We start from the raw sequence: 57047 nt of genomic DNA, 5'->3' as shown, positions 1-57047 counted from the left end.
GGCCGTCCCGGCATAGGCACCGCGATTCCCCGCAGGCAGCTTGGCCCCATCGGTTCGGCATTCAACAACACCGCCCTGCCCATCGATCAATTTCTTTAGCGCGAACGCGGCCTCGACCGGAGCGAGATCACCAACGATACCCGCCGGCTTTTCGGCCTCTTTCAGTGCCTCTGCCGCTTTGGTCAATGCCTCAGGCCACGAGGCCGGGCGTAGCTTGCCATTTTCACGCACGTACGGCTTATCCAAACGCTGGCGACGCAGGCCATCCCAGACAAACCTGGTCTTGTCGCTGATCCATTCCTCGTTCACACCGTCATGGTTGCGCGGAAGAAAGCGCATGACTTCGCGCCCTTTGGTATCGACACGAACGTTCGAGCCCAGGGCATCCATGACGTCGATGCTCTCAGTCTTGGTCAACTCCCAAGGGCGCGCAGTGAAGGCGTAGGGCTTCGAAGTCAGCGCCCCAACCGGGCACAGGTCAATGATATTGCCCTGCAGGTTCGAATTTAACGTCTGGTTCAGATAAGAAGTGATCTCGGCATCTTCGCCGCGACCGGTCTGACCCATCTGTGTGATCCCGGCGACCTCGGTCGTAAAGCGCACGCAACGGGTGCAGCTGATGCAGCGGGTCATCGCTGTTCCGACCAGCGGCCCCAGATCCAGATCGTCCACGGCGCGCTTGGCTTCCTTGAAGCGCGAGCCCGACACACCATACGCCATCGCCTGATCCTGCAGGTCACACTCCCCACCCTGATCACAGATCGGGCAGTCCAGCGGGTGGTTGATAAGCAGGAACTCCATCACCCCTTCGCGCGCTTTCTTGACCATGGGCGAGTTCGTCTTGACCTCTGGCGGCTGACCTTCCGGTCCCGGGCGCAGATCGCGCACCTGCATTGCACACGACGCCGCAGGTTTGGGCGGGCCGCCGACAACTTCGACCAGACACATCCGGCAATTCCCGGCAATCGACAGACGCTCGTGATAGCAAAAGCGCGGCACCTCGACCCCGGCCTGTTCACAGGCCTGGATCAGCGTCATCGCACCATCGACTTCGATTTCCTGCCCGTCGATATTCACTTTGCGGAGGTCAGACATGGTCTAGTTCGCCCTCAAATACACGCCAATGGCGCTGTTTCTTTCAATCTCTGACTGCCCCAGCGTGCAGAAAGATTTGGGATTGTCATAAGACACACCGTTCGCGGCCAGATACGTCTCGCCTATGGCACGCATCCGGTCCTTTTCGGCATCCGATTCCACGTAAGCGCGGATTTCGCCGTCCGAATACCCCAAACTGTTCGCTTTGGACTTGAGCCCCCACATCACGCCAATCGCCTTCAACCTGCGCCCGCTGATCGACGGGCAGTAATCCGAAATCTCGTTTGCGATAGCGATGTAATAGAGTTCGTCGTCAATCTCTTTGACTTCGCGCAAGGGCGGTTTGGCTTCGGCCGTGGCCGGGATAGCCAGAACAGACAACACAATAAGCAGTTTCACACCAGACATGACAAATCCTTTCGTCTTGGACAGGCCAAAACGATCCAGAACTGGCGCGCTATTCAATAACACGCCCTGCGTCACCCTCTGATATGCGAAAAACCGGTTCATGGTCGCTGGCAGGTTCCTGTAAAGGTCAATTTATTGTCGGTAATGCGCAAATTCTGCGGTTCGGTGTCGGGTCCGACTTTCCAGTTGATTTTAGAAGTCCCAAAGGCGTCGATACAGAATTTGGTTCCTTCGTGCCGCCCCGCTTCGCGCGCGCCATCCAAAGACGCGGACACGCCGTTCACCACAACCGTAAAATCCGTCGGAGCGTTCCTTTTGTCGACGGCCTTCGCTTTGGCCCGGAAGGCCTTGCCATCAAAGAGGATTCGGTCACTGGACGACGTGCCGCAGGCCGAGACAAAAACTGCGGCACCCAAAGCGGCGGTCAGTACCACACGTCCCATCCTGAATTTTGATCCAGTCAACGGATAAGTACCTTTCTTTTCCATTAGAACGCCGCCACCAATGCCATGAAGCCCATCACAACCATGCAGGCCCATCCGACAACGTAGGATACCGATCGAACGCCGCTGTGCGGTTGTCCAATACCACGCATGTGAATAACCAACATGACGATGCGCGCAATCAGAGCGACCGATGCCAAAAGGTTCACCCAGAACGGGCTAACCCCAAGCAACATGGCCGCGACCGTGACAGAGATATAGGCCGGCAACGTCTCGGTCCCGTTCAGATAAGCCCGGTTCAGGCGATACGCCTTGTCGGAATAGTCCTGTTCCGGCCTTGCCCCGGGGGCCAAGCCCTTGCCCTGTTTGGCCAGCGCGGAAAACGGCGCAAGCGCCAGAATGATCAACGTAAAGACCACGAGGGATGCGATTGCATGTGAATACTCAGCAAAAGATTCCATTAGTTCAACTCCCTGATCTCAACTTGGTTTGGGTTTGATCCGTTATCCCGCAACTTGATCACTCCGCCGCCATCGCGCCCATACGGCCCGATTTCTGGGCCTTGATACGGTCTTCAATCTCTTCGCGGAAGTTGCGGATCAGGCCCTGGATCGGCCAGGCGGCAGCATCGCCCAAAGCACAGATCGTGTGGCCTTCGACCTGCTTGGTCACGTCAAACAACATGTCGATCTCTTCCAGTTCGGCCTCACCCCGCACCAGGCGGTCCATCACGCGCATCATCCAGCCGGTGCCTTCGCGGCAAGGAGTACACTGACCACAGCTTTCATGTTTGTAGAACTTCGACAAACGCCAGATCGCTTTGATGATGTCCGTAGACTTGTCCATCACGATTACAGCCGCTGTCCCCAGGCCGGACCCCAGATCATTGCGCAAATGGTCGAAATCCATGATGGCGTCGCGCATGTCTTCACCGCGCACACAAGGCACCGAAGAACCACCGGGGATCACCGCCAGCAGGTTGTCCCAACCGCCACGAATGCCGCCGCAATGGGTTTCGATCAGTTGCTCAAACGGGATCGACATCGCCTCTTCGACAACACAGGGGTTGTTTACATGGCCCGAGATCGCAAACAGTTTGGTGCCCGCATTGTTCTGGCGGCCAAAGCCCGCGAACCAATCCGCACCACGGCGCAAGATTGTTGGCACAACGGCGATAGATTCCACGTTATTCACCGTGGTCGGGCAGCCATAGAGGCCCGCCCCCGCCGGGAACGGTGGTTTCATGCGCGGCATGCCCTTCTTGCCCTCAAGGCTTTCGATCAGGGCTGTTTCCTCACCGCAGATATACGCCCCGGCCCCGTGATGCAGAAACAGGTCGAAATCCCAACCCGAACCGGCGGCGTTTTTGCCCAGCAATCCGGCATCATAGGCCTCATCAATCGCGGCCTGCAGTGCCTCACGCTCGCGAATGTACTCACCACGCAGGTAGATATAACAGGTATGCGCATTCATCGCGAAAGACGCGATCAGGCAGCCTTCGATCAGCGTATGCGGATCGTGGCGCATAATCTCACGGTCTTTGCAGGTGCCGGGCTCGGATTCGTCCGCGTTCACCACCAGATATGCGGGGCGACCGTCACTTTCCTTGGGCATGAACGACCATTTCAGACCTGTTGGGAAACCCGCGCCGCCGCGACCGCGAAGCCCTGAGTCCTTCATCGTCTGGATGATCCAGTCACGCCCGTTTCCGATCAGGCCAGCTGTGCCGTCCCAATGCCCGCGGGCCTGCGCGCCCTTCAAAGTGCGCTCGTGCATCCCGTAGATATTGGTAAAGATCCTGTCCTGATCCTTCAGCATCGTGTCTTACCTTCAGCTGTCCTGACGCATGCGCCAGAGTTGAAAAATGTTCACGCCCGCATAGATGAACCCCGCCAGAGCGGCGAAATCAAACAGCAGCGCATAGCGCCCAGGCAATCCCAGTGCCGGGCCGATGAACAACGAAATGGCAAGCCACAACAGCATGGTCACCGCGATGACCACCCCGATATGTCGGCCCTTGCGGGCCATGGCCTGTTCTTTTTCTTTGTCCATCTCACCTTGATACCCCGAACGGGCACCATCCCATTCAGTCTTCGTAGGTGCCGTCTTCCTTGGCACGTTTTGCAAATTCGGTTTCTTTGCCTGTCGCCAGTTGGGCTGCTTGTTCGATCCAACCGTCCCGCTCGATCCGGCCCTTGAACCTCAGCCGCGCATCTACCCAGGCCACCTGTTCCTGCGTCCATGCAGCGATCTGGTCGAAGTGGAAAAAGCCAAGTTCGTTCAGCGTCTGTTCAAGCTTGGGCCCGACCCCTTTTAGCATCTTGAGGTCATCCGCGTTGTCATCCCGCGCGGCAGTCAGAGTTTCGGGCTGATCCTCTTTGATCTGGGCCTTCTTTGCCTCTTCCGCCTGCTTCACGGCGGATTTAGCGGGTGCCGGCGCCTTTGGTGGCTTTGGCGCGGCCTTGGTCGCCGCAGCCTTGCCGTCTTTGCCCAGCCATGGCGTCAGGATCGGAACCTCGGTCCCGTTGATGCGTTTGACCGTATCCCCAAGATCTTCGGCGAGTTCAACACTGGCATTGTACTGCGGTTTTCCGGCATCGTAGTCCGTGAGGCTGGTCAGACCGCTCAGCGGTTCTGCTGCGTATCTGCCATTCTGCGGACCCGGCGTTGGCACCTTGCCGGTGGCCAGATCGTCAATAATCTTGCTAAAACTGTCAGCAGTCAGATCTTCGTAATAGTCCTTGCCGATCTGAGCCATCGGTGCATTGGTGCAGGACCCGAGGCATTCCACCTCTTCCCAACTCAATTTGCCATCAACTGAAAGCTCATGCGGTTTGGCAGCGATCTTCTCCTTGCAAACCGCGATCAGGTCTTCGGCCCCACAGATCATGCAGGAGGTCGTTCCGCAGACCTGAATATGCGCGACAGTTCCTACCGGTTGCAGTTGGAACATGAAGTAGAACGACGCAACCTCGAGCACGCGGATATAGGCCATGCCCAACATGTCGGCGACGGATTCAATCGCGGGCCGGCTCAGCCAGCCTTCTTGTTCCTGCGCGCGCCAAAGCAGCGGGATAACCGCGCTGGCCTGACGGCCGTCAGGGTATTTGGTGATCTGTGCTGTGGCCCACTGCTGGTTGGCAGCAGTGAAGGCAAAGCTTTCAGGTTGTTCGGGGTGCAGACGGCGCAGCATTAGCAGGCATCTCCGATCGCGATAACATAGGGGTCTTCCTGATGCGCACAACCTTGATCGACAAGGCGGGCAATCAGATCGGGCGTTTCAGCCTGTGTAAAACCGGCGGGGCGCAATTTGATCTGAGCTTCTTCTTCGACCACGCGACACCCGTTCAGACGCACATAATCATAAAGCGCATCGGCACGGCCCGCCGTATCCTCTGGCGCAAGCCCATGCGCACCGCAGATCGCCGGAGCAATTTCGAATGTCGGGCCATCCAGCCCAGCCACCCCCTGTTCAGCCCAGGAATTTGTCACAGCGCTGACATCTTCGGGTCGCAAATCATGGGCAGATAAGGCTTCTTCGGCGCGCGATACATCCAGCCGGCAGCCGTTTTCGCGCATCACCTCAAGCACTTTTGCCGTCGGATGGGTCGAGGCGGCCTGCAACGGTGTGGCGGCTGCAAGCGCCAGGATCAAAGCAAGGGGTCTCACCGGTCAATCTCTCCGAACACGACGTCCATCGTCCCGATGATCGCGGCGACGTCGGCCAGTTGGTGACCCCCGGCGATATGGTCCATGGCTTGCAGATGCAGGAAACCCGGCGCGCGCAGCTTGGCGCGGTAGGGTTTGTTAGTGCCGTCGGCGACCAGATAGACGCCGAACTCACCCTTTGGGGCTTCGACGGCGGCATAAACCTCACCTGCGGGAACATGGAAACCTTCGGTGTAAAGCTTGAAGTGATGAATCAGGCTTTCCATTGAGGTTTTCATGTCCGAGCGTTTCGGCGGGGTGATCTTGCCGCGTGCCAGAACGTCACCGGGGCAGTCACGGATTTTGACAATGGCCTGCTGGATGATCGACAGCGATTGACGCATCTCTTCCATACGCACCAGATAGCGGTCATAGCAGTCGCCGTTTTTGCCGACGGGGATCTGGAATTCGAACTCGTCATAGCACTCATAGGGCTGCGCACGTCGCAGGTCCCATGCCAGCCCCGATCCGCGCACCATCACGCCCGAGAAACCATATTTCTGAATATCTTCCTCGGTCACGACACCGATATCGGCGTTGCGCTGCTTGAAGATGCGGTTTTCAGTCAACAGGCCGTCGATATCGTTCAGAACAGAGGGGAACTCATGGCTCCACGTCTCGATATCGTCCAGCAATTCTGGCGGCAAGTCCTGATGGACACCGCCGGGGCGAAAATAGGCCGCGTGCAGGCGGGCACCGCAGGCACGTTCGTAGAAAACCATCAGCTTTTCGCGCTCTTCAAAACCCCACAACGGCGGGGTCAGCGCGCCGACGTCCATCGCTTGCGTGGTCACGTTCAGCAGGTGGTTCAGGATGCGCCCGATCTCGGAATATAGAACCCGGATCAGCGAACCCCGGCGCGGCACTTCGACACCGGTCAGCTTTTCGATGGCCAGACACCAAGCATGTTCCTGGTTCATCGGCGCCACATAGTCCAGACGGTCGAAATACGGCAGGTTTTGCAGATACGTCCGGCTTTCCATCAGTTTTTCGGTGCCACGGTGCAGCAGGCCGATATGCGGGTCACAACGCTCGACAATCTCGCCGTCCAGCTCAAGCACTAGACGCAGAACTCCATGCGCCGCAGGGTGTTGCGGGCCGAAGTTGATGTTGAAATTGCGGATCTTCTGTTCACCGCTCAGCGCGTCCGTGCTGCCATCATCGTATCTTGAGCCGTCCATCAACGCCCCCGTTTCTTTTTAGCATCAGCCCGAACCCGGACCTTTTCCGCCTCGGCAGCCTTGGCCGCAGCCCCTGCCAGCAGGACCCCCAGCGCACCCAAAGCGATCAGTTCCCCCAGCAGCATCAGCATCTTATCGGCGCTCCAACTCTTGTAGTTTAAGCCCGACCCACCACAGCAACGCGATCGTGCCGAATGGAACCAGACAAAGAAGGCACCAGAATTTATTGATCCCGAAAAACGGCAATATCTTCACCATCGGGATGATGGTCAGCGCAGACAGGATCAGCCACCAAATGCCACCCATTATTCGGCCTCCTGCTTTTCATCACCCGGCAGTATGTAATTCGCGCCCTCCCACGGGGACATGAAATCGAACTGACGGTATTCCTGGACTAGCGACACCGGCTCATACACAACGCGCTTTTGGGCCTCGTCATATCGGACTTCGGTGTATCCTGTGGTTGGGAAATCCTTGCGCAGCGGATAGCCACGGAATCCATAGTCGGTCAGGATGCGCCGCAGATCCGGGTGGCCTGAGAACAAGATGCCGAACATGTCGAACACTTCGCGCTCAAACCAATTGGCCGAGGGATGCACATCCACGATCGAAGGCACCATGTCCTCTTCGCGGATCGAGACCCGCAGGCGGATACGCTGGTTCTGATACATCGACAGGAAGTGATAAACCACGTCAAAACGCTTGGCCCGTTCCGGGTAGTCGACGCCGGTGATATCGACGAGCGTGGAGAACTGGCAGCCGCGGTCGGACTTCAGGAATTCAATGAATTCCACAACGTTCGACAGCGCCACATCTACGTTCAACTCACCATGGGTCACGTCCCAGGACAGAACACAATCAGTTCGCTTCAACTCCAGCTGGGTGCCGAGTTCTTTGAGTGCTTCGCTCATCAACTCTCTCCTCAGCGCACGATGGTGCCGGTACGGCGGATTTTGCGTTGCAACTGCATCAGACCGTACAGCAGCGCCTCAGCGGTCGGGGGGCAGCCGGGGACGTAGATGTCCACTGGAACAATACGGTCGCAGCCACGCACAACTGAATATGAGTAGTGGTAGTAGCCGCCACCATTGGCGCAGGAGCCCATTGAGATTACATAGCGCGGCTCGGGCATCTGGTCATAAACTTTGCGCAGAGCGGGGGCCATCTTGTTGGTCAGGGTGCCAGCCACGATCATCACGTCCGACTGACGGGGGGAAGCACGGGGTGCGATGCCAAACCGTTCCGCATCGTAACGCGGCATCGAGGTGTGCATCATCTCAACCGCGCAGCAGGCCAGACCGAAAGTCATCCAGTGCAGCGAGCCGGTGCGAGCCCAGTTGATGATGTCCTCGGTCGAGGTCAGCAGAAACCCTTTGTCCTGCAGCTCGGCATTTAGGGCCTGGGTGGCGACTTTTTTGTCGACGCCGGCGGTGTTTGCACCCGTCATCACTCCCATTCCAGGGCCCCCTTCTTCCATTCATAGGCAAAGCCGATGGTCAGAACGCCCAGGAACACGATCATGGACCAGAAGCCAACATCGCTGATGTCCTTGAAGCCGACAGCCCAGGGGAACAGAAACGCGATTTCCAAGTCGAATATGATGAAGAGAATCGCGACCAGATAGAACCGGACATCAAACTTCATCCGCGCATCATCGAACGCGTTGAAACCACATTCATATGCGCTGACTTTCTCGGGGTCGGGATTGCGGACCGCCAGAACGACTGCCGCCAGAATCAAAACGATTCCAAGGCCCACAGCTACGGCCAGAAACACCAGAATCGGGAGATAATCCCGCAATAGGTCTTCCACGTACAGCTCCTTTCCTGCGCATACCCTGAAAGGGAGCGCCGTCAATTGGCGTGTTGACTGGACATTCTCTATCCCTGCGGGGTCAGAGGGTCAACCGAACACAAACGCACAGGGGGTTAATATTCGACTTATCGAAGCTCTGTCCCAGAAGGTCACCCACACAATCGCGGCCACATCACAAGTGGCGCCTAAACCTTACTAATCCATGCAGGTTTTCTTTTTTCAAAGAATGCGCCGATTCCCTCCTTGGCCTCTTCGGTTTCCCACCTGTCAACCAGCTCGCGGATCGTGTGGTCGATCACGGCATCGTCAATGCGCGGCCCCAGCTGGCGAACCAATTGCTTGGCCGATGCCACCGCGCCGGGTGCACAGGTAAGATAGGGCAGGACTTCGGACTCAACCGCATCATTCAGGTCGGCAGCGGGCACAATTCTGGCCAGCAGGCCCAGCTTTACAGCTTCTGCGGCTTCGAAGACCCGGGCCGACATGAACACGCGCCGCGCGCGGGCTTCGCCCATGCGGGCGATGACATAGGGGCCAATCGTGGCCGGGATCAGCCCCAGCTTGGTCTCTGTCAGCCCCATTTTGACCGTTTCCACTCCGATCGTTACGTCACAAACCGACGCCAATCCCACACCGCCGCCAAAGGCATTGCCGTGGATCGCGCCGATTAGCGGTTTGGGCAACGTGTTCAGCGCCTGCAACATTTCGGCCAGCTTACGCGCCTCGACAAACCGGGTCTCGGATTCTGCCGCCATCTGAGATTGCATCCACCCAAGATCACCGCCAGCACAAAAGCTTTTGCCCGCACCGGTCAGTACAACAACACGCACGGCGTCGTCGGTTCCAAGCTGGTGCGCGGCTTGCGTAAGATCGGTGATCATCTGGGCCGACATGGCGTTGTGCTTGTCGGCACGGTTCAGGGTCAGAGTGGCCACACCGCGCGCGTCCGTGGTCACCGCAATCGTTTCAAACATGTCCGCTCCTTACTGGGATCGCATGGCGCGCGCCATCTGCGCGGCCTCTTCAATGACCGCAAGGTCGAGGCCGGTCTGATATCCAAGCCGCTCCAAATGAGCCACAACAGCTTCGGTGGCGACGTTTCCGGCGGCGCCCGGCGCGTAAGGACACCCGCCCAAACCGCCAACGGCGCTGTCGAAAACCCGAACGCCCAGCGCCAGCGCAGCGTCGATATTGTCGATGGCCCGCTCGTTGGTGTCGTGGAAATGCCCCGCCAGCCGCGTCATCGGAACGCGTTCGCGCACGGCCAGCAACATATGGGCGATAGTGTCGGGCGTGCCCTGCCCGATCGTATCCCCCAGCGATACTTCGTAACATCCCAACGAGAACAGCCGGTCCGCAACTTCAGCCACTTTCTCGGGCGGTGTTGGTCCGTCATAGGGGCAATCAGTCACGCAGGACACATACCCACGTACTGGCAGGTCGATGTGGCGCGCAGCTTCAAGAATCGGGGCAAAGCGGTCGATGGATTCTTCAATAGTCGCGTTGATATTGGCTTTTGAAAACCCTTCCGAAGCCGAAGCGAATACCGCGATCTCATCCGCCTTTGCGGCCAAAGCGTCTTCGTATCCCTGCATGTTCGGTGTCAGCGCTCCATACCGGACGCCGTCGGCCCGTTTGATCCCGGCCAACACGTCCGCGCTGCCCGCCATTTGCGGCACCCATTTGGGCGAGACAAAACTGGCCACTTCGATGCGGTTAAAACCGGCCTTGCTCAGGCAATCGACCAGCGCCACTTTTTCCGCCACGGCAATTTCGCGCTTTTCGTTTTGCAGACCGTCGCGCGGACCTACTTCGAAGATTTCGACCCGTTCACCCATTGCTGTGTCCTTCTCTGATTGCCGCATTCGATCCGACTGTGCCACGTTGTTCGAGAAGGGGACAGTTCATTCCTCCTCCAGCCGGACCAACGCGGCCCCAGCCTCGACCTGCGCCCCGGCATCAGCCAGCACTTCGGCAACGATGCCGTCACGGGCAGCCTGCAGGGAATGTTCCATTTTCATGGCTTCAAGGATTGCCAGCCGGTCGCCTTCTTGCACGGCTTGACCCACCTGCGCAAAGACAGCTTTGACCAGACCCGGCATCGGGGCCTCAATCACATTGGTGTCGCCAGCGGCACCGGCGTCGCGGTCCAATGGATCAACAATTTTCAGGACTTGACCATAGTTTTCAAAGACTGTGATCTGCGAACCCGAGACAGACACGCGCGGCATAGGGGCTCCGTCGATCATCCAACCGCCCGGACCGCGCTGGGCAAGGATCGTTTGCTCTCGGACCTGCCAGACCTGACGGTTCTGACCTTCTACCTGAACGTCCAGATCAATACCATCACCTGCCCGCAACTGGACCGCGCGATGCAGTGGGGCCCACAGCGAAAACCCTGTTTCCTCATCTGTATCCACCAGATCCAAAGCCGTCATCGCGGCCGCGACGATCGAAGACGCCGGGATCGGCTCTGCACGGGCCAGCGCGTCCAGATCGCGACCAATCAGGCCAGTATCAACATCACCGACGGCAAAGCCCGGATGCCGCGTCAGTGCGCCCAGAAAGCAAAGGTTCGTGACTGTCCCCGCAACCTCAGTGCCTTTTAGGGCGCGGTGCAACTGTTCCAATGCGACAGCGCGTGTGGGGCCGTGCACGATCACCTTCGCGATCATCGGATCATACCAGGGGCTGATCGTATCACCCGCACGCACGCCGCTATCTGCGCGGCATGCCGCCGGGAAGCGCAGATGGGTCAGTGTACCGGTCGCCGGCAGAAAGCCCTTTGGCACGTCCTCGGCATAAAGCCGCGCTTCGAAGGAATGGCCTGAGATCGACAGGTCACTCTGCTGCTTCGGCAGGCTCTCGCCCGCCGCAACACGCAACTGCCATTCGACAAGGTCGACGCCGGTGATCGCCTCGGTCACCGGATGCTCCACCTGCAGGCGGGTGTTCATCTCCATGAACCAGAAACGGTCCGGACGCAGCCCGCCCGAGGCATCCACGATGAATTCAACCGTCCCCGCGCCTTTGTAACCGATGGCCTCGGCGGCACGTACGCCCGCCTGCCCCATCGCCTCGCGCATCTCAACAGTCATGCCGGGGGCCGGCGCTTCTTCAATCACTTTCTGGTGCCGCCGTTGCAGCGAGCAGTCGCGTTCAAACAGATGCACCGCATGGGTGCCGTCGCCAAACACCTGAACCTCGATATGGCGGGGCTTGGAGACGAATTTCTCGACCAGAACAGCATCATTGCCAAATGCGGTGCGGGCCTCACCCCGGGCGCTGTCCAATGCCTCGGTAAAATCTGCGGGCCGCTCGACCAGCCGCATGCCTTTGCCACCGCCACCCGCGACGGCCTTGATCAGGACCGGATAGCCAATCGTGTCGGCCGCACCCGCCAGATGCTCGGGGTCCTGATTGTCGCCGTGATACCCCGGAACAACCGGCACGCCCGCCTGCTCCATCAATACCTTGGCCGCGTCTTTGAGACCCATCTTGCGGATCGCATTCGCCGAAGGGCCAATGAAGGTCAGGCCAGCCGCCTCGACCGCATCCACGAAATCGGGGTTTTCCGAGAGAAATCCATAACCCGGATGGATCGCCTGCGCCCCGGTATCGAGCGCGGCTTGAATGATCACGTCGCCCTTGAGATAGCTCTCGGCCGGCGCCGCACCACCAATATGAACAGCTTCGTCCGCCATCTGCACATGCCTGGCCGACGCATCAGCATCAGAAAACACAGCCACGCAAGTTACACCCATTTTCTGAGCGGTTTCCATCACCCGACAAGCAATCTCGCCCCGGTTGGCAATCAGGATTTTTTTGAACATAGTTTAGCCCTTATCCACCAGGTCTTCGATCAGGCGGAACCGTTCGCAAAGCAATTCCATCTCCGGATCAAACCCGCCGTTACGCTCAAAGTAACGCCGGTGATCCTCGCGCCACCCGTCTAACGTTTCGTTTTCACATTCGGCCAAGGCGAAGTCTTCGGTCATGTCACAATAGCGGCAGATCGAAACCTCGACCGTCTCAATCACCAATGCGGGACGATCATCCCATTCAAGGGCAATATCGCGCCGCCCAACAACCGGGGTATCAAGGCTACCTTCGGGATAATCGCGCAGAGCGCCGCAGGTTGCCGTTTTTTGCCCTGCCCGAACCAGCGCTAAAAGCTCGGCACTCATGATTGCACTGTCGCCGAATTTGAACGTCTGTGCATCGGGGTAACGCGCTTTTATTTTTTCCAGGTCGGTGCTCATCTTACATCCTGAACACGCCAAAGCGTGTCTCCTCAATCGGCGCATTCAGTGCCGCGTTCAACGACAAGGACAGCACGTCCCGGCTTTTGCGCGGGTCGATAATTCCGTCGTCCCACAGCCGCGCTGAGGCATAGAGCGGATGGGATTGTTCTTCGAACATCTCCAGCGTGGGGCGCTTGAAGCCGGCCTCTTCTTCCGCCGACCAAGTTCCGCCTTGGCGTTCAATCCCGTCCCGCTTGACGGTAGCCAGAACACCCGCCGCCTGCTCTCCACCCATCACGGAAATGCGCGAGTTCGGCCATGTCCATAGGAACCTCGGTTGGTAAGCCCGGCCCGACATGCCGTAGTTCCCCGCTCCGAACGAGCCACCCACCAGCATGGTGATTTTCGGCACATTGGTTGTGGCCACCGCTGTCACCATCTTGGCCCCATGCCGCGCGATGCCTTCGTTTTCGTATTTGCGGCCAACCATGAAGCCGGTGATGTTCTGCAGGAACACCAATGGAATTTTGCGCTGCGAACACAGCTCGACAAAATGCGCGCCCTTCTGTGCAGCCTCGGAAAACAGCACGCCGTTATTGGCGATGATCCCGACCGGGCAGCCTTTGACATGAGCGAACCCGGTCACCAGCGTTTCACCAAAGCGCGGCTTGAATTCGTCAAAGCGCGAGCCATCGACCAATCGCGCGATCACCTCTCGGATGTCATAAGGTGTGCGCAGTTCGGTAGGGACGACGCCCAGAATTTCTTCGGGGTCATAGGCCGGATCCTCGGGGTTGGCCCAATCCACCGTCTGTGGCTTGCGCCGGTTCAGCGATCCGACAGCCCGCCGCGCCAAAGCCAGTGCGTGGGCGTCATCCTCGGCCAGATAATCAGCCACCCCGGACAGGCGCGTATGGACATCTCCGCCCCCCAGATCTTCGGCGCTGACCACCTCACCGGTCGCGGCCTTGACCAAAGGTGGTCCGGCGAGAAAGATGGTGCCCTGTTCCCTGACGATGATCGTTACATCCGACATCGCGGGCACGTAGGCCCCGCCAGCCGTACACGACCCCATCACTACAGCGATTTGCGGGATGCCCTTCGCGCTCATCCGCGCTTGGTTATAGAAGATGCGGCCAAAGTGATCCCGATCGGGAAACACCTCATCCTGATTGGGCAGGTTCGCGCCGCCACTGTCGACCAGATAAATACACGGCAGTTGGTTTTCTTCGGCTATCTCCTGCGCGCGTAAGTGCTTCTTGACTGACATCGGATAATAGGTGCCGCCCTTCACGGTGGCATCGTTGCACACCACCATGACCTCTTGTCCCTGCACCCGGCCGATACCCGCAATCACACCGGCGCTGGGGGCCGCGTTATTATACATGTCATGCGCTGCGGTCGCGCCGATTTCCAAAAACGGAGAGCCCGGATCGAGCAAGTTCGCCACCCTACGACGCGGCAGCATCTTGCCCCGCGATTCATGTCGCGCGCGGGATTTCTCGCCTCCGCCCATGCGTGCGACGTCGGCGGCGTCGGCGATTTGCGCCAACGCGTCGAGATGAGCCGCGCGGTTTTGTTGAAAACCTTGAGACGAAGGCAGAGCAGCAGATTGCAGCTTCATTCAGAATACTCTCTTATCAAGTCGCGAAATGGATTCTCACCCGAGTAAAGCTCTTGCAGCAGCGCCCCATAGCCTCGGGAGACGTTTTGAGGGCAGACAGCGTTCAGCTTTTCGATCTCCGGATCTTCGGCAATCACATCAGCGCCCATCAGCGGGTAAACCAGAAAATAGTCGAATGGCATCATCTCGGCAGCGCGTTCAATCGAAGCCTGCGCACTTTCCTGATCGCCGCGACACAAATAGGCAAGCGCAAGGGTATCAAACGCACTTTCAAGCCCCTCAAAGTCGCTCTCGACTTCGTATTGATGTACCGCAAGGTTAAGCCGCCCGATCACCTGCGCGTCAAAAAATGCATCGTCTGCGCGTGCCTCTGGCAGGAACATCGAGACATATGCCAGATTTTCGTCATGCCACCCGTCTGTCTGCATCACGGTGCTGAACACATCTTTGAGCAACCGGATTTCCGGTTCGTATTTCAACGTATTTTCTGAAAGCGCGACCGCGTCCAAATACCTGTCGTAGAATGCAATTTTGCGTTTATTATCACTTTCAAGGACGGTAATTCGGTCGCTGATCAGCTTAAGTTCTTCGATGGCCTCGTCGGGATAGCCGTAGTAGGCTAGAAGGTCCGCCAGTTGCAGCTGTTCGAGTATGATAACCTTATCCTCGACCGCCTTTTCGATCGTATCCTGCATCCAGTTTTCGAAATATGACTTACCGGCCCAAGCAGCGCCAATGACGGCAATTGCCGTCGCGCTGAATTCAATTCCCGTTCTGATACTGGACTTATCCGCCATGATTCCCCTCCTCAGACGCGCGACGCTTCAACTCCTTACGAATTACTTTTCCGGTCACGGTCAAAGGCAACTCTTGCACAAAAGCCACTTCACGAGGGTAAGAATAATGCGCCAGGCGGTCCTTGACCCACTCCTGCAACTCTCGTTCCTCAGCCTCAGCATTCGGTTTCAACACCACATATGCCTTGACGATCTCGGTCCGCAGCTTGTCAGGTTTGCCTACCACACCGACCGTCGCTACCGCCGGGTGGGTCAGCAGGCAATCCTCGATCTCTGCCGGGCCGATACGATAACCGGACGAAGTGATGACATCATCGTCGCGCCCTACGAAACGCAGGTATTCACCCTCCCACACACCGCGGTCGCCGGTAATCAGCCAGTCGCCACGGAATTTCTCATCCGTCGCTTCGGGCCGGTTCCAATACTCCAACAGTATTGAGGCCGAGCCTCGCCGGATGGCCACGTCACCCTCATCAATGGTCGGGTTGCCGTCCTCGTCGATCACCGCAATTTCGTGCCCCGGGACCGGTTTGCCTATGCAGCCGGGCCGCACCGGGAAGTCATCTGAACAGGAAGAGACAACCATGTTGCATTCGGTCTGCCCGTAGAATTCGTTGATCGTTAGACCGAACGCCTCCTGCCCCCAGGCTAACATCTCGGCCCCCAGCGGCTCACCCCCGGACGCGACTGATCGTAGCCCGGGAAGTGCCTGATCCGCCGCCTTGAGCATTCGAAGTGCCGTTGGGGGAAAGAACACGTTTCGCACACCACCGCGCGCAATCACATCGGCGCAGGCATCGGGGGTGAACTTGTCCAGCCGGGCCGCTACAACCGGAACGCCCAGCGCGAGACCAGGCATCAACACATCGAACAGCCCACCGATCCAGGCCCAATCGGCCGGTGTCCAGAGGCAGTCACCTTCGCGCAGGTTGTTATGGCTGATCGAAACCCCCGGCAGGTGGCCGGTCAGCACCCGGTGGCCATGCAACGCACCTTTCGGACTGCCCGTGGTGCCGGATGTATAGATCAACACCGCCGGATCCTCTGGCCCGGTGTCGGCAAAAGGAACTACGCCCCCGTCTTCACCAATCTGGTCCGCCATGAGCGGTTCTGCCAAGTCGCCTAACAGCGTCGCGCCGTCCGGGTCGGTCAGCACAACCTGCGCTCCGGCGTCGCCCACCCGAGACCGCAGGGCATCTTGCTTGAATAGTTTGAACAACGGCACAGAGATCGCGCCGATTTTCCAGATCGCCAGATGCGCCGCCGCACACCACGGTGACTGGCTGAGCAACACGCCCACGCGATCCCCCGGCTGCACTTTCTTCGACAGCGCACGCGCGATCCCGTCTGTCATTTCAGCAAGCTGCCCGTAGGTGACGCGACGCTCGTCGATTCCTGTCAAGTCAATCACGGCGACCTGATCCGGTGCGTGCTCAAGACACTGGCGCGCCATGTTCAGACGAGATGGCACGTCCCAGCCCCCCGCTGAACGCAAACCCGGTATGCGATTAGCTTCTGGCACGCTGCAATTCCCCTATTTTCAAGGGCCTTACCGGAGAAGCCTCCGATGACCCTCTCACACAGATTTGATGCAGATCAGAGTGCGCGGACCGCGCGGCTGTCAATTCAATCTCATCAACTGAACCAAAGGCAAGACCATGACCAACAAACTCGCCGCTTTGACACTTTCCACCGCGCTGGTGGCGCTTGCCGCCCCCGCCTTTGCCCAATCGCAGGGTGATTGGACCGTCGGTGTCGGTGTCGGTTACCTCAACCCCAAGTCCGACAATGGCACGCTGGCCGGACAAAAGGCCGAGATCGACTCGGACACCCGCCCGATCTTCACTGCCGAGTATTTCATCCGTGACAATCTTGGCATCGAACTGCTGGCCGCGACACCGTTCAAGCACACCGTAACCCTGGGCGGAAGCACCGAGGCTGGCACCGTCAAGCACCTGCCGCCCACCCTGTCGCTTAACTATCACTTCCCGACCAACAGCGCATGGAAGCCCTATGTCGGTGCCGGTCTGAACTACACCATCTTCTTCGACGAGCAGTCCGCACTGGGTGACCTGAAGGTTGATGACTCTTTCGGCGTCTCGCTGCAGGCCGGTCTGGACTACATGGTCTCGGAAAATGGCGCTGTCCGTCTGAACGTACGCTGGTTCGACATTGACACGGACGTCAAGCTGAACGGAACCAAGATCGGCAAAGCCGATATCGATCCCTTCCTTGTCGGCGTATCCTACGTTCATAAGTTCTGATCCCTACAAGGAAAGCGCTTCGCAGTTCCCTCGTCTGCGAAGCGTTTTCTTCTCTCAGCGCATCTCGTTCATCAGTTCCCGCCCGATCAGCATCCGGCGGATTTCGCTGGTGCCCGCGCCAATCTCCATCAGCTTGGCATCGCGGAAAATCCGGCTGACTGCCGAGTCAGACAGGAACCCTGCCCCACCCATCGCCTGAACAGCCTGATGCGCCTGCGACATGCCCTGTTCTGAAGCATAAAGACAGCACGCAGCCGCATCCTGACGGGTTACATCCCCCCGGTCACAAGCCTTGGCGACCTCATAGACATACGCCCGTGCGGAATTCATCGCGGTGTACATATCGGCGATCTTGCCCTGCATCAGTTGGAAGCTGCCGATCGGTTTGCCGAACTGCTTACGCTCTGCCAGATAAGGCATGATCTCATCCAGACAGGCCGCCATGATGCCGGTTCCAATTCCGGCCAGAACCACACGTTCGTAATCCAGCCCGGACATCAGAACCGCCACGCCCTTACCTTCTTCGCCCAAAACGTTTTCGAACGGCACCTCGACATCTTCAAAGATCAGCTCGGCCGTGTTCGAACCGCGCATCCCCAACTTGTCGAAATGGGGCGAGGTCGAGAAGCCCTTCATCTCCTTCTCAATCAGAAACGCGGTGATGCCCTTCGATCCAGCCTCCGGGTTGGTCTTGGCATATACGACCAGCGTATCCGCGTCCGGCCCGTTGGTGATCCAGTATTTGTTGCCGTTCAGCCGGTAGTGATCATTGCGTTTTTCAGCACGCAACTTCATCGACACAACATCAGATCCGGCGGAAGCCTCGGACATGGCCAACGCACCAACATGTTCGCCCGAGATCAGGCGCGGCAAGTATTTCGCCTTTTGCTCGTCACTACCGTTCAGCTTGATCTGATTGACGCACAGGTTCGAATGCGCGCCATAAGACAGAGAGACCGAGGCCGATGCCCGCGCAACCTCTTCCACAGCTACAGTGTGGGCCAAATAGGACATCCCTGCCCCACCGTATTCCTCGGACACAGTGATGCCGAGCAAACCCAGATCGCCCATCTCTTTCCAAAGCTCGTTTGGAAATGCGTTCGAGGCATCGATGTCACCCGCCATCGGCTTGACCCGCTCCTGCGCCCACCGGTGTACCATTTCACGCAGGGCATTCACGTCCTCGCCCAGATCAAATTGCATGGCCGCCGTGAACATAAGCGATCTCCTCTTTCGCATTAATGAACAGTTGTTCAATAAATAGCAGCGAATCTGAATTGGGTCAACGACGGCATCCCAAAAACAAACCGCCGCCCTGATCGGGGCGGCGGTTTCATACAAATAAAGCGTGCGCGTCACGCGCACTCGATTGGATTACGACTGATACACTGCGCTCACCTCTGCCCGAATGATCCGTGCGATCAGCGCGCAATCATCAAGCGAAAAGGTCAAGGGAACGCGCATGTCGACGATCCCGGCAAGAATTCGATCACTTTTTGGCATCGGCGCGCTGTCGGCATATCGCCAGCTGTCATAGCGCGACGTAAAGCCGCTCGGCTCGGCCCCGCCGAACCACTTAAGCTCGACCCCGCGGGCCGCGCACCGCTGGATAACCTCGTTTACCCGCTCTGCCGACCAATCGAGCAACAGGAACTGGATCGAGGAACCGACAAACGTCTCGGCTCCTGGCCGATCTACAACGCTCAAACCCGGCGTATCGCGCAGGCCTTTTTCGATTTCGAAATAGCGTTCGTTCCAGCGTTCGATCTGCCGATCCAGATCGCGCAATTGCGGGCGCAGGATTGCGGCCCGCAGATTATCCATTCGCCCCGAGACATTGGGGGTATGATACTTGATCCGCTCAAACACCTCTGCCCCTGGTGCCGCAAGGTGGCGTTCGTACAGCATGTAGGACCCCGACAGCATCGTTGCCTTTGCGGCCAGTTCCTCGTCGTCGGTGATAAGCAAGCCGCCCTCGCCCGAATTGACGTGTTTGTAGGTCTGGCAGGAATAGCAGCCAATCGCGCCTTGCCGGCCCGAAACCTGCCCACGCCACGCAGCGCCCATTGTGTGGGCGCAATCCTCGATCACCGTCACACGTGCGGCATCGCACATCTGCATCAGCCGATCCATGTCACACAGATGGCCACGCATATGGCTCAGCATCAAAACGCGGGCCTGATCCAGCTTGGTTTCGAGATCGTCCAGATCAATCGTAAGGTCTTCGGTCACACCGACAAAAACGGGGCGCGCACTGACCGAAGCAATAGATCCGGGCACAGGTGCCAGAGTAAACGTGTTCGTCAGCACCGGGTCCCGCGGGTTGACCCCCACGGCCCGCAGTGCCGTTGCCATCGCATAGCCGCCCGAGGACACGGCCAGACAGTATTTGGCACCTGTCTGGGCGGCAAATTCCTGTTCCAGCAGGGCGGTTTCGCCCAATTCGCCAGGTACGACGTTATAACGATGCAGACGCCCGTGGCGCAGTACGGCCAGCGCGGCCTCAACGGCCTCTTCGGGGATGGGTTCCTGCTGGGTGAAACTGCCAGTGAATATCTCGGTCATAAGAGTGTTCTGGTCCTGCAAAACGTTCGGGTCAAGGGATTACGCGGCCACGCCAATCAACTCTGCAACCAATTCTGGCAAATCATGGAAATGGTGCAGCAAAGCTTCGGGTTCCAGCGCGGCCATATCATCGCCGGACGGGCCGAAGGTAACCAATACCGACGGCACACCCGCGGCACGGGCCGTGTTTCGGTCAGTGTCGGAATCGCCAATCAGAACACATAAATCAGGATGACCACCCGCCCGGCGCGCAGCCTCACGCAGCGGTTCCGGATCAGGCTTGCGCACCGACAGCGTGTCTGCACCAACTAAAGAGGCAAACAGGTCACGCACTCCCATCTGCGTGAGCAACTGATGGGCCAAGGCTTCAGGCTTATTGGTACAGATGCCAACCCCGTAACCTGCGGACTTCAACAATCCCACTGCGTCCAGCGCGCCAGGGTAGAAATGGGTATGCGTGTCGATATCGTCGGAATACGCTTCAAGCAGCATCGGGTAGTAGTCTTGAACCGTTGCATCGTCATAAGCGCCCACCCGTTTCAACCCATGGGTCAGCATCATTCGGCCACCGCGCAACGCAACGCCTGCATCTTCGCCGTGAACCAACACATCCCCATGCCCCATATGCCGAAAACAGTGGTTGGCGGCGGCCAGCAAATCGCCCGATGTATCGGCCAAGGTCCCGTCCAGATCGAAGATAACCGTACGCATTTTGCCCCCTAATTCGGCGAGACTTCGCCATAAGTGTTGCAAACGGCAATCTTGTTTGATGCCCGAACCGCTTGCGCCTTTGAACTCAGCGGATAAAACGGGCCGCAACAAAACACAAAGAGAAATCGTTTTTATGACAATCGCCCTTGTTATCCTTGCCGCCGGAAAAGGCACCAGGATGAATTCGGATACCCCAAAAGTTTTGCACCCGATTGCCCAAACGCCGATGTTGGTGCACGCGATGCGCGCCGGTGCGGTGCTGTCACCCGAACGAACCGTTATTGTCACTGGTCACGGCTCTGAGGAGGTTGCTAAAGCCGCCACTTCCGAGGATGAAGCCGCGCAGATTGTCGTTCAGGAAGAACAGCTTGGAACAGCGCATGCAGTTGCGCAGGCGCGGGATGCACTTGCCGATTTCGATGGCGATGTGATCGTCCTTTACGGCGACACGCCCTTTATCGACCCCAGAACACTGGAGCGTATGATTGAGGCGCGCGCATCCTTTGATCTGGTCATGCTGGGCTTTGATATTGCCGAAGTTCAGCCCCGCTATGGCCGATTGATCATGGATGGCGAAAAACTGGTCGAAATCGTTGAATACAAAGACGCAACCGAAGAACAGCGCGCCATTCGCTTTACCAACAGTGGATTACTGGCCTGCAACGCAAAAGTACTGTTCGAACTGATTGACGCGGTCGGCAACGATAACGCCTCGGGTGAATACTACCTGACCGAAATCGTGGTACTAGCAAATGCGCGCGGTCTGTCAGCGACAGCGATCAAATGCGACGAGGCTGAAACGCTGGGCGTGGACTCTCGGGCCGATCTGGCGGCGGCTGATGCCGAGTTTCAGGCCCGTGCGCGTAACGAGTTACTGGCTTTGGGCGTGACGCTGATGGCCCCCGAAACGGTTTATCTGTCCGCTGACACGATCGTAGGCCGAGACACGGTGATCGAACCCAACGTCGTCTTCGGCCCCGGCGTTACCGTCGAAAGCGGCGCGACGATCCGTGCATTCTCACATCTGGAAGGCTGCCATGTTAGCCGCGGTGCCATCGTCGGCCCCTACGCACGCCTGCGCCCAGGTACAGAACTGGCCGAAAACACCCGTATCGGCAATTTCGTTGAGACAAAGAATGCCCAGATCGCTGAAGGCGCTAAGGTCAACCACCTCAGCTATGTCGGCGACGCCTCGGTTGGAGCGTCGACCAATATCGGCGCGGGTACGATCACCTGTAACTATGACGGCGTGATGAAGCACCAGACGACCATCGGAGAGAACGTCTTTATCGGCTCCAACACTATGCTAGTTGCCCCCGTTTCTGTTGGTGACGGCGCGATGACCGCAACAGGTACAGTCGTCACGCGGGATGTAGAACCCGACGCGCTGGCCGTGGCACGTGCCAAGCAGGACAACAAGCCCGGCTATGCGCGCAAATTGTTTGAGATGTTGAAGGCGAAGAAGGCTCGCCGCAACAAGGGAGCCTGAGTTATGTGTGGAATTGTAGGTGTACTGGGTGAGCATGAGGCCGCGCCAACTTTGGTCGAGGCGCTAAAACGTCTTGAATATCGTGGCTATGACAGCGCCGGGATTGCCACGGTCAATGGTGGCACGCTTGGACGTCGTCGGGCGGTCGGCAAGTTGGTCAACCTGAGCGATCTGCTGGTGCACGACCCGCTGCCCGGCAAATCCGGTATTGGTCATACCCGTTGGGCTACCCATGGCGTACCGTCGGTGACCAACGCGCACCCGCATCAGGCCGGCCCTGTGGCGGTTGTTCATAATGGTATCGTCGAAAACTATCGTGAGTTGCGGGCAGAACTGGCCGAACATGACATCGGTTTCGCGACCGAGACGGACACCGAAACCGTCGCCCTGATGACGGAGTATTACCTGAAGACAGGCCTGTCGCCGGTTGAGGCCGCCTTCAAGACCATCGATCAGCTTGTTGGTGCGTTTGCGCTGGCCTTTCTGTTCGACGGTCAGGACGATCTGATCGTCGCCGCGCGCAAGGGATCACCTTTGGCTATCGGTCACGGAGATGGTGAGATGTACGTGGGCTCAGACGCCATTGCGCTGGCCCCGCTTACGGATCGCATCACCTATCTTGAGGAAGGCGACCGGGCTGTTCTGACCCGGACCTCTCTGGAAATCCGCAACGAAGCCGGTGAATTGGCTAATCGCGAGACTCGCCAGATCAAACTGGACCACACACAGACCGAAAAGAACGGCCATAAACACTTCATGGCCAAGGAAATTGCCCAACAACCCATCGTGATTGCCGACGCGATCCGGTCATACCTGCCAAGTGGTGGTGATCAGGTAGTTCTGCCTGGCGCTGATTTGGATTTCACCAAACTGGATCGTTTGACCATGGTGGCCTGCGGTACCGCATTTTACGCCTGCCTGACGGCGAAGTACTGGTTCGAGCAATTGGCCCAAATGCCCGTCGAGGTCGATATCGCCAGCGAGTTCCGCTATCGCGAACCTCCGATCACGGGGCGCACGATGGCGCTGTTCGTTAGTCAGTCGGGTGAAACTGCCGACACTCTGGCGGCACTGCGCTATTGCGAAGGCAATGCAGACAAGATCGTCTCGGTCGTCAACGTCCCCGAAAGTTCGATCGCCCGCGAAAGCGATATATCCCTGCCCATCCATGCAGGCGTTGAGATCGGCGTGGCTTCGACCAAGGCGTTCACGTGTCAACTGAGCGTTCTGCTGATGATGGCGCTCAAGGCGGCTGCGGATCGTGGTACGCTGACCGACGACGAGCTGGCCGACCACTATGCTGCGCTACGCGGCCTGCCAACGGTGATGAATGCAGCGCTGGATCAGAATCCGGCCATCAAGACGTCCGCACAGCGCCTGTCCGAAGCCCGCGACGTTCTGTTCCTGGGTCGCGGCCTGATGTATCCGCTGGCGATGGAGGGGGCGCTGAAGCTCAAGGAAATCAGCTATATCCACGCCGAAGGTTATGCTTCGGGTGAGCTGAAGCACGGACCAATCGCCCTGATCGACAAGAACATGCCTGTGGTGGTTATGGCCCCGCGCGACGCCGTGTTCGACAAAACGGTGTCGAACATGCAAGAGGTGATGGCGCGCAAGGGTAAGGTTATTCTAGTCTCGGACGATGACGGGATTGCCGAGGCTGAAGATGGCGTCTGGAGCATCATCCGGATGCCGCATGTCCACCCCAGCCTGGCGCCGATCCTCTACTCGGTGCCGGCGCAACTGCTGGCCTATCACACGGCGGTGGCCAAAGGCACGGATGTAGACCAGCCGCGCAACCTGGCAAAATCGGTTACAGTGGAGTGAAACATGGCCAAGCAATTTCCGGAACTGGACGACGGGCAGCGTAAATTCATCGAAGAACAGCACATGTTCTTCGTCGGCACTGCGGCACCCGACGGACGGGTCAACATCTCGCCCAAGGGCATGGATTCGCTTCGCATTCTTGGCCCGAACCGGATTGCCTGGATGAACCTGACCGGCAGCGGCAACGAAACCGCCGGTCATCTGCTTGAAGCGAACCGCATGACGCTGATGTGGTGTTCGTTCACGACCCGCCCCATGATCCTGAGAACCTATGGCACCGCGCGCACGCTGCATGTGGGGGACGATGGCTGGGATGAATTGGCTGACCTTTTCCCTGATCACCGCAGCGCGCGTCAGATCTATGATCTGGATATCGATGTGGTCCAGACTTCGTGCGGCTATGCCGTGCCGTTCATGGAATATCAGTCCGAACGCGACACGATGCAGAAATGGGTCGATGGCAAGTCCGACGAGCAGATCCAATCCTACTGGGTTGAAAAGAACCATCAGACCATTGATGGCAAACCCACGCGCACCCGACCCTGAGTTTATTGATGCTTGAAGCCTATCTGGACCAGATCAAAGCCCATTCCGATCCCGAGCGCGCCGAACAAATGGCGGCCTACCACAAGGCCGACCGCACCCATCTGGGCGTGGCAAACCCGATCCTGAATGATCTGACCAAAACCTGGCGACAGGAGTTGGATGTGGCAGCGCGCGTCGAATTGGCAGATGCGTTGTGGCAGACCAATATCCACGAAGGACGCCTTGCCGCTGCAAAACTACTGACACAGGCACGCATACGACCTGATGATGCCGTTTGGGACCTGCTGCAAAGCTGGTTGCCGGATTTTGATGCCTGGGCTGTGGCGGATCACGCCTGCATGGCGATGCAAAAGCGCCTGTCAGCCGACCCTTCGCGGCTGGATCAGGTGGAAAGCTGGACAGAATCGGACCACATGTGGACCAGGCGCGCGGCGCTGGTGGCGACCCTGCCCTGGACCAAACAGAACCACCCCAAACCGGAAGACCTGCAATGCCGAGACCGCATTCTGGGTTGGGCTGCAGGCTACGTGCCCGATCGCGACTGGTTCATTCAAAAAGCCGTCGCTTGGTGGCTGCGCGAATTGTCCAAGCACGACCCGGACCGGGTCATTGCCTTTTTGAAAACACATGGCGACGCGATGAAGCCATTTGCGCGAAAAGAGGCCGGTAAATATCTGAAAGGTCAGTTGGAATAAACTTCCAGCTCAACCAGTTCATCAAATGGCAGCAGCAGGGCCCGCATCGCATCCAGCGAAAGGCGACTGCCGCCCCCGGCTGGCCCGGATGCCGGAATCAGCGTGATATAGGCCTGCGCGCCCGTCCGCGGTACAACCACGCGCCCGGTGAATTCAGTCTCCACCAAAGACGTTTCCAGCCATCGACCAGGTGTTATGGGATCTCCCAGACCGGCAATCGTGGTTTTTGGACCGAGCCAACCAGTGGCGGCAACGGCAACAGGTTGCGGCTCGACCACCTCTTCTACAACGGCTGGTTCTGCCTCTTCAGGGGGCTTGTCACCACCAAAGACACGATCGGTGGTCGACCGAACGGTGTCACATCCCGCCACCAGAACACAAAAAGCCAAAAGCGCATATCTCATGACGCAAACCTATCGCCCTGCGCGCATCTGTTCCAGCGCAAAGCGCAGTTCGCCCTTGTCGCAGGGCGGTTGCAGCTTTACCTATGTCGCATGACAGCTCCGCTTATCGACCCGTTCGCACGTGCCATCACCTATCTCCGCGTATCCGTCACGGATCGCTGCGATTTCCGCTGCGTCTATTGCATGTCCGAGGACATGACCTTTCTGCCCAAGAAAGACCTACTGACGCTGGAAGAGCTTGACCGCATGTGCTCGACCTTTGTGAACATGGGTGTTGAAAAGTTGCGCATCACCGGCGGCGAGCCACTGGTGCGCCGCAATATCATGACATTTTTCAATTCGATGACCCGACACCTGAACAGCGGCGCCCTGAAAGAGTTGACGCTGACCACCAATGGTTCGCAACTGCACCGATTTGCCGATGATCTCTACGCCGCAGGTGTGCGTCGCGTGAACGTATCGCTGGATACGCTGGACGAGGATAAATTTGCCAAGGTAACCCGTTGGGGACGCCTCAAACAGGTGCTGAACGGAATCGACGCCGCGCAGAAAGCGGGTCTGCGGGTCAAGATCAATGCGGTCGCCTTGAAAGGGTTCAATGAACCCGAGTTACCAAAGATCACTGAATGGTGTGCCGAGCGTGACATGGATCTGACCTGGATTGAGGTCATGCCCATGGGCGATATCGGAAACGAAGACCGCCTGGACCAGTACTGGTCTCTTGAAGATGTGCGCAAGGAATATGAAAAACACTATTCCGTCACGGATCTGGCCGAACGGACTGGTGGACCTGCGCGTTATGTACGGCTTGAGGATACGGGCCAGAAAATCGGCTTTATCACTCCGCTGTCGCATAACTTCTGCGAAAGTTGCAACCGCGTGCGCCTGACCTGCACCGGTGAGCTGTACATGTGCCTTGGGCAAGAGGATATGGCCGACCTGCGCGCCCCGCTGCGCGATCATCCCGACAGTGATAAACCAATGGAAGAGGCAATCAGGTCCGCGATCACCCTCAAGCCCAAAGGGCATGATTTCGACTATTCCCGTCAAGCCGTCGACGGCCAGATGAGCCGCCACATGAGCCACACGGGCGGCTAAAGTGCCAAACAACCCCGACCAGCCAACGCTGCTGTACAAGCTGTATTGCGGCCTGACTTCCGTTGCGGCCCCGCTGGCATGGCGCACCGTTCGCAAAAAGCTGCAGACGGCGGGCGTTCCCGAAACGCGCCAGCAGGAACGCCTTGGCCACGCCACGCAAACCCGCCCGGATGGGCAGCTGATCTGGTTCCACGCCGCCAGCGTTGGCGAAACTCTGTCGGTCATCAGCCTCATCAAACGTCTGGGCGAACGCCTGCCCAAGGCTGAGTTTCTGATCACTTCCGGAACCCCAACTTCGGCGGCGCTGATCGAGAAACGAATGCCGCCGCGCGCACGCCATCAATACCCACCACTGGACACAGCCGGACCGGTGAAGCGTTTTTTGGATCACTGGCGCCCGGACGCCGGCATTTTCGTCGAAAGTGAAATCTGGCCGCGCCTGATCATCGAAGCATCCCGGCGCGAGGTTCTGCTGGCGCTGCTCAACGCGCGCCTGTCGGATCGCTCGGTCGAGGGATGGAAGAAGCGACCCAAAACCGCGCGATTTATTCTGGACCATTTCACACTGTTCCTAACCCAGAATGACAAGACTGCAGCAAATCTTATCGACATGGGCGCACGCCCCGATCGGGTACAGCCCGGCACCAACCTCAAAGCCATGTCGGACCCGCTGCCGGTCGATCGGACCACGCTGAGCGATATCCGCGCTCAAATCGCCGACCGCCCGGTCTGGATCGCCAGTTCGACCCATGCAGGTGAGGAGGAAACGGTTCTGGCCGCGCATGCCAAGCTGTTGCAACGCTGGCCCGATCTGCTGCTTCTGCTGATCCCTCGGCACCCCGAACGACGGTCAGAGGTTGCAGATCTGCTCGAGTCCGCCGGGCAGTCCGCCGCCTTCCGCACTAAGGGCGACAAGATCGCGCCGCAGACTCAAGTTTACGTTGCTGACACACTGGGCGAAACCGGCACATGGTACGCATTGTGCCCTATCGTGTTCTTGGGCGGCTCGCTCAAGGAAATCGGCGGTCACAACCCGTTTGAGCCCGCACAGGCCGGTGCCGCTGTGATCACTGGTCCGGGGTACTTCAATTTTGCGGAAACCTTCGCGCCACTGATCGAAAGCGGTGGCGCGACCGAGGTCAATTCCGCTCCGCAACTCGCGGATGCCGTTGCGAATTGGGTGTCAGACGACACCGCGCTCGACAAAGCGCGGGCTGGCGCGAAATCCTGCGTAAACAACCAGAAATCCGCGTTGGACGATGTGATCAATACCTTGTGCGATACACTCAACCTCGCCTGACGCAGCAAGGGTCCACCTTCATCTGGCCATAAATATCCCAGGGAAGCGAGGGGCTGGCCCCTCGCCTCCCAATGCCTTCATCAGGCCGCGGGCATCCGTTGTTCCACGATCCCGGCCCACCAGCTGCATCCAGCCGGAATCGCCTCGTCGTTAAAATTATATTCGGGATGATGCACAGCCGCTGTATCGCCATTGCCAACCAGGATGTACGCTCCGGGCCGTTCTTCCAACATAAAGGCAAAGTCTTCACCGCCCATGATCAAGGGCGCTTCGTCACAGTTTCCAGACACCGAGCGCGCGACATCCGCTGCAAAATCGGTCTGCTCGTCGCTGTTTACCATCACCGGATAACCCCGGTAATAGGTCACATCGGCCTGACCACCAAAAGTGGTGGCGATACCTGCGCAGATTTCCTGAACGCGCTTTTCAGCCAAGTCGCGCATTTCCTTGCTCATCGTGCGCACGGTCCCTTTGATCTTCACCGATTGGGGGATCACATTGAACGCATTTGACGACGTCTCAAACGACGTGACCGAGACCACAAGGCGATCAATCGGGTCGGCATTGCGCGATGCAATGGTTTGCAGCGCCAAAACGGCCTGAGCAGCCATTACGGTGGTGTCGACCGTTTCATGAGGTTTGGCGGCGTGCCCGCCTTTGCCTTCGAAAGTGATATCGAATTGATCTGTTGCCGCAAAAAAGGCCCCAGGCCGAATAGCGAAGCTGCCCACTGGGCGCCCTGGCCAGTTATGCATGCCATAGACCTCCTGAATGCCCCAGCGGTCCATCATGCCGTCTTCGCACATCTCGCGCCCACCGCCGCCGCCTTCTTCGGCGGGTTGAAAGATCACGATCACAGTGCCGTCAAAATTGCGCGTCTCGGACAGGTATTTCGCGGCCCCCAACAACATCGCCGTATGCCCGTCATGGCCGCAGGCGTGCATCGCGCCGTCGGTTTTTGAAGCATAGCCCAGCCCGGTCGCCTCGTGGATCGGCAGCGCATCCATATCCGCCCGCAGCCCGATCACCTTGCCTCTTGTGTCCGTCTTGCCCTTGATGACGCCGACAACTCCGGTACGGCCGATGCCCGTCACCACTTCATCACAGCCAAAGTCCCGCAACCTGTCTGCGACCAAAGCACTGGTGCGGTGGGTTTCGAACAAGATTTCCGGGTTTTCGTGAATATCGCGTCGCCACTCGGTGATTTCACCCTGCAACTCGGCGAACCGGTTTTTGATCGGCATGTTGGTCTCCTAACTGTTGGTTTTCCGGCCTATTGCTCCGCTATGGCCCCGCCATGACTTCAATCTGTTTCGGCAGGTCGCAACGAACCCGCCAAAAGGACAATGAATACGGCCAGCGGCAATAGCGCCGTGAATGCTATGCTCAATGTAAGCATCTCTGCGAGAAACCCAATAAGCGGTGGGCCAATCAACAGGCCTCCGTAGCCCAGCGTGGCGACGCTGGCGATCGCCTGCCCCGGCGGCACGTTGGGATCACTTGCCGCCCGGCTGAACGCCAACGGCATGATTACCGCGTACCCGATCCCCATCATCGCAAAACCTGCCAATGCCAGCCCTGCCTCGGCAGCGGACACAACACAGAACACACCCAAAGCGGCGCAAGCCCCGCCAAATCGCGCTGTCGCGACCGGTCCAAAGCGCGCGATGACAAATCCGCCTGCCAAGCGGAATGCAACCATGGCCACGGAGAATACCGCATAGCCCAATGCCGCGATGCTTTCGGCGGCGTCGGTCACATCCCGCAGGAAAATCGCACTCCAATCCGCTACCGCGCCTTCCCCTAAAGCTCCGCACAAAGCGGTGAAGCCCACAAGGATCAATGCGCCTGATGGTAATGCAAAAACCTTGCCTCCGGACACGGTCGCGCGGCGCGATTCCCACCGCACACAAGCCAGTGCCAATGCCAGCCCAACGACGACCCCACCGGCCAACAGGAAATGCTGGATCACCGTCAGCCCCATCTGCACTGCTGCAAATCCGCTGAGGGCGCCCAACCCTGCCCCAAGGCTCCACATTGCGTGGAAGGATGACATCACGGGTTTCTTGTACGCCTGCTCAACCTCCGCCGCCCAGGCGTTCATCGCCACATCCATCGAGCCGTGGAAAGCCCCGAATACAAACAAAAAAGCCGCAAGCGACCAGAAGCTGCCCGCGAGGGCCAGAAGGATCAAAGAAACCGTATAGAGAACGGCAATGTACCGCGTCAGGACCACCGCTCCGAACCTGTCGGTTAGCTGGCCGGTGATTGGAAAAGAACACACAGCGCCCGCCGCCATGAACAAAAGGCCATATCCCAGTGTCTCATGCGTCAGGTCCAGTTTGTCCCGAACCGCTGGAATTCGCGATGCCCAGATGCCGAACAATGCGCCATTCAATATGAACATGGCGGCCACTGCCCGCCACGCCGACACGATACCAATCACAGAGAATTCCCCGACCCAGGTGTCAAACGCGTTTGTTGTACAGCGCGCGGGTCCAAAGGCAAAACGGATCTACTCCAACCGCTTTCGAATCCTACGAACGGCAAACCATACCGCCAAGACAACCGGAATCGTCACCGCTGCGCTTAACATCCCTTTACTGATCTCGGCACCCGTCAGGGGGTAGAGCAGATAGCTGACCAGCGATACGGCGTAATAGCTGATCGCGACCACGGAAAGCCCCTCGACCGTGTGCTGCAGACGCAGCGCCAGATCGGCGCGGCGATCCATGCTTTCCAACAGGGCCTGATTCTGCGCGCTGCGCTCAACATCGACGCGGGTTCGCAGCAATTCCCCTGCACGGATGGCCCGATCAGACAGGGCTTGCAGGCGACGTTCCGTGGATTTCACCGTGCGGATCGCCGGGTCGTATCGGCGCATCATAAAGTCCGCAAAGTTCTGACCGCCTTCAAAACGCTCTTCGCGCAGGACCTCAATCCGCTGATTTACGATGGCCTCATAGGCGCCTGTGGCTCCGAACCGAAACGAACACTGCGCCGCCAAAGTTTCCAGTTCAATCGAGGTAGACAGCAAGTCCTGCAGCAACTCGTCGGGCTGGGCAGAATTGTCGGTCATCTGCCCCATCAGGCGCGTCAGCTTTTCATCCAGTTTTCCAATGCGAGGCATCAGTTGTTTGACCCGCGCAAAACCCAGCATGGACATTGCCTTGTAGGTCTCGATCTCACACAAACGCTGGACGATCCGTCCCGTCCTGCGCCGACCGGTGCCATTCGCGACAAACAGCGCAAACCGCATGTGCCCTGCCGGATCGATACGAAAATCACTTGCACAAACAGCTGCGTCATCCAGCACCCGAGCAACAGCCAGGCTTTCTGGTTCGAACCAATCCAACAGCTTGGATTTGATCACCTCGTCGCCTTCGCGTTCGACAACACGCACCATGGCCGACGTGACCCTCTGTCCGGGGCTGGCCATCAACCAGTCGGGGGGGAAAACTTCAAAATCTGCCGGGTTGAATGCACGCTCGCTGACGTTCTGGGCGATGGCCGTATAGGTCACGAACTCGGTATGTTGTTCCCACTTCAACCAATGGCGGCCAATTTGCCCGGCATAGTGCGTGGCGTCCGGCTGCGGATGCTGCGCCCCGTGGCGGTCGAGAAGATCAATCAGGTGATCCAGATCCTCGCGGCGGTCCCGTGCGACGGCGGCGACAGACTTCTTGATCGCAAGAAAGACCACAGTACAGGGCATTGCCGCCACCGGAAACGGACGGGCGTGCAATTCATTGGCCAGCGCATAGCGCAGTGGATGGTCATCAATCGGCGTCATCTCAGGCTCCGTTTCGTCCGAGGCACTATACGACACCTTAAAATTTCATCAATTCTCTTTTTATTTCATATACTTACAGGGATACTACGGTATACAAACCCGCTATCTCATTGATTTGGCTGCCACAGCTCGATCGGGTTGCCCTCTGGGTCATGGATGCGCGCGAACTTGCCAACCTCACTGTCCCACTCTGCGTTTGTTTCAACTTCGATCCCAGCGGCCTCAAGCTGAGCTATCAGGGCCTCCAGATCATCGACACGAAAATTGATCATCCACTGCTGCTCGGATCTTCCGAAGTACGCGGTGTCCTGCGCAAAGGGGGCGAAGACTGTGTAACCCTCGCGCTGTTTCCATGGCTCCGGGATATAGTGATTTACGCCCAGATGCATTTCATACCACGCGCTCAGGGCCTCGGGATCACGAGCGCGAAAGAACACGCCGCCTATACCGTTCACTTTTTCCATCGGGCACCTCCTTTTCAAATCAGGATACACCAAAAACAGAAAAGGCGCCCGCTGGGGCGCCTTTCCGAAAGTTATCCTGACCCGGTTTAGTCGATCATAGGCAGTAGTTTGTCGAGGCTTGCCTTTGCGTCCCCGTAGAACATGCGGGTGTTTTCTTTGAAGAACAGCGGGTTTTCGATGCCCGAGTACCCGGTGCCCTGACCGCGTTTGGACACGAAGACCTGCTTGGCCTTCCAGCATTCCAGAACCGGCATGCCGGCAATGGGGCTGTTGGGGTCTTCCTGCGCCGCAGGGTTCACGATGTCGTTTGAGCCGATGACGATGGCCACATCCGTTTCGGGGAAGTCGTCGTTGATCTCGTCCATCTCAAGCACGATGTCGTATGGCACCTTCGCCTCGGCCAGCAGCACGTTCATGTGGCCCGGCAGACGACCCGCAACCGGGTGGATCGCAAAGCGTACATTCTTGCCCTTGGCGCGCAGCTTGCGGACCAGTTCGCTGACCGATTGCTGTGCCTGCGCCACGGCCATGCCGTAGCCGGGGATGATGACAACGCTGTCAGCGTCGTTCAGGGCCGCAGCCACGCCGTCGGCCTCGATGGCGATCTGCTCGCCCTCAACCGCCATCTGTTCACCCTGTGGGCCACCAAAGCCGCCCAGGATCACGCTGACAAAGTGACGGTTCATCGCCTTACACATGATGTAGGACAGGATCGCGCCCGACGAGCCCACCAGAGCACCAACCACGATCAGCAGGTCGTTGCCGAGACTGAAGCCAATCGCCGCTGCCGCCCAGCCCGAGTAGCTGTTCAGCATCGACACAACCACCGGCATGTCGGCACCGCCGATACCCATGATCAGGTGATAGCCGATGAACAGCGCCGCCAGCGTCATCAGGAACAGCGGGAAGAAGCCGCCTGATGCGGTGTACCAGATCAGACAGATCAGCGAGAGACCTGCCGCCGCCGCGTTCAGCGCATGACCGCCCGGCAGCTTGGTTGCCGCAGACGTCACTTTGCCCGCCAGCTTGCCATAGGCCACGACCGACCCGGTAAAGGTGATCGCACCGATGAAGACGCCCAGGAACAGTTCGACATGCAGGATCGACAATTCCGCCGGGGTTTTCTTGGCGATCAGTTTGGCAAACCCTCCGAGGCCCGTGTACAGAACTTCTTTCGATGCATCCGAGACCGCCATCACCTCGGCGACGTTCAGAACTTCAAAATGCGCGTTGTATCCGACGAACACAGCCGCCAGACCGACCAGCGAGTGCATCGCGGCCACCAACTGCGGCATCTCGGTCATCTGCACGCGCTGTGCGACGTACTGACCGATCAGACCACCGCCCGCGATCAACAGCAGCGACAGCAGCCACAGACCCGAACCGGGACCAACCAGCGTGGCGAAGACCGCCAGCGCCATACCGACGATGCCATACCAGACCGCGCGCTTGGCGCTTTCCTGGTTCGACAAACCGCCGAGCGAAAGGATGAACAGAACAGCCGCAACAACGTAGGCGGCAGTAGTGAAGCCAAATTCCATGTGCCCGGCCTCCTTAAGATTTCTGGAACATGGCGAGCATGCGTCGGGTTACGAGGAAGCCGCCGAAGATGTTGATCCCGGCCATGAAGATGGACAGCGCCGCCAGCAGAATGACCAGGAACGATCCCGACCCGATCTGCATCACAGCGCCAACGATGATGATCGACGAGATCGCGTTGGTGATCGCCATCAGCGGTGTGTGCAGGCTGTGCGCGACGCCCCAGATCACTTGGAAGCCCACAAAAATGGCCAGCACAAAGACGATGAAGTGCTGCATGAAGCTGGCCGGGGCGATCAGCCCCACCAACAGCATCAGCGCGCCACCAACACCCAGCAGGGTGAACTGCTGTTTGGTCTGCGCCTTGAAGGCCGCAACCTCCTGCGCCTTTTTCTCTTCCGGGGTCAGTTCCTTGACTTCCGGTTTCTTCTGCGCCGCGATCGCCTGCACCTTGGGTGGCGGCGGCGGGAAGGTGATGTCGCCTTCAAATGTCACAGTCGCACCGCGGATCACGTCATCTTCCATGTCGTGATTGATCTGACCGTCCTTTTCAGGCGTCAGGTCGGTCATCATGTGACGGATGTTGGTCGCGTACAAAGACGAGGACTGCGCCGCCATCCGGCTGGGGAAGTCGGTATAGCCGATGATGGTCACGCCATTGTCGGTCACGATCTTCTCATCCGCCACGGTCAGCTTGCAGTTGCCGCCCTTTTCCGCCGCAAGGTCAACAATGACCGAGCCCGGCTTCATCGCCTCGACCATATCCTTGGTCCAAAGCTCGGGCGCTTCGCGGTTCGGGATCAGCGCGGTGGTGATCACGATGTCTATCTCGGGCGCCAATTCACGGAACTTGGCAAGCTGCGCCTCGCGGAATTCCTCGGATTGAACGCTGGCATAACCGCCGCTGGCGGCACCGTCCTGCTGGTCTTCACTGAAATCCAGATAGACGAACTCGGCCCCCATCGATTCGACCTGTTCGGCCACTTCGGGGCGCACGTCGAACGCGTAAGTGATCGCGCCCAGCGAGGTCGAGGTGCCGATGGCCGCCAGGCCAGCCACACCGGCCCCAACGATCAGCACCTTCGCAGGCGGAACCTTACCGGCAGCCGTCACCTGACCGGTGAAAAAACGGCCAAAGTTGTTGCCCGCCTCGATCACCGCGCGGTAACCGGCGATATTGGCCATCGACGACAGCGCGTCCATCTTCTGCGCGCGGCTGATCCGCGGCACCATTTCCATGGCGACAACATTGGCACCCTTGGCCTTGGCCGCCTCCATCCCCTCTTCGTTGCCCGCAGGGTTGAAGAAGGAAATCAACGTCTTACCCTTGGTCAGACGCTTCAGCTCAGCCTCGTTCGGTTGACGCACCTTGGCAACAATGTCGGCCTGCTTCCACAGCGACGCAGCCGTCTTGACGACCTCAACCCCCGCTGCCTCATACGACGCATCCGAAAACCCTGCCGCAGCACCAGCACCCTTCTCAATCAGACATTCATAGCCCAACTTCTGAAGCTGCAACGCCGACTCAGGCGTCATCCCAACACGGTTCTCACCGTCATAAGTCTCTCTCGGTGTGCCTATCTTCACTGGCAGTCCCCCTAATTTTCACTCTGACCGAGCGGGTGGTCGGTATTGTTTGTTAAACAAAGGTGTATCCTGCGCAACATTATTTCGCAAGCGCAGCATTATTACGTTGTGTCATTACCACATCACCTCATATCCATCGGCGGGTTTGGCGTTCATATCGGGCAAAGTCGGCGCGAAAAGTTTTGCGTAAACGGTCCTCTTCGGGCATGATGAAACGACGTTCCAAAAGCCACACGAAAATCGGAATCAAAACCAGGGATGCAATCGCATCAAACCGCAGGATCAGGCCGGCCAAGATCAGCACATCGCCAACGTATATGGGGTTTCGGCTACGCTTGAAGATCCCCGATTGCACCAGCGATGTAGGCGTTTCATGCGGAATGATCGTGGTGCGATGTCGGCGAAACTCGGCTGCAGCCAGGACGATCAGGATAACTCCGCCCCCGATCAGAACACCGCTGAGCAAATCGACAAACGCATTGTCGAGCGACAGCCCCATCGGCATATGCCGCGCCTGCAGCCATGCCAGCACCGCAAAGCCCAGCAACCACACCGGAGGGACGTCGATTTTTCGCATGTCAGGCAATCTTTCATATCCGAGCGGGACAAAGTGTCGCTTTTGCCCGATGACCTACCGCTTTTCGCCGGAAATAGCAAAATCACAGTTGGTCGCAAACGAACAACCATCGCTTGGCCTTATCAGGTTGCGGTCAAGCGCTTCGATGATGGACAGCCGCTTTTGGATCAGATAGCCATTTCAACTGACTGGTACCGACGATGTTCACAGGATTATGATGACCGATTTTGCCGCCACAAAAGCCATGTTCGATCTGCCCGAAGGTGTTCTGTATCTGCACGGGAACTCATTGGGCCCTTTACCAAAAGCGGCTCAGGCCCGCGTCGGAGAGATGCTTCAGAGTGAGTGGGGTCAAATGCTGAGTACTAGCTGGAACAAGGCGGGCTGGATGGCACTCCCGACCGAGTTGGGCGACCGCATCGGTCGGCTGATCGGCGGGACACCAGGCAGTGTTATGGTCGGCGACACGTTGTCGATCAAAGTTTATCAAGCCGTCGCCTCTGCGCTGGAACTGAATCCGGATCGCAAAGTGGTGCTGTCAGATAACGGAAACTTTCCTTCCGATCTCTACATGGCTGACGGGCTGCTGCGGTCGCGGGGACCAGGCTATGAGTTGCGCGTGGTTGACTCCGAGGATGTCGCCTTGCACATCAACGAGGACGTTGCAGTGCTGATGCTTACCGAGGTCGACTACCGCACCGGGCGCATGCATGACATGAAAGCACTGACCGAACTGGCCCATGCCAATGGCGTTGTAACAGTTTGGGATCTGGCCCATTCAGCCGGAGCTGTTCCTGTGGATCTGTCTGGATGCAACGCGGATTTCGCCGTGGGATGTACATACAAATACCTTAATGGCGGCCCTGGCTCACCCGGCTTCATTTATGTCGCTCCGAGTCTGTCAGAACAGGTGCGCCCAGCCCTGTCGGGATGGCTGGGTCACGAGGCGCCCTTTGCTTTTGACTTGGACTATCGCCCCGGCAGCGGAATCGAAAGGATGCGGGTCGGCACTCCGCCCATCATCCAGATGACGGCGCTGTCTACGGCAATAGATATCTGGGAAATGGCGGACATGACTGATGTGCGGGCCAAATCAATCGAACTGACCGAACTATTTGTCACCCGGGTCGAGGCTGAATGCCCCGAACTAAAACTGATTAGCCCGCGCGATCCGCTTCAGCGCGGTAGCCATATTTCGTTCCAGTTTACCGAAGCCTATGCTGTCATGCAGGCACTGGCCGCGAGGGGCGTTATCGGAGATTTTCGCGCTCCTGATGCCATGCGGTTCGGATTCGCGCCGCTGTACATTGATGAGCTGGATGTCGAAAATGCAGTCGAAATCTTGGCGGACATCATGCAAAACCGCCTGTGGGACGCACCAGAATTCAAGGTGCGCCAGCGCGTTACCTGACTTCTAGCCCGGCTCCTACCAGAGCGGCAAACTGGGCAACTCGGGTTTCATATTCTTCCGCGCCAATAGCGCTTGCCTTCAGCCCTTTCAGAGTGGCCGTTATCGTTTTGGCCGTCTCGTCTGCCTCCGCCTGCAACCTGACTCGCCCGGCCTGATCCTCGCGCGACAGCCACTCGGCGTATAGGCGCGCCAGCTCAGCCTCGCCCCGCGATATGATTTCTGAGGACATGGACTTGGTCGTATCCAACATTTCCAGCCCATGGGGGGATGCAAGGATGGTTGCCATCCCCTCGGTTTGGGCTTGAACCGCGCCCTTGAAAACGTCCGAAACTGAGCCCGGTTTGGTCAGCGCCGCGGCCACTGCAACGCTTTTCGCTGCATAGTAGAGTTCGGTTAGTTTAGTGACGATCGCCTCTTTATTCTTGAAATGCAGATACACCGCCGGACGGGACATCCCTGCGCCCTGCGCTATGTCGTCCATCGAGGTCTTGCGGAATCCATAAGTCGCAAAAGCCCGAAACGCCGAGTCTAGGATCGCCTGTTGCCGTTTATCGTCTGCTACGTCTGCCATCCTTGAACTGGTGACAGTTTCTGTTCATTTTGTCAATTGACACACTGACACTTTTAATCAATTATGTCAGAAACCAGCCACAGCTACGAGAGGTGCGCCATGGCGACCGCCCTAAAGATCAACGGAAAGCAACATCAGGTTGACCTGCCCGATGACGTCCCCCTGCTTTGGGTTCTACGGGATGAGGTCGGCTTGACTGGCACCAAATTCGGCTGCGGCGTGGCCGCTTGCGGGGCGTGCACCGTGCACATTGACGGCGAGGCTGTGCGTTCGTGCCAAGTGGCCCTGTCCGATGTCTGGGGCGATGTGACCACGATTGAAGGCATTGGCACCCCGGACGCGATGGCCGCGATTCAGCAGGCCTGGGTCGATCATCAGGTGGCGCAATGCGGCTACTGCCAGTCGGGCCAGATCATGCAGGCCGCAGCGCTGCTGGCCGAGAACCCTGCGCCTTCGGATACCGATATCGACGATGCCATGCAGGGCAATTTGTGCCGCTGTGGCACCTACCCCCGCATCCGCGCTGCAATTCACGACGCGGCATCCAAGCTGAAAGAGGCATAAACGATGGCATCTGTTGGAAAAATTCTCCGTCGTACGTTCCTGATCGGCTCGGCCGCGATTGTCGGCGGCGTGGCATTCGGTGCCTATTACGTCAGCCGTCCTGCCGCCAATCCGCTCAAACCCGCTAAGGGCGAAACCGCGCTCAGCCCCTTTGTTCTGATTGATCAGCAAGGCGTCACCCTGTTCGCCCCTCGCGCCGAGATGGGGCAAGGCGTCAGGACCACTTGGGCAGCCTTGATCGCCGAAGAACTGGATGTGGAACTAGACCAGATCCGCGTTCTGCACGGCCCCGCGGCAGCGGCCTATTACAACTCGGCCCTGGTTGGTGAGGGATTGCCGAACAAGGGTTATGACATCTCGGACTTCCAGCACAATCTGGGGGAGGCTCTGGGCGTTCTTGGCAGGACGCTGAGCTTGCAGGTGACCGGTGGTTCGACCTCGATGAAAGATGGCTTCGAGCGTATGCGCGAAGCGGGTGCGACCGCGCGCGAAACGCTGAAACAGGCCGCTGCCGACCGTCTGGGCGTGGATCGTGCTCAACTGAAAACCGAGAATGGTGCTGTAGTCGCGCCGGACGGGACGCGCATTCCTTATACTGAGCTTGCCGAGGCTGCCGGCCAGATTGAACCGCCGGAAGTCGAACTGCGCGACCCGTCCAACTGGCGCTTGCTGGGGCGGAGCTTGCCGCGTGTGGATGTGGTCGGCAAATCCACCGGAACGGCTGAGTTCGGGATCGATGTCCGCCCCGAGGGTCTGAAATTTGCCTCGGTCCGGATCAATCCCAAGCTGGGCGGCGAGATGAAGGGTTTTGATGCCAGCGCAGCCGAGCAGATGCCGGGCGTGGAAAAGGTGGTTGATCTGGGCAATGGCGTGGCTGTGATTGCCAGCAACACGTGGCTGGCCATTCAGGCCGTCGAGGCAATTGACGTGGATTGGGGCGACGCCCCCTACCCACCTGAAACTGATGCTGTATTTGCGGAAATCGCGAAATCCTTCGACGCGTCACCCAATTCGACCATGCGCGATGACGGCGACGTTGACACTCTGCCCGACGGCGCCACCGAAATCACGGTCGAATATACGGTGCCCTATCTGGCCCATTCTACAATGGAGCCGATGAACGCCACCGCGCTGTTCACAGGCTCGGCGCTGGAACTGTGGTGCGGCAATCAGGCCCCGACTCTTGTCCAGATACGCGCGGCCAACACGGCCAACCTGGACAAAGAAGCCGTCCAAATTCACACCACCTATCTGGGCGGAGGGTTTGGCCGCCGGGGTGAGCTGGACTTTGGCGAGATCGCCACAAAGGTCGCGATGGCCATGCCCGGCGTTCCCGTCCAAACCACCTGGAGCCGTGAAGAGGACATGCGCCACGACTACTACCGCCCCGGTGCGATGGCCCGTATGCGCGGTGCGGTCAAAGACGGCCAAGCCGTTCTGATTGACGGCAAGGTCGCAGCGCAATCCTGCACGCAACAAGCGGTTCAGCGCTATACCGGCTTGCCGGCTGGCGGCCCTGACAAAGTGCTGGTCGAAGGATTCTTTAACCAACCCTACGCGGTGCCCAACTATCGCATGAGCGGGCACATCGCCGATCTGGATATTCCCGTCGGCTTCTGGCGTTCAGTCGGGAACAGCCACAATGGATTCTTTCACGAGACATTCATGGACGAGGTGGCCCATGCCGCAGGTCGAGACCCGCTGGAGTTCCGCTTGGAATTGGCCAAGGCCGATCACGCACCATCGGCAGGCTGCCTACAGGCCGTGAAAGAGATGTCCGGCTGGACCGGAGAAACCCCTGACGGTGTCGGCCGCGGTGTGGCGATGACCTATAGCTTTGGCACGCCGGTCGCTCAGGTGATTGAGGTCGTCGATGAGGACGGCACTATCCGTATCGCCAAAGCCTGGATCGCCTGTGACGTCGGTCTGGCACTGGACCCCGGCACAGTCGAGTCGCAGATGTTCGGTGGCATGATCTATGGCCTGTCGGCGGCCGTGATGGGTGAGATCACATTCTCGGACGGTGAGGTCGAACAGTACAACTTCCCCGACTACGACGCTCTGCGGATGCACAATGCGCCGGTGACCGAAGTGAAAATTCTGGAAACCAACCACCACATGGGTGGCGCTGGCGAACCGGGGACACCCCCGTCTATGCCGGCCCTTGGCAATGCCCTTTTTGACCTGACGGGTGAGCGCGCGCGCACCCTGCCTTTGATCAATCAGTTCAATCTGCTGGTTTGATCGCGCTGCGCCGGTCCGGACCCTCTCTCTCGGATCGGCGCAGGACTTACGCGGATTGTTGGACCAGCGCCCTATCCGAGCCGGTTGCCCATGCATGTACAGCAGCACCGAACGCTTTGAATAAAGGGCGGGACACGGGATCATTTTCGGCGTCCCATTCCGGGTGCCATTGCACTGACAACGTGTATCCGGGCGCGTCCTGAATGTATATCGCCTCGGGCGTTCCATCGGGGGCTTGACCATCAATCACAACCCGACGCCCAACCGATTTGATCCCCTGTCCGTGCAACGTGTTCGTCATCACTTCGGTCGCGCCCATCAAGCGGTGGAATACACCGCCTTCGTTCAGCGCAACGACATGTCGCAGGGCAAATTTCTCTTCCAGAGTCCCATCGGGCGGCATGCGGTGGTTCATCCGACCCGGCAGATCGCGAATTTCCGGGTACAGTGTCCCGCCCATCGCCACGTTGACCTCTTGGAACCCTCGACAGATGCCAAAGAAGGGCTGCCCACGCTCTACACAGGATCGCACCAGCGGCAGGGTAATAGCATCGCGCGCCCGGTCGAACTCGCCATGGGCCTCGGTCGCGGACTCGCCGTATTCCTCGGGGTGGACATTCGGGCGCCCGCCGGTCAGCAGAAATCCGTCGCAGACCTCAAGCAGCTCATCGACCGAGACATAGCGCGGATCGGCTGGGATCAGCAGCGGCAGACAGTCTGACACATTGGCAACCGCGTCTGAGTTCATCGTGCCACCGGCATGGGTCGGATATTGATCATTCATCAAGTACGAGTTGCCGATGATACCGACGACGGGTCGAGACATGCTGCGTTCCTGCGTTTTCTGTTTGCTTTCCAAAAACTATCGACCGCAAGAACAGCGCGCAATAGCACAGGCCCTGCGTGTCAGCGCAAGCTCTTGTTCAACTGTGCACATGATGAAATATGAACGCGCTTTGTCTGGTAATTTGGCCATTGCCCGTTTTTGTGGCTGTGCACGAACATCGCATTGGGTCAGAGAGCCCAAATGGCTCTCCGACAGTCATCAGGTTCAGATCTCGCCAATCAGGCCGGCAGTTTCGATCCCGGCCAATGCCGCTGCGGCATCATTGTCAGACGTATCGCCGGTCACGCCGACCGCACCGATCACTGCGCCCTTTTTGTCGCGCAGCAACACACCACCCGGGACCGGAACGACCTGCCCGCCATAGACGCCATTCACAGCTGCCATGAAATAGGCCTGCGCCTCGGCCCGCTGCATCTGCGCTGTGCCAGCCAGGCCAAGCATCACCGAGCCATATGCCTTGCCATGCGCAATCGCGAACCGACCGGGGGACGCGCCGTCTTCGCGTTCAAACGCAATAACATGTCCGCCTGCATCAAGAACGACGACGGAAAGGGGTTTCAGCTCCATTTCGTGCCCCTTCTCAAGGGTCTTTCGGATGATGGTGCGGGCTTTGCGGAGGGAAACTCCCATGTCGTGTCCTATCGTTCCTGATGGTTTAAAGGCTGGCTTTCAGTTCCAGACGGCGAGCATGCAGGACCGGCTCGGTATAGCCCGAGGGTTGCACACGCCCCTTGAAGACCAGATCACAGGCCGCTTGGAAAGCAATTCCGTCGAAACCGGGTGCCGACGGGCGATAGTCTGCGTCATTTTCGTTCTGGCGATCCACCACTGCGGCCATTTTTTGCATAGCGGCCATGACCTGCCCTTCCGAGACAACTTCATGGTGCAACCAGTTGGCCAGCGCCTGAGATGAAATCCGGCATGTCGCGCGATCCTCCATCAGACCGACATCGTTGATATCCGGCACCTTCGAACAGCCAACACCCTGATCAACCCAACGCACCACGTATCCAAGAATGCCCTGCGCGTTGTTCTCGATCTCGCGGGTGATCTCGTCCTCGCTGAGGTTTCGACCGCCCAGCAACGGAATGGTCAGCAAATCCCCCAGCGTCCCCCGCGCGCCACCGGCAGCCAGTTCATCCTGGCGGGCCAGCACGTCAACCTTGTGATAATGCGTCGCGTGCAATGTCGCAGCTGTCGGCGACGGCACCCAGGCGCACGTCGCGCCGGATTTCGGGTGGCCGATCTTCTGCTCCAGCATATCGCCCATCTGGTCGGGCATCGCCCACATACCCTTACCAATCTGCGCCTTGCCCTTCAGGCCACAGGCCAAACCAATATCTACGTTGCGATCTTCATAAGACGCAATCCAAGGCGTGTTCTTGATGTCGCCCTTGGGAAGCATTGGCCCAGCTTCGATCGAAGTGTGAATCTCATCCCCAGTCCGGTCAAGAAAACCGGTGTTGATGAAGGCCACCCGCGATTTCGCAGCGCGGATGCATTCTTTGAGGTTGACCGACGTGCGGCGTTCTTCATCCATGATGCCCAGCTTCACGGTATTGCGCGGCAGGCCAAGGATGTCTTCGACCATGTCAAAAATCTCGACCGAGAACGCGACTTCTTTCGGGCCGTGCATTTTGGGTTTCACCACATAGACCGAGCCTTGGACCGAATTTCCGCCGTCTCGCTTAAGATCGTGCATGGCAATCAGCGTTGTGCAGAGTGCATCCATCAACCCTTCGCCGATCTCATTGCCCTGTTCATCCAACACAGCAGGGTTTGTCATCAAATGCCCGACGTTGCGGATCAGCATCAGCGAACGACCCTTCAAGCTGCCTGTCTCACCGGATGCCATTGTAAAGCTCAGGTCCTTGGCAAGTTTGCGGGTGAAGGTCGTGTTGCCCTTGTTCACCTCTTCGGTCAGGTCACCCTTCATCAACCCAAGCCAGTTGCCATATGCCACCACCTTGTCAGTGGCATCGACGCAAGCGACCGAATCCTCGCAATCCATGATGGTCGACAAGGCCGATTCCAGACGCATATCAGCAATATGCGCCGGATCAGTGGCCCCGATAGCGCTGTGTCCGTCGATCCTGATCTGAATGTGCAGCCCGTTGTTGCAGAGCAGTACCGCATCCGGTTTGCCTGGATCTCCGTCGTAACCTACAAATTGTTTAGGATTGGCCAGAGTTGGCATCAGCGCGCCGTCCTGTACGCTCAGATCTGAGACATCAGCCCATGACCCGAAAGCCAGCGGCACAGCGTCATCCAAGAACCCTTTGGCCCATGCAATCACCCGCGCGCCCCGCGCTGCGTCGTAGCCGTCAGCCGCGGGCAGATCACCCATCGCATCCGTTCCGTAAAGCGCATCGTAAAGGCTGCCCCAACGTGCATTGGCTGCGTTCAGTGCAAATCGCGCATTGGTAATCGGAACAACAAGCTGCGGTCCGGGGATCGAGGCGATCTCGGGGTCGACATTGGCGGTTTCAATCTGGAAATCCGCGCCTTCCTCAACCAGATAGCCGATCTCGTGCAGGAAGGCCTGATAGGCCTCGGCGTCGTGGTCCTGCCCTTGGCGCTCAAGATGCCATGCATCGACCTTGCCCTGAATGTCCTGCCGCTTGGCCAGAAAGGCGCGGTTCCTGGGGCCAAGCTCGGCGACCATGCGCGCAAGACCATCCCAGAAGGCATCTGCTGTGACACCGGTTCCCGGCAGGGCTTGGCCTTCGATGAACTCGGCCAGAACCCTGTCCACCTGCAATCCGCTGCGCGCCTGTCTGCTGCTCATTTTGTTTCTCCCGGGAATGTGCACGACTGTATGCCGTCAGCATTTAGGACGAAAGTTTCCGATAGGCAACGTGCGCCGCAGCGTCGCGGTCAAAAAAGACTTACCAAAATCAATTTTTGGGACATTCCGACGCGCGGATCGCACCGCTTGCAGCCAACCGCCACAGCCCATACGTTCGCGCAAACACAAAATCACGCGAGGCCCTTGATGCGCGACGTTGCCCCTACGACGATCTATCTGAAAGACTACACACCCTTTGGTTATCTGGTGGACAGCGTGCACCTGACGTTCGACCTCGCCGCCCACGCAACCCGCGTCACCTCTCGCATTGCATTTCGCCCGAACCTGGAGGCCAGCGACAAGACGTTCTTCCTGCACGGCGAAGACCTCAAGCTGATCCGCGCATCCATCGACGGTGCGGATATCACCGCCGAGATTACCGACAAGGGCCTGACCGTTGCCGCCCCCGACGCGCCATTTATCTGGGAGGCCGAGGTTGAGATCGACCCGGGAAACAACACGGCCCTCGAAGGGCTATATATGTCGAACGGCATGTACTGCACCCAGTGCGAGGCGGAAGGGTTTCGCAAGATCACCTTCTACCCCGACCGCCCCGATGTAATGTCCACCTTTACCGTGCGCATCAACGGCGACCTTCCTGTACTGCTGTCCAACGGCAACCCCTCGGGCAAAGGTGAAGGCTGGTCAGAATGGACCGACCCGTGGCCCAAACCCGCTTACCTGTTCGCGCTGGTCGTGGGCGAGCTGATCGCCCATCCCGGCCAGTTCACCACCATGTCGGGTCGCGATGTGGAGCTGAACCTCTGGGTTCGCCCCGGTGACGAAGGCAAATGCGATTTCGGTATGGAAGCACTGAAGAAGTCCATGAAATGGGACGAAGACGTCTATGGTCGGGAATACGATCTGGACGTGTTCAACATTGTGGCCGTGGACGATTTCAACATGGGCGCGATGGAGAACAAGGGGTTGAACATCTTCAACTCATCCGCTGTTCTGGCCAGCCCTGAAACCTCGACCGACGCCAATTTTGAACGGATCGAAGCGATCATCGCGCATGAGTATTTCCACAATTGGACCGGCAACCGGATCACCTGCCGCGACTGGTTCCAACTGTGCCTGAAAGAAGGGCTGACCGTTTTCCGGGATGCGCAGTTCACCTCGGACATGCGCTCGGCCCCGGTAAAGCGAATTGAGGACGCCATCGACCTGCGCGCGCGGCAATTCCCCGAAGATAACGGGCCCTTGTCGCATCCCGTCCGGCCCGAGAGTTTTCAGGAAATCAACAACTTCTACACCGCGACCGTCTACGAAAAAGGTGCCGAGGTCATCGGCATGCTGAAACGTTTGGTTGGTGATGAGGCCTACTCAAAGGCTTTGGATTTGTATTTCGATCGTCACGATGGGCAGGCCTGCACCATTGAAGACTGGATCAAGGTGTTTGAGGACACCACCGGCCGCGATCTGAGCCAATTCAAGCGCTGGTATAGCCAATCTGGCACGCCGCGTGTGACAGTGAGCGAAGATTGGAATGACGGCACATATACGCTGACATTGGCGCAGCACACCGAAGAAACACCTGGGCAATCTGAAAAGCTGCCGCAAGTGATCCCCGTCGCTGTAGGTCTGCTTGGCCAAAACGGGGACGAGGTGCGCGCAACCGAGATTCTGGAACTGACCGAGGCGGAACAAAGCTTCCAATTCACCGGGCTGGCGGCAAAACCTGTGGCCTCGATCCTGCGAGATTTCTCGGCCCCTGTGATCCTTGAGCACGATCACACTGACGCCGAACGCGCCTTCCTTCTGGCCCACGACACCGATCCTTTCAATCGGTGGCAGGCGGGACGGTCTTTGGCGCAGGACACGCTGTTGCGAATGATCCTGGAAGACGCAACGCCGGGCGCGGATTACCTCGACGGGGTGTTGGCCGTTCTCCGCGACGGCGATCTGGACCCGGCGTATCGCGCCCTGATGCTGGGTCTGCCTTCGCAATCCGAGCTGGCGGCGGCGTTGTCCGACCGGGGCGAAACTCCTGACCCGATGGCGATCTGGACAGCGGTAGAGACACTGCGGCAGGCAACAGCCCAGCACGTTCAGGACCTGCTACCGCGATTGCACAGCGAAACCTTAATCGAGGCACCATACAGTCCCGATGCAGACCAAGCCGGCAAACGTTCGCTTGGCAATGCCGCACTGGCCCTGACGTCACGGCTTGATGGTGCGGCAATGGCAGCCGAGCAATACGCGGCGGCTGGCAACATGACACAGCAACTGAGCGCCCTGTCCTGCCTGCTGCGCGCAAGCAAGGGTGAGGCCGAGCTTTCTGCGTTCTACGAACAATGGCAGCACGACCGTCTGGTGATGGACAAATGGTTTGCCCTTCAGGTCGGGATGGCCTCGCCAGCGACCACGGCAGACATCGCCCGCACCCTGACCGAGCACGCCGATTTCAACTGGAAAAACCCCAACCGGTTCCGGGCGGTAATGGGTGCATTGGCCATGAACCACGCCGGTTTCCACCGCGCAGATGGTGCGGGTTATGCGTTGCTGGCCGACTGGCTGAACAAACTGGACCCGGTCAACCCGCAGACTACGGCGCGGATGTGTTCGGCCTTCCAGACCTGGAAACGCTATGACGCGAACCGTCAGGACCTGATCCGCGCACAGTTGACCCGCATCGCAGAAACGCCTGACCTGTCACGCGACACGACCGAAATGGTCTCTCGCATTCTCAACGCATGACGGAATTCGAATTTACGCGTCAGAACCGGGCACCGCGCACTGTCGGTGTCCTGATCTGCGTTTATGCGGCCTTGTTGGCACTTGTGATCCTGTTCGACGCGGCATGGTGGCTGGTGGTGCTGTTGGCGCTGCCAACGTTACCGGCCATTTGGGATATTGCTCAGAACACCAGCGCAGGGCTGGTTCTTGATCAAAACAAACTGCGCTGGTTTACCGGCACTCGTGAGGCCGAAATTGATCGTTCGGACGTTGATTATGTTCGCTTTGACACGCGTTGGGATTTCTCGGTGCGCGTTTCTCTGGTTCTGACATCCGGCAAGCGGATTCGGCTTCCTGATGAGTCGTCTCCGCACCACAAGGAGTTCGAACAGGTCCTGCAACAGGCTGGTTTTCGAATTGAGCGTCATCACTTCGTCACATTTTGAAACAATAGGTTCATTTTTGAAAGATTAGAGGCAAATGCCAACCAGTCCCCTTCAAAGACCTTGAATTTGACACCGATTACGGCAAAGCTCTTATCCTCAAGTTTCCGGTTTGTTTGTTTCGAGTGCCGCCATGTTCTGGTTTTTTAGGGACCGTTCGTCCCGTTCCCGATCTTCTATTGCTCATCCCGCTGCATCCGGCGCGTATTTCGCTGACCCGGCTGTTTCGCCCGTGTTGCCAGACCAAGGGCAATTGAACATCCCATTGGCTGATGTTCAGGCCCAGGATGAGATTGGGCGCAGCTCGATAGAAAAAGGCCGCTTCCTGGCCAGACAGGATCGCTGGGCAGAATTGTCCGACCTGATGCACAAAGCAGACGACGCTCGGGAAACTGCACCCGACGGAATGCCTGTCGCGGAATTGCTAGCGTTTGGGGCGCGGGCCGATGTGGTTCTGGCGGCAGAACATGCGCTGTCCGATGCCAAAGCGCTATCAGAGTTTGACGTCCTGAGCGGCATTTCCGAATTGGAAGACGAGATGCGCGCGCATTCGGGTGACCCAATGATCGCCTTGGTTGTGGCTTTGGCCCACATTGATATGGCATGGGCATGGCGCGGTACGACGAACGAGGCAACTCTGCCCTCGCTGCACCAATCCCGCTGCGCCGCCCATTTCGATCGGGCGGCTGCAATCCTTCCCAATTGTCGCGAGGTCGCAGCGGACAGCCCCATTGTCGCCTCGGCTGGCTGCGCAATTTTGGCAGGTCAGCGTAGAGCTAACACACGGGTGGCGGATGAATACGAGCGGTTGATTAAGCTCGACCCGATGAATCATCGGCACATGCGCGCGATGGGGACACACCTGCTACCGCGCTGGTTCGGAAGCTACGGCGAGCTTGAGGTCCAGGCACTGCGTATGGCGGCCCAGACGCAGGATATCTGGGGGGCTGGGGGTTATACATGGGTTCAGTTCGACGCGATCGCTCTGGACGATGAAGCCTGCGCGCGCCTGGATGTCGAATTCTTCCTTGAAGGCATGCATGATATTCTGCGTCAGCGTCCTGACCAGCAAACCGTCAATATGCTGTCGGCATACTGTGCCATTACGATCCAGAACAGCGCTGGCCAGTGCGACAAGGCTGATCTGGTGCGCAGCCAGATACACCAGGCTGCAAACTGGCTGATCCGCGATCACCTGACAGAACTGCACCCGTTGATTTGGGCCCATGCAGCAAATGGGTTCAACAACAGTGTTCGGATCAATTCACCCGAACGGTTCGCGGCCCGTGGGCAGCGCGATGCCCTGCGTGCAATTGGCGATCTGTTCCGTGATGAGCTGCGCAGCGGATTGGATGTGACGTTTACTCCGACGGGTTTGCGACTGTCCGGGCACTGATTCCCCCTTGCCCCTAGGCCGAGCCGGGCCTAATACGCAGGCTTAGACTTCTGCGGAAATGAGGCGCGCCATGCTCGACCTGACATACGAAATGCCCAAACCCAAAACCATTGCCGGGGCCAAGCACGATTGGGAACTGGTCATCGGGATGGAGGTGCATGCGCAGGTCTCGTCCAATGCCAAGCTGTTCTCGGGCGCATCGACCCAATTCGGGGCCGAGCCGAACTCGAACGTGGCATTCGTGGACGCAGCGATGCCGGGAATGCTGCCGGTGATCAATGAATATTGTGTTGAACAGGCGGTACGAACCGGGCTGGGCCTGAAGGCGGATATCAACCTGGTATCGGCCTTTGACCGCAAGAACTATTTCTATCCCGACCTGCCGCAGGGCTATCAGATTTCCCAGCTGTACCAGCCTATCGTAGGCGAAGGTGAAGTGCTGGTGGAAATGGGCGACGGCACTGCGCGCATGGTGCGAATTGAACGCATCCACATGGAACAGGACGCAGGCAAATCGATCCATGACATGGACCCGCACATGTCCTTTGTCGACCTGAACCGGACCGGTGTTTGCCTGATGGAGATCGTCAGCCGCCCCGATATTCGCGGCCCCGAAGAAGCAGCAGCCTACATCGCCAAGATGCGCCAGATTCTTCGTTATTTGGGTACCTGCGATGGCAACATGCAAAACGGCAACTTGCGGGCGGACGTCAATGTTTCGATCTGCTTGCCCGGTGCCTATGAAAAGTATCAGGAAACGCAGGACTTCTCGCATCTGGGTACGCGTTGCGAGATCAAGAACATGAACTCGATGCGCTTTATCCAGCAAGCGATCGAGGTCGAGGCCCGGCGTCAGATTGCCATCGTCGAAGGTGGCGGTACTGTCGATCAGGAAACCCGCCTGTATGATCCGGACAAGGGTGAGACACGCTCGATGCGGTCAAAGGAAGAAGCGCATGATTACCGCTATTTCCCCGACCCTGACCTGCTGCCCCTGGAAATTGAACAGGCGTGGGTTGATGACATCGCAGCCAAGCTTCCGGAACTACCGGATGCCAAAAAGGCGCGTTTTATTGGCACCTTCGGTCTGACGGATTACGATGCGTCGGTTCTGACGGCCGAAGTAGAGTCGGCTGCCTATTTCGAAGAGGTCGCGAAAGGCCGCAACGGTAAACTGGCAGCGAACTGGGTCATCAACGAACTGTTTGGCCGCCTGAAGAAAGAAGACCACGACATCACCGCCTCGCCGGTCTCGCCTGCGCAGCTGGGTGGGATCATCGAGCTGATCGCCTCAGACGCCATTTCTGGCAAGATCGCTAAGGATCTGTTCGAGATTGTCTACACCGAAGGCGGCGACCCGGCGCAGATCGTTGAAGAACGCGGCATGAAACAAGTTACCGACACCGGTGCCATCGAAACTGCGCTGGACGAAATCATCGCGGCCAATCCGGCACAGGTCGAAAAGGCCAAGGTGAACCCGAAACTGGCAGGCTGGTTTGTTGGTCAGGTCATGAAAGCAACCGGCGGCAAGGCGAACCCCAAGGCGGTCAATGAGTTGGTCAGCAAAAAGCTGAGCTCGTAAGTCTTTCGGTCCAAGAAACTGCTACGGCAGGGTCCGTGCGTCTGGCGCGGACTTTGCCGGTCCCGCGCGCGGGGCGCAACAGACAAAACAGAATTTGCCCAAAGGGCGATGATGACTGTTCGAAACCCGACAACATGTTAGATTGCTGGGGATCGGCAACCAGGAAAATCTGATGCAGCGCTACGAATACAAAGTTGTCCCCGCCCCACAAAAAGGCACCAAGGCCAAGGGCGTCAAAACTGCCGAAGGGCGGTTTGCAGTGTCGATCGAACAGATACTGAATCAGATGGGGCAGGATGGCTGGGATTACCAGCGTGCGGAACTTTTGCCCAGCGAGGAACGCGCAGGGCTGACCAGTTCCACCGTGAACTGGCGCAATGTTCTGGTGTTTCGGCGACAGGTTGCAGTTGAGTTTTCTTCAGAGCGCGAGCCGGTTGAGGACAGCGATGATGCACCCGTGGCTCAGCCGGTGCCCGGACCAGAAGAAGTGAAGGCCCCTGCACCGATTTCAGAAGAGGTCAAAGATCCGCCATTGACCCTGAAGCCCACGGATCTGTCCGAAAAGGACAGAGAGCAGACCTAAGCGGTCTGCTCCGCGTTTTCACAGCCTGCAGCTGAATTACTCGGCAGCGCTTGCCGCTTGGCTCAGATCCTGCGCCAGCATCAGCGCATTGCCGTCCGGGTCGTAGAACGTTGCGGTGCTGACCATGCCCTCGATCGTTTCAGTCGCCCCATCGAACCTGACGCCCGAGGATTCGAGCGCCTGACGCGCCGTCGCAATATCGGACACCCCGAACACCGGCACCGTATTGCCTGGCGCAGGCTCGGCCTGCTCACCCAGGCCCAAGGTCACACCGTCGGTTTTGGTCTTCATCTCGCTCCAACCGGCTTCGTCAATATGGTGGATCAGCTCGAACCCCAGCTTGGCCTGATACCATTCGGCACTGACATGCCTGTCTTGCACGGACATGGCGAGCGTGATCGTGTTTTCTAGTGAAACGAGTGGCATTGAACTATCCTTTTGGCGAAAATTAAAGTAACTATACTTTATGGACATAACGATTCTTGTCAAGCTTACGTCCCGCGCCTGGTCCCTGAACATTCTGGCGTTAATGCATAAAGGCATGCCGGGACGACAGGCACCGCTACTGGCTGCGACACGCGCCGGCAGAACGGCATTTGCCCATAGCCTTGACCACCTGATTCAATTGGGTTTTCTGGAACGAAATCCCGGCCACGGTCATCCACTGCGCCCCGGATTTCGATTGACCCAAGCGGGTGTATCTGCGGCAGAAATCGCCAGCAGGATCGTGAATGCCGTGCCGGATGACGCTGATTTCGCGTTGCTCAGACGCAATTGGACAGCACCTATTCTGGCGCTGACCGACAGGCCCCAACGATTCTCGACTCTCAAATCCGGGCTGATCACCATTTCCGATCGCGCACTTTCGACGTCGCTTCTCCGCCTGGAAGAGCAAGCGTGGATACGGCGAGACATTGATGCGACCCACCGGCTTCCCTTTCCGACATATCGCGCGGTGAATCAGGGAATCGCGGTTAACAGGGCCATTTCTCTGGTCGCCTAGGCATCGACCAATGGGCCTGTTCAGGTATCAATATCCAGCGCCAGCGCATGAATGCGGGGCACGATGTCGCCCAGTGCCTTATGTACGGCACGGTGGCGGGCGACGCGGGATTGACCCTGAAAAGCGCTGGCACGAATACGGACGTTGAAATGGCTTTCGCCGCCCTCTTGAAACCCCGCGTGTCCGCGGTGGCTTTCGCTGTCATCTACGACCTCCAACTCACGCGGTTCAAAGGCTGCCATCAGGCAGGTTCGGATCTCGTCGGTAACAGTCATTTTTTTGCTCACGGGCGAAAATTTTTCCGCCCCCCCTCTTCTACTTTCGGCTGCTTAGACTAAACTGCTGCCTCCGAGTCGAAAAGATGCGTTCTTAAGGATGAGCACATGGTGAAGTCAGACCCCTTCGGATTTGATATGTCCGTATCCACATCGAAGAAAAAGAACCCGCGCGGGCGTCGCGGAATGTCGGGCGCGTCTGAAACCTCGACGCGTATCTGCGATCACGAAGGTTGCGAAGAACCGGGTAAGTTCCGTGCACCAAAGGCCCCTGACGTTCTGGACGACTTTTTCTGGTTCTGCCAGCAGCACGTTCGCGAATACAACAACAAATGGAACTTCTTTGACGGCACCACCGAGGCCGAGTTGAACGCCCAGCGGTCCAAGGACAAAGTGTGGGAGCGCGAAACAAAGCCTATGGGTGACCCCGAAGCGCGCGCATGGGCGCGTCTGGGCATCGAAGACCCGCATCAGGTACTTGGCGCAAACAGCACCCAAAACAAAGGACGCACGTCAGGTGGCGGCGGTCGTCGCCTGCCCCCCACGGAACGCCGCGCGATCGAAATTCTGGAAGCCAACGACAGCTGGACCAAGGCCGAGGTGCGCAAAGCGTACAAAAAGCTGATCAAGGTGCTGCACCCTGACATGAACGGCGGCGACCGTTCCCAGGAAGAGCAGTTGCAAGAGGTCGTCTGGGCGTGGGATCAGATCAAGGACAGCCGGAACTTTAGGTAGTCGGCTTATCGACGACCGTACATGCGCAAAAGAGCCTTTGTTTCGGGACGCTTTAGGCACCGCACGCGAGTTTGTTCCAAAGTGGGTTTAGGGCTGAAACGATCCGGGAATAGCATACCAAGCTCCTCGACATCTTCGCGATCGAATGACAAAAGCGCCATGTCGCCCAGAAACAAGCTTTCCGTCGGCAAACCATGCGAAATCAGTATCGCATGGCGATCACAGGCAACGTGGAAATACGTCACGGCCTCATCGGGCCGCACTTGTCGAATTGTTTTGTCATTGACCAAATGAATTGCCGCAGCAAAAACTCTGGGCTCTCCAAACAGCAATTCGGCGCGCCACCCTTCGAGAACAATCCTATGCTGTGGGGACACGTATAAATCACGATCAGGCAAACCGTCCCCGATTGCCCCTTTCTGGATGCAAACAGGGCGCAATCGCGGGTTTCTCTGCAACGCTTCCGCGCTCATGGTCTTTTTGCCAATCCAAAGGATAGGCAACAGCGCACCGCTGGAAACACGAACTTTGTCCCCAACCGATAGTTCTTCGACGGGGCAAGGACCTTTCCCGGTTTCAATCAAAGTTCCCTTTACGAAACATGGCACTGTTCCGGCAGGAAGGTCGACTGTCACACTGAGAGAGGCATTGTTACCATTTCCCGGGTTCCCCGTCGTCGCGCGTATTAGAACCGTGAGTTGCGTATTCGGGGGAATGTCTGCCCCCTCAGTAAGCTCAACGGTCAGAACTCCGCTCGGTGAAATCGAAACAGTGTAGTCGGAAGGATCCAATCCACCATTGCCAGTTACGGTCACGCTCCACGTCACAGCTTTGGTCGTGGTATACTGCTCCATAACCGAGGTCGACCCACTGGGGATCGAGATAGAAGTCGGACCTGAGATTACTAACGACATTTGTACCTACACGCTTAAAAACAAAATCGGGAACCGCTTTTACACAATCATATGTGCATATTTAACTTATCATATCTTGCTATTGCAATATTAATGCTTCACCGGACTGCGTGGTGGCGTTCTGGACCCAAAATTCGAGCTGTCCAAGATTTGAAAGATTAGCTCGAGCCATTGGACGCAACGTCGATAAGGCCAGTTTCAAAGAAACATCCGCCTAAGTACCTACCAGCACGGCTTTCCCTTGCCCTTGCCCGCAATATGTTGCACCACACACGAGTTCAAACCCGGCAACGCGGGGCAAAGGATAAGGACAAGGCGAATGGCTGACGGATCGATCGACGTAAACGCAAAACCCACCGAAGAAATTTCGGTCCGTGACGTGTTCGGTATTGAAACCGACATGGCGATCAAGGGCTTTGCTGACCGCAGTGACCGCGTACCCGCGATCGACCCGACCTACAAGTTTGACCCCGAAACTACACTAGCCATTTTGGCAGGCTTTTCGCACAATCGGCGTGTGATGATCCAAGGCTATCACGGTACGGGCAAATCGACCCATATCGAACAGGTCGCGGCCCGGCTGAACTGGCCCGCCGTCCGTGTCAACCTCGACAGCCACATCAGCCGGATCGACTTGATCGGTAAGGACGCGATCAAGCTGCGTGATGGCAAACAGGTGACCGAGTTCCACGAAGGCATCCTGCCCTGGGCGCTGCGCAACCCCGTTGCCATCGTTTTCGACGAATACGACGCGGGCCGTGCCGACGTGATGTTCGTGATCCAGCGTGTTCTGGAACATGACGGTAAACTGACCTTGCTGGACCAGAACGAGATTATAACGCCGAACCCAAACTTCCGCCTGTTTGCCACCGCGAACACCGTCGGTCTGGGCGACACTACCGGCCTGTATCACGGCACGCAGCAGATCAACCAGGCACAGATGGACCGCTGGTCGCTGGTCTCGACGCTGAACTACCTCAGCCATGACGCTGAGACGATGATCGTTCTGTCCAAGGCGCCGCATTACAACACCGAAAAGGGCCGCAAAACCGTCAGCCAAATGGTCACCGTCGCCGACCTGACCCGGACCGCCTTCATGAACGGCGACCTGTCCACCGTCATGAGTCCCCGAACCGTGATCAACTGGGCCCAAAACGCCGAGATCTTCCGCGACGTAGGCTACGCCTTCCGCCTGTCCTTCCTGAACAAATGTGATGAGCTGGAACGCCAGACCGTGGCCGAGTTCTATCAGCGTTGCTTCGACGAGGAACTGCCGGAAAGCGCGGCGAGCGTGAGTTTGGGGTGATAATCTTCTTTGTCATAGCATCTATCTGGGTGGTTCTTGATTCAGCTTGGCTTTTTGACAAAGTAGATTGGAAAAAGACGGCGCCTTCAGAAATGACGGCGCCGCAGCATGTCCACCTGACACGGCTGCGCTGGGAATGCTTAGTGCTTTTCTTGGCAGCAATGATCTGGAGTACGTTCATTGTCTAAACCAAACGACAACCCCGCAGATCCGTTCAAGAAGGCCTTGGCCGAAGCCACCAAGGTGATGGCCGATGATCCCGAATTATCGGTGAGCTATACTGTCGACCCCTCGGGTCTGTCGGGCGAGTCGATGCGTTTGCCGCAGGTTTCTCGGCGCATGACTCGCGAAGAGGTTTTGCTGGCGCGCGGTACGGCGGATGCTTTGGCGTTGCAGCGCCGATATCATGACGATGCGACCCATAATCGCTATGCGCCTCCGGGTGATATGGCCCGGGATCTTTATGAGGCCATGGAAGTTGCCCGGTGTGAGGCGATGGGCGCGCGGGATATGCCCGGCACCGCATCAAACATCGATGTCAAGATCGGGCATGAGGCGCTGCGCCGTGGGTACGACCAGTGCAAGCAGCCCGCTGATGCACCGCTATCGGTTGCAGCAGGATATCTGATCCGCCATCTGGCGACCGGGCGGGATCTGCCGCCTGCGGCTGAGAACATCATGAACCTGTGGCGCGGCTTCATTGAAGAGCAGGCTGGCGGCACGCTGGAAAACCTGCAGGAGATCCTGTCGGATCAGGCCGAGTTTGCCAAATTTGCCCGCCAGATGATCAAGGATCTGGGGTATGGCGACCAGCTGGGCGAAGATCCGGACGAGCTGGACGAAGATCAGGAAGATCAGGCCGAGGACGACGCCGAAGAACAGCCCGACCCCGATAGCACTGGTCAGGATGATCAGGACGAGCAGGACGCCGACGCGACCCCCGAGCAAACGCAGGAAGAGCAGCAGGACCAATCTCAGGCCCAGGTCTCGATGGACGAGATGGCCGAGGATGAGATGGGCGATGAGGCCGAGATGCCTGACGGTGAGGCCCCGATGGAGCCGCCGTCCCCGCCCCCTGCATCCGAGGCCGACCCGGACTACAAGGTTTACCTTGGAACCTTTGACGAAGAGATCGCAGCCGAGGATTTGGCCGAGCCTGCTGAATTAGAACGGCTGCGCGCCTATCTGGATCAGCAGCTTGAGCCGCTTAAGGGTGCCGTCAGCCGTCTGGCGAACAAACTGCAGCGCCGATTGCAGGCGCAACAGAACCGCAGCTGGGAGTTCGACCGCGAGGAAGGTATTCTGGATGCGGGTCGTCTGGCGCGAGTTGTGGCCAACCCGACCACGCCGCTGAGCTTCAAGGTCGAGAAAGACACCGAGTTCCGCGATACGGTGGTGACACTGCTGCTGGATAACTCGGGCTCGATGCGCGGTCGCCCGATCTCGATCGCGGCGATCTGTGCTGATGTTCT

Annotated in this window: 58 protein-coding genes (2 of these 58 cut by a window edge); 19 read left to right on the top strand and 39 right to left on the bottom strand. The window is 58.2% G+C overall.

From position 1 onward, the window contains the following. From nuoG to RUA4292_RS22455, 21 genes are all read right to left on the bottom strand, one after another. Nucleotides 1-1095: the 5' portion of an NADH-quinone oxidoreductase subunit NuoG gene (nuoG, locus tag RUA4292_RS22550; protein WP_058279632.1), read on the bottom strand. It extends 927 nt beyond the left edge of the window; only the first 1095 of its 2022 coding nucleotides appear in the window; its start codon is at nt 1093-1095; its stop codon lies off the left edge, out of view. A 3-nt stretch (nt 1096-1098) separates the two neighbouring features. Then, nucleotides 1099-1605, bottom strand: coding sequence for a DUF5333 domain-containing protein (locus RUA4292_RS22545; protein WP_158507081.1), 507 nt, complete (start codon nt 1603-1605; stop codon nt 1099-1101). Then, nucleotides 1602-1991, bottom strand: coding sequence for a hypothetical protein (locus RUA4292_RS22540; protein WP_233493527.1), 390 nt, complete (start codon nt 1989-1991; stop codon nt 1602-1604). The genes RUA4292_RS22545 and RUA4292_RS22540 overlap by 4 nt, the downstream gene beginning before the upstream one ends. Then, complete coding sequence (locus tag RUA4292_RS22535; RefSeq protein WP_058279631.1) at nt 1991-2407, bottom strand: MAPEG family protein; 417 nt, start codon at nt 2405-2407, stop codon at nt 1991-1993. The genes RUA4292_RS22540 and RUA4292_RS22535 overlap by 1 nt, the downstream gene beginning before the upstream one ends. A 58-nt stretch (nt 2408-2465) precedes the next feature. Then, nucleotides 2466-3764, bottom strand: a complete 1299-nt coding sequence (gene nuoF / locus RUA4292_RS22530) for an NADH-quinone oxidoreductase subunit NuoF (RefSeq protein WP_058279630.1) — start codon at nt 3762-3764, stop codon at nt 2466-2468. A 12-nt stretch (nt 3765-3776) separates the two neighbouring features. Continuing rightward, a complete protein-coding gene (locus tag RUA4292_RS22525) occupies nt 3777-3998 on the bottom strand; it encodes a DUF5337 domain-containing protein (protein ID WP_058274396.1) in 222 nt (73 codons plus the stop codon). A 34-nt stretch (nt 3999-4032) separates the two neighbouring features. Beyond that, on the bottom strand, nt 4033-5139 hold the full coding sequence (nuoE, locus tag RUA4292_RS22520; RefSeq protein ID WP_058279629.1) for an NADH-quinone oxidoreductase subunit NuoE: 1107 nt from the start codon (nt 5137-5139) through the stop codon (nt 4033-4035). After that, nucleotides 5139-5615 (bottom strand): hypothetical protein, encoded by a 477-nt coding sequence (locus RUA4292_RS22515; protein WP_145975044.1) that lies wholly within the window; start codon nt 5613-5615, stop codon nt 5139-5141. The genes nuoE and RUA4292_RS22515 overlap by 1 nt, the downstream gene beginning before the upstream one ends. After that, entirely contained in the window at nt 5612-6835 is a 1224-nt protein-coding gene (locus tag RUA4292_RS22510) for an NADH-quinone oxidoreductase subunit D (RefSeq protein ID WP_199520034.1), read from the bottom strand. Before RUA4292_RS22510 ends, RUA4292_RS22515 begins: the two co-directional genes overlap by 4 nt. After that, nucleotides 6835-6966 carry a hypothetical protein gene (locus tag RUA4292_RS25510; RefSeq protein ID WP_267885496.1) on the bottom strand — a complete coding sequence of 44 codons (132 nt, stop codon included), beginning with the start codon at nt 6964-6966 and terminating at the stop codon, nt 6835-6837. Before RUA4292_RS25510 ends, RUA4292_RS22510 begins: the two co-directional genes overlap by 1 nt. Before the next feature lies 1 nt (nt 6967). Further along, nucleotides 6968-7141: a hypothetical protein gene (locus tag RUA4292_RS25040; protein ID WP_058274391.1), complete on the bottom strand. Its 174-nt coding sequence runs from the start codon at nt 7139-7141 to the stop codon at nt 6968-6970. Next, nucleotides 7141-7746: an NADH-quinone oxidoreductase subunit C gene (locus RUA4292_RS22500; protein WP_058274390.1), complete on the bottom strand. Its 606-nt coding sequence runs from the start codon at nt 7744-7746 to the stop codon at nt 7141-7143. The genes RUA4292_RS25040 and RUA4292_RS22500 overlap by 1 nt, the downstream gene beginning before the upstream one ends. A gap of 11 nt (nt 7747-7757) precedes the next feature. Then, complete coding sequence (locus RUA4292_RS22495; protein WP_058279626.1) at nt 7758-8291, bottom strand: NuoB/complex I 20 kDa subunit family protein; 534 nt, start codon at nt 8289-8291, stop codon at nt 7758-7760. After that, complete coding sequence (locus RUA4292_RS22490; RefSeq protein WP_058279625.1) at nt 8282-8647, bottom strand: NADH-quinone oxidoreductase subunit A; 366 nt, start codon at nt 8645-8647, stop codon at nt 8282-8284. The genes RUA4292_RS22495 and RUA4292_RS22490 overlap by 10 nt, the downstream gene beginning before the upstream one ends. A gap of 188 nt (nt 8648-8835) precedes the next feature. Further along, a complete protein-coding gene (locus RUA4292_RS22485) occupies nt 8836-9624 on the bottom strand; it encodes a crotonase/enoyl-CoA hydratase family protein (protein WP_058279624.1) in 789 nt (262 codons plus the stop codon). Nucleotides 9625-9633: 9 nt separating this feature from the next. Beyond that, on the bottom strand, nt 9634-10488 hold the full coding sequence (locus RUA4292_RS22480) for a hydroxymethylglutaryl-CoA lyase (RefSeq protein ID WP_058279623.1): 855 nt from the start codon (nt 10486-10488) through the stop codon (nt 9634-9636). A gap of 66 nt (nt 10489-10554) precedes the next feature. Continuing rightward, nucleotides 10555-12483 (bottom strand): acetyl/propionyl/methylcrotonyl-CoA carboxylase subunit alpha, encoded by a 1929-nt coding sequence (locus tag RUA4292_RS22475; protein ID WP_058279622.1) that lies wholly within the window; start codon nt 12481-12483, stop codon nt 10555-10557. A gap of 3 nt (nt 12484-12486) precedes the next feature. After that, nucleotides 12487-12912 carry an ASCH domain-containing protein gene (locus RUA4292_RS22470; protein ID WP_058279621.1) on the bottom strand — a complete coding sequence of 142 codons (426 nt, stop codon included), beginning with the start codon at nt 12910-12912 and terminating at the stop codon, nt 12487-12489. A gap of 1 nt (nt 12913) precedes the next feature. Continuing rightward, complete coding sequence (locus tag RUA4292_RS22465; protein ID WP_058279620.1) at nt 12914-14518, bottom strand: carboxyl transferase domain-containing protein; 1605 nt, start codon at nt 14516-14518, stop codon at nt 12914-12916. Beyond that, nucleotides 14515-15315 (bottom strand): hypothetical protein, encoded by an 801-nt coding sequence (locus RUA4292_RS22460; protein ID WP_058279619.1) that lies wholly within the window; start codon nt 15313-15315, stop codon nt 14515-14517. Before RUA4292_RS22460 ends, RUA4292_RS22465 begins: the two co-directional genes overlap by 4 nt. Continuing rightward, the gene (locus tag RUA4292_RS22455; protein WP_082637231.1) at nt 15305-16768 is read right to left on the bottom strand and encodes an AMP-binding protein; all 1464 of its coding nucleotides are present in this window, start codon (nt 16766-16768) and stop codon (nt 15305-15307) included. Before RUA4292_RS22455 ends, RUA4292_RS22460 begins: the two co-directional genes overlap by 11 nt. A gap of 205 nt (nt 16769-16973) precedes the next feature. Between RUA4292_RS22455 and RUA4292_RS22450 the strand changes: the two genes are divergently transcribed. After that, a complete protein-coding gene (locus tag RUA4292_RS22450; protein WP_058279617.1) occupies nt 16974-17579 on the top strand; it encodes an OmpW/AlkL family protein in 606 nt (201 codons plus the stop codon). A 54-nt stretch (nt 17580-17633) separates the two neighbouring features. Here RUA4292_RS22450 and RUA4292_RS22445 read toward each other — a convergent pair whose 3' ends face one another. The 3 genes from RUA4292_RS22445 to RUA4292_RS22435 all read right to left on the bottom strand — a co-directional run bounded on the left by RUA4292_RS22445 (nt 17634) and on the right by RUA4292_RS22435 (nt 20855). After that, nucleotides 17634-18797, bottom strand: coding sequence for an isovaleryl-CoA dehydrogenase (locus RUA4292_RS22445; RefSeq protein WP_058279616.1), 1164 nt, complete (start codon nt 18795-18797; stop codon nt 17634-17636). A gap of 156 nt (nt 18798-18953) precedes the next feature. Next, nucleotides 18954-20144 (bottom strand): DegT/DnrJ/EryC1/StrS family aminotransferase, encoded by a 1191-nt coding sequence (locus RUA4292_RS22440; RefSeq protein ID WP_058279615.1) that lies wholly within the window; start codon nt 20142-20144, stop codon nt 18954-18956. A gap of 39 nt (nt 20145-20183) precedes the next feature. Next, on the bottom strand, nt 20184-20855 hold the full coding sequence (locus RUA4292_RS22435) for an HAD-IA family hydrolase (RefSeq protein WP_058279614.1): 672 nt from the start codon (nt 20853-20855) through the stop codon (nt 20184-20186). Nucleotides 20856-20988: 133 nt separating this feature from the next. Between RUA4292_RS22435 and glmU the strand changes: the two genes are divergently transcribed. From glmU to RUA4292_RS22415, 4 genes are read left to right on the top strand one after another with little or no spacing between them, the layout of a single operon-like run. Further along, nucleotides 20989-22344 carry a bifunctional UDP-N-acetylglucosamine diphosphorylase/glucosamine-1-phosphate N-acetyltransferase GlmU gene (glmU, locus tag RUA4292_RS22430; RefSeq protein WP_058279670.1) on the top strand — a complete coding sequence of 452 codons (1356 nt, stop codon included), beginning with the start codon at nt 20989-20991 and terminating at the stop codon, nt 22342-22344. Between the two features lie 3 nt (nt 22345-22347). After that, on the top strand, nt 22348-24171 hold the full coding sequence (gene glmS / locus RUA4292_RS22425) for a glutamine--fructose-6-phosphate transaminase (isomerizing) (RefSeq protein ID WP_058279613.1): 1824 nt from the start codon (nt 22348-22350) through the stop codon (nt 24169-24171). A 3-nt stretch (nt 24172-24174) separates the two neighbouring features. Beyond that, nucleotides 24175-24717 carry a pyridoxamine 5'-phosphate oxidase family protein gene (locus RUA4292_RS22420; RefSeq protein WP_058279612.1) on the top strand — a complete coding sequence of 181 codons (543 nt, stop codon included), beginning with the start codon at nt 24175-24177 and terminating at the stop codon, nt 24715-24717. Nucleotides 24718-24725: 8 nt separating this feature from the next. Further along, nucleotides 24726-25412, top strand: coding sequence for a DNA alkylation repair protein (locus RUA4292_RS22415; RefSeq protein WP_058279611.1), 687 nt, complete (start codon nt 24726-24728; stop codon nt 25410-25412). On the opposite strand, the gene RUA4292_RS22410 is transcribed toward RUA4292_RS22415, so the two are convergent. Continuing rightward, nucleotides 25400-25816, bottom strand: a complete 417-nt coding sequence (locus RUA4292_RS22410; RefSeq protein ID WP_058279610.1) for a hypothetical protein — start codon at nt 25814-25816, stop codon at nt 25400-25402. The genes RUA4292_RS22415 and RUA4292_RS22410 overlap by 13 nt on opposite strands. A gap of 90 nt (nt 25817-25906) precedes the next feature. On the opposite strand from RUA4292_RS22410, the gene moaA reads away from it, so the two are divergent. Beyond that, on the top strand, nt 25907-26914 hold the full coding sequence (gene moaA / locus RUA4292_RS22405; protein ID WP_058279609.1) for a GTP 3',8-cyclase MoaA: 1008 nt from the start codon (nt 25907-25909) through the stop codon (nt 26912-26914). A gap of 1 nt (nt 26915) precedes the next feature. Further along, entirely contained in the window at nt 26916-28214 is a 1299-nt protein-coding gene (locus RUA4292_RS22400; RefSeq protein ID WP_058279608.1) for a 3-deoxy-D-manno-octulosonic acid transferase, read from the top strand. Nucleotides 28215-28294: 80 nt separating this feature from the next. On the opposite strand, the gene RUA4292_RS22395 is transcribed toward RUA4292_RS22400, so the two are convergent. From RUA4292_RS22395 to RUA4292_RS22365, 7 genes are all read right to left on the bottom strand, one after another. Then, nucleotides 28295-29458, bottom strand: coding sequence for a M20 aminoacylase family protein (locus RUA4292_RS22395; RefSeq protein WP_058279607.1), 1164 nt, complete (start codon nt 29456-29458; stop codon nt 28295-28297). 59 nt (nt 29459-29517) lie between these two features. Further along, on the bottom strand, nt 29518-30660 hold the full coding sequence (locus RUA4292_RS22390) for an MFS transporter (protein ID WP_058279606.1): 1143 nt from the start codon (nt 30658-30660) through the stop codon (nt 29518-29520). Between the two features lie 69 nt (nt 30661-30729). Beyond that, nucleotides 30730-32007, bottom strand: a complete 1278-nt coding sequence (locus RUA4292_RS22385; RefSeq protein ID WP_058279669.1) for a DUF3422 family protein — start codon at nt 32005-32007, stop codon at nt 30730-30732. Between the two features lie 107 nt (nt 32008-32114). Beyond that, nucleotides 32115-32471 carry a VOC family protein gene (locus RUA4292_RS22380; RefSeq protein ID WP_058279605.1) on the bottom strand — a complete coding sequence of 119 codons (357 nt, stop codon included), beginning with the start codon at nt 32469-32471 and terminating at the stop codon, nt 32115-32117. Nucleotides 32472-32557: 86 nt separating this feature from the next. Beyond that, a complete protein-coding gene (locus tag RUA4292_RS22375; protein WP_058279604.1) occupies nt 32558-34012 on the bottom strand; it encodes an NAD(P)(+) transhydrogenase (Re/Si-specific) subunit beta in 1455 nt (484 codons plus the stop codon). 13 nt (nt 34013-34025) lie between these two features. Beyond that, entirely contained in the window at nt 34026-35597 is a 1572-nt protein-coding gene (locus RUA4292_RS22370; RefSeq protein ID WP_058279603.1) for a Re/Si-specific NAD(P)(+) transhydrogenase subunit alpha, read from the bottom strand. A gap of 127 nt (nt 35598-35724) precedes the next feature. After that, nucleotides 35725-36174 carry a methyltransferase family protein gene (locus RUA4292_RS22365; RefSeq protein WP_058279602.1) on the bottom strand — a complete coding sequence of 150 codons (450 nt, stop codon included), beginning with the start codon at nt 36172-36174 and terminating at the stop codon, nt 35725-35727. A gap of 217 nt (nt 36175-36391) precedes the next feature. Between RUA4292_RS22365 and kynU the strand changes: the two genes are divergently transcribed. Further along, entirely contained in the window at nt 36392-37585 is a 1194-nt protein-coding gene (gene kynU, locus RUA4292_RS22360; RefSeq protein ID WP_058279668.1) for a kynureninase, read from the top strand. On the opposite strand, the gene RUA4292_RS22355 is transcribed toward kynU, so the two are convergent. Next, a complete protein-coding gene (locus RUA4292_RS22355) occupies nt 37578-38156 on the bottom strand; it encodes a TetR/AcrR family transcriptional regulator (protein WP_058279601.1) in 579 nt (192 codons plus the stop codon). The genes kynU and RUA4292_RS22355 overlap by 8 nt on opposite strands. A gap of 99 nt (nt 38157-38255) precedes the next feature. On the opposite strand from RUA4292_RS22355, the gene RUA4292_RS22350 reads away from it, so the two are divergent. After that, nucleotides 38256-38720 (top strand): (2Fe-2S)-binding protein, encoded by a 465-nt coding sequence (locus RUA4292_RS22350; RefSeq protein ID WP_058279667.1) that lies wholly within the window; start codon nt 38256-38258, stop codon nt 38718-38720. A 3-nt stretch (nt 38721-38723) separates the two neighbouring features. Next, on the top strand, nt 38724-40964 hold the full coding sequence (locus RUA4292_RS22345) for a xanthine dehydrogenase family protein molybdopterin-binding subunit (protein ID WP_058279600.1): 2241 nt from the start codon (nt 38724-38726) through the stop codon (nt 40962-40964). Between the two features lie 46 nt (nt 40965-41010). On the opposite strand, the gene RUA4292_RS22340 is transcribed toward RUA4292_RS22345, so the two are convergent. The 3 genes from RUA4292_RS22340 to RUA4292_RS22330 all read right to left on the bottom strand — a co-directional run bounded on the left by RUA4292_RS22340 (nt 41011) and on the right by RUA4292_RS22330 (nt 44599). Beyond that, entirely contained in the window at nt 41011-41790 is a 780-nt protein-coding gene (locus RUA4292_RS22340) for a gamma-glutamyl-gamma-aminobutyrate hydrolase family protein (protein ID WP_058279666.1), read from the bottom strand. Between the two features lie 225 nt (nt 41791-42015). After that, nucleotides 42016-42441, bottom strand: coding sequence for a GlcG/HbpS family heme-binding protein (locus tag RUA4292_RS22335; protein ID WP_058279599.1), 426 nt, complete (start codon nt 42439-42441; stop codon nt 42016-42018). 25 nt (nt 42442-42466) lie between these two features. After that, entirely contained in the window at nt 42467-44599 is a 2133-nt protein-coding gene (locus RUA4292_RS22330; protein WP_058279598.1) for a malate synthase G, read from the bottom strand. 207 nt (nt 44600-44806) lie between these two features. Here RUA4292_RS22330 and pepN point away from each other — a divergent pair, with 207 nt between their 5' ends. From pepN to RUA4292_RS22305, 5 genes are all read left to right on the top strand, one after another. Then, nucleotides 44807-47359: an aminopeptidase N gene (gene pepN / locus RUA4292_RS22325; RefSeq protein WP_058279597.1), complete on the top strand. Its 2553-nt coding sequence runs from the start codon at nt 44807-44809 to the stop codon at nt 47357-47359. Then, nucleotides 47356-47784, top strand: coding sequence for a hypothetical protein (locus tag RUA4292_RS22320; RefSeq protein WP_058279596.1), 429 nt, complete (start codon nt 47356-47358; stop codon nt 47782-47784). The genes pepN and RUA4292_RS22320 overlap by 4 nt, the downstream gene beginning before the upstream one ends. Nucleotides 47785-48034: 250 nt before the next feature. Next, nucleotides 48035-49177, top strand: a complete 1143-nt coding sequence (locus RUA4292_RS22315; RefSeq protein WP_233493526.1) for a hypothetical protein — start codon at nt 48035-48037, stop codon at nt 49175-49177. Between the two features lie 70 nt (nt 49178-49247). Then, nucleotides 49248-50759, top strand: coding sequence for an Asp-tRNA(Asn)/Glu-tRNA(Gln) amidotransferase subunit GatB (gene gatB, locus RUA4292_RS22310; RefSeq protein WP_058279594.1), 1512 nt, complete (start codon nt 49248-49250; stop codon nt 50757-50759). 172 nt (nt 50760-50931) lie between these two features. After that, nucleotides 50932-51342 carry a DUF4177 domain-containing protein gene (locus tag RUA4292_RS22305; RefSeq protein ID WP_058279665.1) on the top strand — a complete coding sequence of 137 codons (411 nt, stop codon included), beginning with the start codon at nt 50932-50934 and terminating at the stop codon, nt 51340-51342. Nucleotides 51343-51378: 36 nt separating this feature from the next. Here the strand turns inward: RUA4292_RS22305 and RUA4292_RS22300 are convergent, their stop codons facing one another. After that, complete coding sequence (locus RUA4292_RS22300; RefSeq protein ID WP_058274355.1) at nt 51379-51768, bottom strand: VOC family protein; 390 nt, start codon at nt 51766-51768, stop codon at nt 51379-51381. A 40-nt stretch (nt 51769-51808) separates the two neighbouring features. Between RUA4292_RS22300 and RUA4292_RS22295 the strand changes: the two genes are divergently transcribed. Beyond that, a complete protein-coding gene (locus RUA4292_RS22295; protein WP_058279593.1) occupies nt 51809-52345 on the top strand; it encodes a winged helix-turn-helix transcriptional regulator in 537 nt (178 codons plus the stop codon). Nucleotides 52346-52365: 20 nt separating this feature from the next. On the opposite strand, the gene RUA4292_RS22290 is transcribed toward RUA4292_RS22295, so the two are convergent. Beyond that, nucleotides 52366-52620, bottom strand: coding sequence for a BolA family protein (locus RUA4292_RS22290; RefSeq protein ID WP_058279592.1), 255 nt, complete (start codon nt 52618-52620; stop codon nt 52366-52368). Between the two features lie 108 nt (nt 52621-52728). Here RUA4292_RS22290 and RUA4292_RS22285 point away from each other — a divergent pair, with 108 nt between their 5' ends. Further along, a complete protein-coding gene (locus RUA4292_RS22285; RefSeq protein WP_058274352.1) occupies nt 52729-53355 on the top strand; it encodes a J domain-containing protein in 627 nt (208 codons plus the stop codon). Between the two features lie 5 nt (nt 53356-53360). Here the strand turns inward: RUA4292_RS22285 and RUA4292_RS22280 are convergent, their stop codons facing one another. Continuing rightward, the gene (locus RUA4292_RS22280; protein WP_082637230.1) at nt 53361-54269 is read right to left on the bottom strand and encodes a Hint domain-containing protein; all 909 of its coding nucleotides are present in this window, start codon (nt 54267-54269) and stop codon (nt 53361-53363) included. Between the two features lie 319 nt (nt 54270-54588). On the opposite strand from RUA4292_RS22280, the gene cobS reads away from it, so the two are divergent. Together cobS and cobT are read left to right on the top strand one after the other, a co-directional pair. After that, nucleotides 54589-55575, top strand: coding sequence for a cobaltochelatase subunit CobS (gene cobS, locus RUA4292_RS22275; protein ID WP_058274350.1), 987 nt, complete (start codon nt 54589-54591; stop codon nt 55573-55575). Nucleotides 55576-55755: 180 nt separating this feature from the next. After that, on the top strand, nt 55756-57047 hold the 5' portion of the coding sequence (cobT, locus tag RUA4292_RS22265; RefSeq protein WP_058274349.1) for a cobaltochelatase subunit CobT. Its footprint extends 586 nt past the window's final position; only the first 1292 of its 1878 coding nucleotides appear in the window; its start codon is at nt 55756-55758; its stop codon lies beyond the right edge, outside the window.

This window comes from Ruegeria atlantica (assembly GCF_001458195.1).
Classification (GTDB): domain Bacteria; phylum Pseudomonadota; class Alphaproteobacteria; order Rhodobacterales; family Rhodobacteraceae; genus Ruegeria; species Ruegeria atlantica.
Note: the sequence above shows the minus strand (reverse complement) of the source record. Positions and strands in the feature narration are given on the sequence as shown.

Coding starts and splice junctions, on each gene's coding strand:
- RUA4292_RS22545 (WP_158507081.1), bottom strand. CDS start 1,605: ATGAACCGGTTTTTCGCATATCAGAGGGTGACGCAGGGCGTGTTATTG.
- RUA4292_RS22540 (WP_233493527.1), bottom strand. CDS start 1,991: ATGGAAAAGAAAGGTACTTATCCGTTGACTGGATCAAAATTCAGGATG.
- RUA4292_RS22535 (WP_058279631.1), bottom strand. CDS start 2,407: ATGGAATCTTTTGCTGAGTATTCACATGCAATCGCATCCCTCGTGGTC.
- nuoF (WP_058279630.1), bottom strand. CDS start 3,764: ATGCTGAAGGATCAGGACAGGATCTTTACCAATATCTACGGGATGCAC.
- RUA4292_RS22525 (WP_058274396.1), bottom strand. CDS start 3,998: ATGGACAAAGAAAAAGAACAGGCCATGGCCCGCAAGGGCCGACATATC.
- nuoE (WP_058279629.1), bottom strand. CDS start 5,139: ATGCTGCGCCGTCTGCACCCCGAACAACCTGAAAGCTTTGCCTTCACT.
- RUA4292_RS22510 (WP_199520034.1), bottom strand. CDS start 6,835: ATGGACGGCTCAAGATACGATGATGGCAGCACGGACGCGCTGAGCGGT.
- RUA4292_RS25510 (WP_267885496.1), bottom strand. CDS start 6,966: ATGCTGATGCTGCTGGGGGAACTGATCGCTTTGGGTGCGCTGGGGGTC.
- RUA4292_RS25040 (WP_058274391.1), bottom strand. CDS start 7,141: ATGGGTGGCATTTGGTGGCTGATCCTGTCTGCGCTGACCATCATCCCG.
- RUA4292_RS22500 (WP_058274390.1), bottom strand. CDS start 7,746: ATGAGCGAAGCACTCAAAGAACTCGGCACCCAGCTGGAGTTGAAGCGA.
- RUA4292_RS22495 (WP_058279626.1), bottom strand. CDS start 8,291: ATGGGAGTGATGACGGGTGCAAACACCGCCGGCGTCGACAAAAAAGTC.
- RUA4292_RS22485 (WP_058279624.1), bottom strand. CDS start 9,624: ATGTTTGAAACGATTGCGGTGACCACGGACGCGCGCGGTGTGGCCACT.
- RUA4292_RS22480 (WP_058279623.1), bottom strand. CDS start 10,488: ATGGGTGAACGGGTCGAAATCTTCGAAGTAGGTCCGCGCGACGGTCTG.
- RUA4292_RS22475 (WP_058279622.1), bottom strand. CDS start 12,483: ATGTTCAAAAAAATCCTGATTGCCAACCGGGGCGAGATTGCTTGTCGG.
- RUA4292_RS22470 (WP_058279621.1), bottom strand. CDS start 12,912: ATGAGCACCGACCTGGAAAAAATAAAAGCGCGTTACCCCGATGCACAG.
- RUA4292_RS22465 (WP_058279620.1), bottom strand. CDS start 14,518: ATGAAGCTGCAATCTGCTGCTCTGCCTTCGTCTCAAGGTTTTCAACAA.
- RUA4292_RS22460 (WP_058279619.1), bottom strand. CDS start 15,315: ATGGCGGATAAGTCCAGTATCAGAACGGGAATTGAATTCAGCGCGACG.
- RUA4292_RS22455 (WP_082637231.1), bottom strand. CDS start 16,768: ATGGCGCGCCAGTGTCTTGAGCACGCACCGGATCAGGTCGCCGTGATT.
- RUA4292_RS22450 (WP_058279617.1), top strand. CDS start 16,974: ATGACCAACAAACTCGCCGCTTTGACACTTTCCACCGCGCTGGTGGCG.
- RUA4292_RS22445 (WP_058279616.1), bottom strand. CDS start 18,797: ATGTTCACGGCGGCCATGCAATTTGATCTGGGCGAGGACGTGAATGCC.
- RUA4292_RS22440 (WP_058279615.1), bottom strand. CDS start 20,144: ATGACCGAGATATTCACTGGCAGTTTCACCCAGCAGGAACCCATCCCC.
- RUA4292_RS22435 (WP_058279614.1), bottom strand. CDS start 20,855: ATGCGTACGGTTATCTTCGATCTGGACGGGACCTTGGCCGATACATCG.
- glmU (WP_058279670.1), top strand. CDS start 20,989: ATGACAATCGCCCTTGTTATCCTTGCCGCCGGAAAAGGCACCAGGATG.
- glmS (WP_058279613.1), top strand. CDS start 22,348: ATGTGTGGAATTGTAGGTGTACTGGGTGAGCATGAGGCCGCGCCAACT.
- RUA4292_RS22420 (WP_058279612.1), top strand. CDS start 24,175: ATGGCCAAGCAATTTCCGGAACTGGACGACGGGCAGCGTAAATTCATC.
- RUA4292_RS22415 (WP_058279611.1), top strand. CDS start 24,726: ATGCTTGAAGCCTATCTGGACCAGATCAAAGCCCATTCCGATCCCGAG.
- RUA4292_RS22410 (WP_058279610.1), bottom strand. CDS start 25,816: ATGAGATATGCGCTTTTGGCTTTTTGTGTTCTGGTGGCGGGATGTGAC.
- moaA (WP_058279609.1), top strand. CDS start 25,907: ATGACAGCTCCGCTTATCGACCCGTTCGCACGTGCCATCACCTATCTC.
- RUA4292_RS22395 (WP_058279607.1), bottom strand. CDS start 29,458: ATGCCGATCAAAAACCGGTTCGCCGAGTTGCAGGGTGAAATCACCGAG.
- RUA4292_RS22385 (WP_058279669.1), bottom strand. CDS start 32,007: ATGACGCCGATTGATGACCATCCACTGCGCTATGCGCTGGCCAATGAA.
- RUA4292_RS22380 (WP_058279605.1), bottom strand. CDS start 32,471: ATGGAAAAAGTGAACGGTATAGGCGGCGTGTTCTTTCGCGCTCGTGAT.
- RUA4292_RS22375 (WP_058279604.1), bottom strand. CDS start 34,012: ATGGAATTTGGCTTCACTACTGCCGCCTACGTTGTTGCGGCTGTTCTG.
- RUA4292_RS22365 (WP_058279602.1), bottom strand. CDS start 36,174: ATGCGAAAAATCGACGTCCCTCCGGTGTGGTTGCTGGGCTTTGCGGTG.
- kynU (WP_058279668.1), top strand. CDS start 36,392: ATGACCGATTTTGCCGCCACAAAAGCCATGTTCGATCTGCCCGAAGGT.
- RUA4292_RS22355 (WP_058279601.1), bottom strand. CDS start 38,156: ATGGCAGACGTAGCAGACGATAAACGGCAACAGGCGATCCTAGACTCG.
- RUA4292_RS22350 (WP_058279667.1), top strand. CDS start 38,256: ATGGCGACCGCCCTAAAGATCAACGGAAAGCAACATCAGGTTGACCTG.
- RUA4292_RS22345 (WP_058279600.1), top strand. CDS start 38,724: ATGGCATCTGTTGGAAAAATTCTCCGTCGTACGTTCCTGATCGGCTCG.
- RUA4292_RS22340 (WP_058279666.1), bottom strand. CDS start 41,790: ATGTCTCGACCCGTCGTCGGTATCATCGGCAACTCGTACTTGATGAAT.
- RUA4292_RS22335 (WP_058279599.1), bottom strand. CDS start 42,441: ATGGGAGTTTCCCTCCGCAAAGCCCGCACCATCATCCGAAAGACCCTT.
- RUA4292_RS22330 (WP_058279598.1), bottom strand. CDS start 44,599: ATGAGCAGCAGACAGGCGCGCAGCGGATTGCAGGTGGACAGGGTTCTG.
- pepN (WP_058279597.1), top strand. CDS start 44,807: ATGCGCGACGTTGCCCCTACGACGATCTATCTGAAAGACTACACACCC.
- RUA4292_RS22320 (WP_058279596.1), top strand. CDS start 47,356: ATGACGGAATTCGAATTTACGCGTCAGAACCGGGCACCGCGCACTGTC.
- gatB (WP_058279594.1), top strand. CDS start 49,248: ATGCTCGACCTGACATACGAAATGCCCAAACCCAAAACCATTGCCGGG.
- RUA4292_RS22305 (WP_058279665.1), top strand. CDS start 50,932: ATGCAGCGCTACGAATACAAAGTTGTCCCCGCCCCACAAAAAGGCACC.
- RUA4292_RS22300 (WP_058274355.1), bottom strand. CDS start 51,768: ATGCCACTCGTTTCACTAGAAAACACGATCACGCTCGCCATGTCCGTG.
- RUA4292_RS22295 (WP_058279593.1), top strand. CDS start 51,809: ATGGACATAACGATTCTTGTCAAGCTTACGTCCCGCGCCTGGTCCCTG.
- RUA4292_RS22290 (WP_058279592.1), bottom strand. CDS start 52,620: ATGACTGTTACCGACGAGATCCGAACCTGCCTGATGGCAGCCTTTGAA.
- RUA4292_RS22285 (WP_058274352.1), top strand. CDS start 52,729: ATGGTGAAGTCAGACCCCTTCGGATTTGATATGTCCGTATCCACATCG.
- RUA4292_RS22280 (WP_082637230.1), bottom strand. CDS start 54,269: ATGTCGTTAGTAATCTCAGGTCCGACTTCTATCTCGATCCCCAGTGGG.
- cobS (WP_058274350.1), top strand. CDS start 54,589: ATGGCTGACGGATCGATCGACGTAAACGCAAAACCCACCGAAGAAATT.